Raw genomic sequence first — 57,671 nt, 5'->3', positions numbered from 1 at the left:
CGAGCTGAAGTTCGACGACGCCCAGCAGAAGCAGGAGAACCAGATCAAGGCGATCCGCAACTTCATCCAGCAGAAGGTCGACGTGATCGCCTTCTCGCCGGTGGTGGAGTCCGGCTGGGACACCGTGCTCAAGGAGGCCAAGGACGCCAAGATCCCGGTGATCCTGACCGACCGCGCGGTCGACTCGGCCGACAAGTCGCTCTACAAGACGTTCCTCGGCTCGGACTTCGTCAAGGAGGGCCGCCTCGCCGGCGAGTGGCTGGTGGAGCAGAAGAAGGCGGCGTCCGGCCCGGTCAACATCGTGGAGCTGCAGGGCACCACCGGCTCGGCGCCGGCCAACGACCGGAAGAAGGGCTTCGCCGAGGCCATCGCCGCCAACCCCAACCTCAAGATCGTCGCCTCGCAGTCGGGTGACTTCACCCGCGCCGGCGGCAAGCAGGTGATGGAGCAGTTCCTCAAGGCCAACCCGAAGATCGACGTGCTCTTCGCGCACAACGACGACATGGGCCTGGGCGCGCTCGAGGCGATCACCGCGGCGGGCAAGACGCCCGGCAAGGACATCACCATCATCACCGTCGACGCGGTGAAGGACGGCATGCAGGCCCTCGCGGACGGCAAGTTCAACTTCATCGCCGAGTGCAGCCCGCTGCTCGGCCCGCAGCTGATGGACCTGGCCAAGAAGGTCAAGGCCGGCGAGGAGGTCCCCGCCCGGATCGAGACCGAGGAGACCACCTTCACCCAGGAGCAGGCCAAGGAGGCACTGCCCAACCGCAAGTACTGACCCACCCCGGGGGTCGCCGTCGCGAGACGGCGGCCCCCGTGCCACCACGTCTAGAAGAGGTCCGATGGGATGACGGGTAACCGTCCGGTCCTGACCATGACCGGCATCAGCAAGACCTTCCCCGGGGTCCGCGCGCTGCACGACGTCGACTTCCGGCTGTTCCCGGGCGAGGTCCACGCCCTGATGGGTGAGAACGGCGCCGGCAAGTCCACCCTGATCAAGGTGCTGACAGGCGTCTACGGGACCGATGCGGGCGTCATCACCCTCGACGGCGAGCAGGTCTCGTTCAGCGGGCCGATGCAGGCCGCCGCGGCCGGCGTCAGCACCGTCTACCAGGAGGTCAACCTCTGCACCAACCTGTCGGTGGCGGAGAACGTCTTCATCGGCCGCGAGCCGCGCCGGCTCGGCGCGGTGCGCTGGGGCGAGATGCGCCGGCGGGCGCGCGACCTGCTGGTCCGGCTCGACCTCGACCTCGACGTCGCCGCGCCGCTCGGCACGTACTCGCTCGCGGTGCAGCAGATGGTGGCCATCGCCCGGGCGATCGACGTGCGGGCGCGGGTGCTGATCCTGGACGAGCCGACGTCCAGCCTGGACGCCGGCGAGGTCGCGCAGCTGTTCCGGATCATGCGCCAACTGCGCGACGAGGGGATCGCGATCCTGTTCGTCACCCACTTCCTCGACCAGGTCTACGGCATCGCCGACCGGATCACGGTGCTGCGCAACGGCCAGCTCGTGGGGGAGTACCGCACCGAGGAGCTGCCGCAGTTCAGCCTGGTCGAGAAGATGATCGGGCAGGAGCTGGACGTGCTGGAGCGGCTGGACGAGCAGCAGAAGCGCGCCACTGTCGTACCGGACGGCAAGGCGCCGCTGGTGGACGCCGCCGGCGTCGGCCGGCGCGGCGCGGTCGCCCCGTTCAGCCTGCGCATCCACGCCGGTGAGGTGGTCGGCCTGGCCGGCCTGCTCGGCTCCGGCCGGACCGAGGTGGCGCGGCTGATCTTCGGCGCGGACCGGGCCGACCACGGCCAGGTCCGGCTCGACCGCGGCCGGGCGCCGGTGCGCAACCCGATCCAGGCCATCGAGCACGGCGTCGGGTTCTGCTCCGAGAACCGCCGGGCCGAGGGCATCGTCCCGGAGCTGTCGGTCCGGGAGAACATGATCCTGGCGATGCAGGCCGCGCGCGGCTGGCTGCGCCCGATCCCGCGCCGCAGGCAGGACGAGCTGGTCCGCAGGTACATGGAAGCGCTCAGCATCCGTCCGGCCAACCCGGAACTGCCGGTGCGCAACCTCTCCGGTGGCAACCAGCAGAAGGTGTTGCTGGCCCGCTGGCTGATCACCGAACCGCGCCTGCTCATCCTGGACGAACCGACCCGCGGTATCGACGTCGGCGCCAAGGCCGAGATCCAGAAGCTGGTCGTGCAGCTCTCCGACGGCGGCATGGCGGTGCTGTTCATCTCCGCCGAGCTGGAGGAGGTGCTGCGCCTGAGCCACCGGGTCGCGGTCATGCGCGACCGCGAGATGGTCGCCCAGCTCGACAACGACGACACGCTCGACGCCGACCGCGTCATGCGCACCATCGCCAGTGGAACGCCCCGGGAGGAGGTGACCCGATGACCGCCGTCGCCGACCGCCTCCGCCCGCTGACCGGCCACCGCCTGTTCTGGCCGGCGCTCGTGCTCGTGGTCATGATCGCCGCGAACACCGTCTACCGTCCCGGCTTCCTCGCCGTCGAGGTCAAGAACGGCCACCTGTACGGCACACCGATCGACATCCTCCGGCTGAGCGCGCCGCTGATCCTGGTCGCGCTCGGGATGACGCTGGTCATCGCCACCGGTGGCATCGACCTGTCGGTCGGCTCGCTCTGCGCGATCAGCGGCGCCATCGCCTGCCTGCACATCAGCGGGGCGGCCGACCAGAGCAGCCCGGCCACGGTGGCCACCGCGCTGGCGCTGGCCTTCGGCGCCGCGCTCGTGCTCGGCGCGTGGAACGGCGTGCTGGTCGCGGTCATCGGCATCCAGCCGATCATCGCCACGCTGATCCTCATGGTGGCCGGGCGGGGCATCGCCCAGCTCGTCACCGAGGGGCAGATCATCACGATCAACTCCGGTCCGTACCGGGCGATCGGGCTCGGGCACTTCCTGACGCTGCCGCTGGCCATCCTGATCGCGCTCGCCGCCGCGCTGCTCGTGGCCGCGTTCACCCGCCGTACCGCGCTCGGGCTGATCGTCGAGTCGGTCGGCGGCAACGCCGAGGCCAGCCGGCTCGCCGGCATCCGGTCGCGCCGCATCATCTTCCTCGTCTACGTGATCAGCGCCGCCTGTGCCGCGCTCGCCGGTTTCATGGTCACCGCCAACGTCTCCAGCGCCGACGGCAACGCCGCCGGCCTGTGGATCGAACTCGACGCGATCCTGGCCGTCGTCATCGGCGGCACATCGCTGGCCGGCGGCCGGTTCTCCCTCGGCGGCACCGTCCTCGGCGCGCTGATCATCCAGACCCTCACCACCACCGTGTACGCGATGAACATCTCGCCGCAGACGTCACTGCTGTTCAAGGCGGTCGTCGTGATCGCCGTCTGCCTCGTGCAGGCCCCGGCGTTCCGCGCCCGGTTCCGCCGTCGCAGGCGCGGCACCGAACCCGGCCCGGCGGCGCCGCAGCGGGAGAAGGAGCAGGTGCCGGCATGAGCAGCACGTCGTTGACCTCCGGCCGCTCCTGGCGGCCCAGCCTGCCCCGGCGGCACGTCCCGGTGCTGGCCACGCTCGCGCTGCTGCTGGTCATGTACGGCGTCGGGGTGTCCCAGTACCGCGCCTTCTCCAACGTCCAGGTCGTCTTCAACGTCTTCATCGACAACGGCTTCCTGCTCGTCGTCGCGGTCGGCATGACGTTCGTGATCCTCACCGGCGGCATCGACCTGTCCGTCGGCTCGGTGGTCGCGATGACCGCGATGGTGTCGGCCGCGCTGCTGCGCGACGGCCTGCCCGCCGTCCTGGTGCTGGTGATCGCGCTGCTGATCGGCCCGACGCTCGGTTTCCTGATGGGCTGCGCGATCCATTTCTTCGAGATCCAGCCGTTCATCGTGACACTCGCCGGGATGTTCTTCGCCCGGGGCATGTGCACGTTCATCAGTGACGCCTCCATCTCCATCACCGACGGCTTCTGGACGTCGATGTCGCAGCAGCGCATCGGTGATCCGGCCGGCAACTTCGTGTCGATAAGCGTGCTGATCGCGTTCGCGGTGGTGCTGATCGCGGCGTACGTGCTGGCGTACACCCGGTTCGGCCGCAACGTGTACGCGGTCGGCGGCAACGCGCAGTCGGCGCTGCTGATGGGCCTGCCGGTGGCGCGGACCAGGATCGCCGTCTACACGATCAGCGGGCTCTGCTCGGCCATCGGCGGCATCCTGCTGTCGTTCTACACGCTCTCCGGCGCGCCGCTGATCGCGGTCGGGATGGAGCTGGACGTGATCGCCGCGGTCGTGATCGGCGGCACCGTGCTCACCGGCGGTTCCGGGTACGTCTTCGGCACCGTGCTCGGTGTGCTGGTGCTCGGCGTGATCCAGACCCTGATCACGTTCGACGGCAGCCTCAACTCCTGGTGGACCAAGATCGTGATCGGCGGCCTGCTCTTCGCGTTCATCCTCCTCCAGCGCCTCATCGGCATCCGGTTCAAGTGACGGTTCCTAGCGCGGAAGGCAACAACATGGCAACTCACCCCCAGCCCGAGGTCTGGTTCCTCACCGGCAGCCAGGGCCTCTACGGCGAGGACACCCTGCGGCAGGTCGCCGAGCAGTCCCGGCAGATCGCCGCGCGCCTGGACGAGTCGCCGGACATTCCCGTACGCGTGGTCTGGAAGCCGGTCCTCACCTCCAGCGCGGACATCCTGGCGGTGTGCCGGGACGCCGCCGTGCAGGGCGCGGTCGGGGTGATCGCCTGGATGCACACGTTCTCCCCGGCCAAGATGTGGATCTCCGGGCTGGACGCGCTGCGGACGCCGCTGCTGCACCTGCACACGCAGGCGAACGTGGCGCTGCCGTGGGACGAGATCGACATGGACTTCATGAACCTCAACCAGGCCGCGCACGGCGACCGGGAGTTCGGGTTCGTCCAGACCCGGCTCGGGGTGGCCCGCAAGACCGTCGCCGGCCACGTCACCGACCCCCGGGTCGTCGGCCGGGTCGCGGCCTGGGCCCGGGCCGCCGTCGGCTGGTCGGCGGTGCGGACGCTGCGGCTGGCGCGCTTCGGCGACAACATGCGCGACGTCGCGGTCACCGAGGGGGACAAGGTCGAGGCGGAGCTGCGCTTCGGCGTCTCGGTGAACACCTACGGCGTGAACGACCTCGTCGCGGCCGTCGACCAGGTGGCGGACGCGCAGGTGGACGACCTGGTCAAGGAGTACGACGACACCTTCCGGGTCGCCGCCGAGCTGCGGCCCGGCGGGGACCGGCACGACTCGCTGCGGTACGCGGCGCGGCAGGAGCTGGGCCTGCGCGCGTTCCTGGAGGCCGGCGGGTTCCGGGCGTTCACCACGAACTTCGAGGACCTCGGCGGGCTGCGCCAGCTCCCCGGGATCGCGGTGCAGCGCCTGATGGCCGACGGCTACGGCTTCGGCGGTGAGGGGGACTGGAAGACCTCCGTGCTCGTGCACACGCTCAAGGCGATGGCCGTCGGCGTGCCCGGCGGCACGTCGTTCATGGAGGACTACACCTACGATCTGACGTTCGGCCAGGAGCTGATCCTCGGCGCGCACATGCTGGAGGTGTGCCCGAGCATCGCCGCCGACGTGCCGAGCGCGGAGGTGCACCCGCTGAGCATCGGCGGGCGGGAGGACCCGGTACGCCTGGTCTTCGACGCGGCGTCCGGCCCGGCCGTCGTGCTGGGCATGGCGGACATGGGGGAGCGGTTCCGGCTGATCGCCAACGCGGTGGACGTGGTGCCGCCGCCGCAGCCGCTGCGCCGGCTGCCGGTGGCGCGCGCGGTCTGGCGCCCGCAGCCCGACCTGGCCGGCTCGGCGGAGGCGTGGATCACCGCCGGCGCCCCGCACCACACGGTGCTGTCCCAGGCCGTCGGCATGGAGGAACTGCGCGACCTGGCCAACATGGCCCGGACCGAGCTGGTGGTCATCGACGCCGAGACGCGCCCGCACCGCTTCGCCGACGAGCTGCGCTGGAATCAGGCGTACTACCGCCTCGCCCGGGGCTTCTGAGCCCTCGCCGGCCGGCCGTGCCGGCCCGCGGCGGTGCCCCGTGTTACGGCTTGACGAACGACATGTTATCGCTCACAGTCGATGGATAGGGTCACCGGCACCGCTCGCGGGCCGTTCCGGGCGCGATCTGCGCCGCAGTTGCCAGGGATCCGACTCCGCCTGGGTGGGCTTCGCTGTTAGCGATAACGCTGCCGTGGTCGGCGCGTGCCGCCGTGCCCGGGCTCCGGTCGACGAAGGAGGATCGTGGTGACGGCTCGACTGTCCCGTGGACGTGGACGCCTGTCCCGGCTGCTGGCCGGGGTGGTGGCGCTGCTGGTGGGGGGTGTGGTGGTGGGCGCCGTGCCCGCGCCGGTATCGGCGGCCACAGTGGACACCAGCGCGTACTACGTGCTGGTGAACCGCAACAGCGGCAAGGCGCTGGACCTGTACAACCAGGCGACGAACGACGGGGCGCGGATCACCCAGTGGACGCGCAACGACGGCGCCTGGCAGCAGTGGCAGTTCGTGGACTCCGGCGGTGGCTACTACCGGCTGCGCTCCCGGCACTCCGGCAAGGTGCTGGACGTGAGCGGCGCGTCCACCGCCAACGGCGCCGCGGTGGTCCAGTGGACCGACCACGGCGGCAACAACCAGCAGTTCCGGCTGGCCGACTCCGACAGCGGGTACGTCCGGCTGATCAACCGGAACTCGAACAAGGTGATGGAGGTGCAGAACGCCTCCACCGCCGACGGCGGCAACATCGTGCAGTACGACGACTGGAACGGCGCGAACCAGCAGTGGCAGCTCGTCCGCGTCGGCGACAGCCCCGGCAACCCGGGCAACCCGGGCGGCAACTTCACCAACCCGGCCGTCTGGCAGGACTTCGCCGACGTCGACATCATCCGGGTCGGCGACGTCTACTACATGTCCGCCTCGACCATGCACTACTCGCCGGGCGCGCCGGTGCTGCGCTCCTGGGACCTCGTGAACTGGGAGTTCGCCGGGCACTCGGTGCCGCGGCTGGAGTTCGGCACCAAGTACGACCTGAGCGGCAGCGAGCAGGCGTACGTGGACGGCATCTGGGCGTCGACGCTCAACTACCGGCCGAGCAACCGCACGTTCTACTGGGCCGGGTGCATCGACTTCGCGCAGACCCACATCTACACCGCCACCGCCGTGGACGGCGCGTGGAACCGGCTGACCACCATTCCCAACTGCTACTACGACGCCGGCATGCTGATCGACGACAACGACACCATGTACGTCGCGTACGGCAACGGCACGATCAGCGTGGCCCAGCTCTCCGCCGACGGACGCAGCCAGGTCCGGGCCCAGCAGGTCTACCAGACGCCGTCGAGCATCGGCACGCTGGAGGGCGCGCGCTTCTACAAGCGCAACGGCGCGTACTACATCTGGCTGACCCGGCCGGCCAACGGCCAGTACGTGCTGAAGTCCACGAACGGCCCGTTCGGCCCGTACGAGCAGCGGCAGGTGCTGCTGAACCTGCCCGGCCCGATCTCCGGCGGTGGCGTGCCGCACCAGGGCGGCCTGGTGCAGACGCAGACCGGCGCCTGGTACTACATGGCGTTCACCGACGCGTACCCCGGTGGCCGGATGCCGACGCTGGCGCCGATCACCTGGACCGCCGACGGCTGGCCGCAGGTGCAGACCGTCAACGGGGCCTGGGGCGCGAGCTACCCCAACCCGCTGCCGACCCGTCCGGTCAAGCCGCTCACCGGCACCGACACGTTCTCCGGCACCACGCTCGGCCCGCAGTACGAGTGGAACCACAACCCGGACAACAGCAGGTGGTCGGTGAACAACGGCCTGCGGCTGCAGACCGCCACCGTCACGAACGACCTGTACCGGGCCCGCAACACGCTCACCCACCGCATCCAGGGTCCGACCTCGACCGGCACGATCGAGCTGGACTACTCGACCATGCGCGACGGTGACCGGGCCGGCCTGGCGATGCTGCGGGACAGCTCGGCCTGGATCGGCGTACGGCGGGACAACGGCGCGACCCGGGTGGTGATGACGAACGGCCTGACCATGGGCTCGAACTGGAACACCACGAGCACCGGTACGGAGATCGCCAGTGCGGCGGTGTCCGGGGGGCGGATCTGGTTGCGGGCGAACGCCGACATCCGGCCGGGTTCGGGCCGGCAGGCGCGGTTCTCCTACAGCACCGACGGGGTGAACTTCGTACCGCTCGGCAACGCGCTGACGCTCAACAACGCGTGGCAGTTCTTCATGGGCTACCGGTTCGGCTTCTTCAACTACGCCACCCAATCGCTGGGCGGCGCGGTGACGGTGCGGCAGTTCTCGCTGACAACACCGTGACAACGGTCACCATTCACGAGCGTTGACACAACTGCAAGGCCCGGGGTGCGGCTGCGGCAATCGCCGGAAAAGCCGCACCCCGGGCCCAATTGCACCGCCTCCGAGCTGCCCGTTCGTGCCGCTGCGCAGCGGAAGGGAATGAGCCGTCGATCGATTCCGCGATAGCACCGCGCCACGCTGGGAACGGTCGATCGACGGTGCCGATACCGATGGGACCGCTGGCGTAGACTGTCGCCACCCGGGCCGGTCCGGTCGAGATCGACCGGGTGTGGCCGCGGGCAGTGGCGAAAGTGAGGTGGCCGTGCGCGGTCCTGCGATGACGGACGTGGCCCGCCTCGCCGGGGTTTCGCACCAGACGGTCTCCCGGGTTCTCAACGGGCATCCCAACGTGCGTGAGCAGACCCGGCTCCGGGTGCAGGCCGCCATCACCGAACTCGGCTACCGGCCCAACCGCGCGGCCCGCGCGCTGGTGACCGGCCGGTCCCAGGTGATCGGTGTGGTCGCGCAGAACACCACGCTCTACGGTCCGGCGTCGCTGCTCGCCGCGTTGGAGCAAACCGCCGCCGAGGCCGGTTTCGCGGTGAGCATCGGCAGCGTCCGCGACCTCGACCACCGCTCCATCTCGGCGGCAGTGGAACGGCACCTGGCGCATAGGGTCGCCGGCATCGTGGTGATCGCGCCGGTCGAGTCCGCCGGTGAGGCGCTGGAACGGTTGCCCCAGGACGTGCCGCTGGTGACAGTCGACGGCGACCCGCGACGGCCGATCCCACTGGTGACTGTCGACCAGGTCGCCGGTGCCCGGGCCGCCACCGAGCACCTGCTGGCCGCCGGGCACCGCACGGTGTGGCACGTGTCCGGCCCGTCGGACTGGTTCGACAGCGCCGGCCGGATCGAGGGCTGGCGCGAGGCGTTGCGGCAGGCCGGCGCCGAGATCCCGCCGCTGGTCCATGCCGACTGGTCGGCGGCGGCTGGCTACCGGTGCGGGCAGATGCTGGCCCGGATGCCCGAGGTCACCGCCGTCTTCACCGCCAACGACCACCTGGCGCTCGGTGTGCTGCGGGCGCTGCACGAGCACGGCCGCCGCGTCCCCGACGACATCAGCGTGGTGGGGTTCGACGACGTGCCCGAGGCGGCGTACTTCATCCCGCCGCTGACCACGGTACGCCCGGACTTCGACGCGGTGGCAGCGGCGAGCCTGGACCTGCTCCTGGCCCAGATCGAGTCGCAGAGCGCCGGGCCGCTGCGGCAGACGATCGCCCCGACGCTGGTGCCGCGCCGCAGCGTCGGCCCGCCGCCCGCCCGCTGAGCCGCGGCTTGCCCCTCCGTGGCCGGCCCCCGACGGTCCGATCGTCAGTGGTCCGTGCGACGAGCGCGCGCCCGGCGCACGACCAGCAGCACGATCCCGGTGACCACGAGCAGACCGGCGACCGCCCCGCCGGCCAGCAGCGCGACCGGCGGGCCGTCGTCGCCGGACCGCGTACCGGAGGCGTCCGGCTCGCCCGCGCCGGCCGAGGTGTCCGCGCCGGTCGACGCGGAAGCCGCCGCTGACGCGGGAGCCGACGGCTCGGGCGCGGCCGGGTCGGCCACTGTGAAGCGGTACGAGCCCTGGACCGGGTGGCCGTCGCGGGAGACCACCCGGTAGGCGACGGTGTAGGTGCCGTTCACCAGCGGCTCGTCGATCGTCACCGTGCCGGTGACGCCGTCCACCGCCGGTGCGCCGGTGGGCACCGCGCGCCGGCCGGCGTCGCTGAGGGTGATGGTGGTGAAGGCCGGGTTCAGCCGCTGCATGAACCGCAGCGTGACCTGCGTCGGCGCGCTGGTGAGCCGGGCGTCGCGCGCCGGGGTGGCCTCCTGCAACGAGTTGTGCGCCGCCGCGGGCGTGGCCGGGACCAGCAGCAGCGCGGTGAGGGTCGCGGCGAGCAGCGCGGTGACGGATCGGGTACGCATGACGGGCCTTCCTGTGGTGGTCAGCCGAGCAGCTGCCGGCCGACCCAGCCGCCCTCGGGGCAGCCGGGCGGTACGGCGAACACGGCGGAGCCGATCGGGGTGGTCCACTCGTTGAGCAGGTCACGCTCGGCGAGGCGGCGCTGGATCGGCAGGAACTGCCGGGCGATGTCGGCCTGGTACGCGGCGAAGACGAGCCCACTGTCAGCGTTCCCCTCGGGGGTCGGCACGCCGTCGTAGTTGTAGGGCCGGCGCAGGATCTTCTGCCGGTCGTCGGTGACACGGGCCCGGGTCAGGTGCGAGAAGTCGGGGATCACGGTGAGCCCGTCCGGGCCGAGCGCGGCGAAGTCCGGCTCGTCGTGTTCGGCCCGCCCGGTCAGCGGCGCGCCGGTGTCGAGGCGCCGTCCGACGGCGAGTTCCCGGTCGGCGCGGCCCAGCAGGTCCCAGGTCTCCAGGTTCATGCTGATCCGCCGCACCACCAGCGTGGTCGAGTCCCGCAGCCAGTCCGGCCCGTCGGTCACCCACACCGCCGTGTCGGCGGGCGTGCCGGGCTTCGGGTTGGCGGTGCCGTCGAGCTGCCCGAACAGGTTGCGCTGGGTACGCCCCGGCTCGGCCCCGGCGGCCCGCCGGAAGCCCTGCTGCACCCAGCGGACGACGGCGAACGGCCGGCTGTCCTTGACCAGGACCCGCTGCGCGTGGGCGACGGTGAGCGGATCGTCGGCGCAGATCTGCAGCAGCAGGTCCCCGCCGGACCAGCGGGGTTGCAGCCGGTCGATGCCGAACGCGGGCAGCTCGGCCACCGAGGCGGGCCGCCGGTCGTCGAGCCCGGCGGCGGCGTACAGCCCGGGGCCGAAGCCGAACGTGACGGTCAGCCGGGCCGGCAGCACGCTCAGCTCCGGCTCGGTGTCGGCCAGCGCGGGGCGGCCCTGGGTGAGCCGGGCGGCGTCGTCGGAGAGCAGCCGCAGCATCCGGCCGAGCGCCGCCCGGTCGGTGCCGGGCCGCAGCGTGAACGCGACGAACGCCGCGTGCGCCTGCGCGTCGGTGGTGACCCCGGACTGCCGGGCGCCGTGGAACGGCTCGACCGCGTCGCCCACCCGGGCCACCGGGACGGCGTCGTCGGGGCGTACCCCGGGAGCGCGGGCACGGACGGCGGCGAGGGCGCCGGCGCCGGCCAGCGCGCCCCCGGCGGCCGCCGCGCCGCCGGTGAGCAGGCCACGCCGGCTCACCCGGCGGGCGGGCGCGCCGGTGCCGGTCATGACGCCGGGCTCGCGCCGTGCCCGGGCGCGTAGCTCTCCTGGGCGCCGGTGAACGGCTTCGCCACGGCGGTGAACGTCTGGGTCCGGCCGTCGGCGAAGGTGAGCGTGACGTCGAGCTGGTCGCCGGCGCGCACCGGCCGGGTGAGGTCCATCAGCATGAGGTGGTCGCCGCCGGGTTCCAGGGCGACCTGGGAGCGGGCGGCGACCACGACGCCGCCCGGCTTCTGCCGCATCGCCATCTTCCCGTCGGTCATGGCCATCTCGTGGATCTCGGCCCGGGACACGTCGGTGCTCACCCCGGTGATCGTGACGTCGGTGTCGCCGTCGTTGACGATCGTGGCGAACGCGGCGGTCATGCCCTTGTCGGCGGCCTTCACCCACGGGTCGCGGACGGTGAGCACACCCGCCGCGGCGCTCGCCGACGCCGGGGCCGGCGCCGAGGTGGCCGGTGAGGCGGCGGACGTGGTGCCCGAGGAGCCGCAGGCGGTGATCGACGCGGCCAGCACGGCGGCGCCGATCAGGGCCGCCGGGCGCAGGAACCGGCGGCGGGTGGTGCTGGACATGACGTCGTCCCCTCGAAGATCCGGTGTTCGTACCGTTTGTCGGCGCGGTGCCACGGAAAGTTCCGGCCGGGGCCGTCGGGCACGTCACACCCGGCCGGTGGGCCGTCCGCCGAGCCGGGTTCGGCGGTGCGCCCGGAAGGCATAATGGTTCCGGGTGTCACGTGGCGCGCCGGGTGCGGCCGCGGCCGGCCGAGGGTGCCGGGCGGGCGCCCGGACGAGGGAGGCGACGGTGACCCAGGCGACGACCGGGGCGACCCGCAACACCCGTCAGCGTGCCGAGGTGCTGGCGCTGCTGCGGGAGTTGGACGGCTTCCACAGCGCGCAGCAACTGCACCAGATGCTCGTCCAGCGGCAGGCGAAGGTCGGCCTCACCACCGTCTACCGGACGCTGCAGATGCTCGTCGACAACGGCGAGATCGACTCGGCCCGGCTGCCCGGCGGCGAGCATCTCTACCGGCGGTGCAGCCAGAGCCGCCATCACCACCATCTGGTTTGCCGCCGCTGCGGCCGGGCCGTGGAGGTGGCCGGCCCGGCCGTGGAGCGGTGGGCCGACCAGGTCGCCGCGCGGCACGGGTTCACCGACGTCGGGCACACCCTGGAGATCTTCGGCACCTGCGACCGCTGCGCCGCCTGACCCGCGCGGCGAGCTGACGAACACGGTTCCCGTTACCGGATTGCCGGACCTGTCGCACATCGCCTCAAGCGGAACGGCGGGCGGCCCCATGGGTCCGCCCGCCGTCCCGCTGTGCGACGGGGTCAGCTCAGCCGTGCCTCGATCGCCTCGATGACGCGGGGACGCAGCTCGGCCGCGCGGACCACCGCGTCGACCGACCCGACCTCGACGGCCCGCTGGATGCTGTGCACCCGGTCGAACTCGGCGGCCACCTCGCCCAGCTTCTCCGCCCGCACCGATGCGCGCAGCTCGTCCAGCTCGGCCGTGAGCGTCGCCCTCTCGGTGCCGGCCGCGGCGGCGACCCGGGCCTCCAGGTCGCGTACCCGCGCGTCGGCAGCGGTGCGGGCGGCGACCTCGCCGGCGAACACCACGGCGGCGGCCGGCGCGCCGCCCAGCACGGAGGCGAACGACCCCTCGATCGCCAGCACCGTCATGTCCGGGTTGAGCGCCTTGGAGAAGACCACGAACGCGCCGCCGTGATAGCGCGAGATCACGCAGAACACGATCGGGCCGCGGAAGTTCACGATCGCCCGGCCGATCTCCGCGCCGTACTCCAGTTGCAGCTTGCGCATCGACTCGGGCGAGCCGTCGAAGCCGGACAGGTTGGCCAGCACGACCAGCGGCCGGTTGCCGCTGGCCGCGTTGATCGCCCGCGCGGCCTTCTTCGACGAGCGCGGGAACAGCGTGCCCGCGGTGTAGGTGTCCGGGCCGTCGGTGGGCGGGAAGCCGTGCCGGGGCACCGAGCGGGACTCGATGCCGAGCAGGCACACCGGGATGCCGCCGAGGTGCACGTCCTGCACCACAGCGGTCTCCGCGTCGGCCATCCCGGCCCACCGCTCCAGCACCGGGTGGTCCTGGTCGGCGAGGGCCCGCATCACGGTACGGATGTCGAACGGCTTCTTGCGGTCCGGGTTCGCCGTGGCGGAGAAGATCTCACCGACGGTGGCGAAGTCGCTGCCGGCCACCGCGTGCGGGTAGCCGCAGATGTCCCGGTCCACCGGGTCCATGGTGACGGCCCGGCGCGGTGCGGCCTCGCCCGGCGCGACGTACGTGTGGTCGTAGTGCGCCATCAGCACGTCCCGCGCGGCCGGCAGGTCCGGCGCCCAGTACTGCGCCTGCCCGTTCGGGCCCATCACCCGGTCGTAGCCGCCGATGCCGAAGTTGTCCTCGGCGGAGACACCGCCGGAGAAGTCGAGCGACTGCTTGCCGGTGAGCACCATCGCCGAGTCGGGCGTCATGACCAGCACGCCCTTGGTGTGCATGAGCATCGTCGCCTCGGCGTTCCAGTACGGCTGGGCGCCGACGTTGATGCCCGCCACCACGATGTTGATCTCACCGCCGTCCTGGGTGAACTCGACGATGCGCTTGAGCGCCGCGGCCACCCAGTCCATGTTCTCCGTGCCGGAGGACATCGAGATCCGGGCGCCGGCGGACAGCGCGTACCACTCCAGCGGCACGCCCATCCGCTGCGCCAGGTCCAGCGCGGCGATCACCCGCCGGCACTCCGGCTCGGAGAGCGCGCCGAGCGACTTGGTCGGGTCGCCGAGCAGCACCACCCGGGTCACCCCCTGCGGATGCCGCGGCGTGGGCGTGGTGACCACGCCGGCCACGATCGCCGCGGTGTTGCGGCCCTTCGGCCGGTCCACCGGCGCCAGTTCGTTCTCCGCGTCCAGGTCGTGCTCGACGAAGTCGCCCAGCAGGCCGGTCAGCTCGTACGGGTAGACGGTGTTGCGCCCGGCCGCGCGCAGCACCTTCAGCCGGTACTCGTCCAGCGGCTCGACCGGCTCGGCCGGCGGCTCGCCCACGGTCAGCCGCGCGTGCCCGGTCACGTCGAAGGTGATCCGCACGCCGACCTTGGTGAGCTCCCCGGTACGGCGGTCGCGCTGCCGGGCGATGAACAGGATCTCCTCCAGTTCGGCGCCCACAGTGGTCGGGCGTACCCGGCCGGCGATCAGTTCCATCTCCTCGCGGGTCAGCTCGCTGGGCGGCCACACGTAGATGACGATCCGGTTGGTCGGGAACCGCGACTTCGACGGCCGCCGCGACTGCGCCCGGCGGATCGAGTCGAGGCAGGCCGCCACCGCGTCCTCGGTGGTCGGCAGCGCCACCAGGCGGCCGTCCTGTTCCCGCAGCTCGGTCAGGTCACGCACCTGCGCGAACGCCACCAGCCGCTGGTCGGCCGGGTTCTGCCGGGCGACCGCCTGGAACAGGTAGACCTCCTCGTCCAGCGACGGCAGCCGGGTCAGGTCGAACTCGCGCAGCCGCTCCAGCTGCATCCGCTGCGCGATGTACGGGTGCAGGCCGCGGATCAGCCGTTCCTCGGCCATCCCGCCGCCCTCGGCCGGACGGAACGTGACGTGGTGGTGCATCACCGCGCCGGCCCGACCGGCCACAGTGGTGGTGAGCCGGCGCACCTGCTGCGGCAGCGGGTGCGCGTTCACCACCTCCAGCAGCGCGGCGGCGGTGGCGCCCAGGTCCTCGGGCTGGTTCTCCCAGGACAGGTAGACGTCCGCGTCGACCGCCTCGCACTCCCGGGCCACCTCGGCCAGGCCGCGCAGCGCGTCGCCGAGCGCGTCGAAGCGTACGGCGGCCGAGACCACGCTCGACCCGGTGCGCCCGGCCACCACGAACGTGCAGCCCTCGGCGGTGCGCGTAGTGACCTCGGTGAGCGCCTTGTTGCCGTAGTAACGGCGGGTCAGCACCTCCAGCATTGTCGCGTTGTCCGGGGCGTTGCGGACCAGACGCTGGCCGAGCAGCCGGACCAGCGGCTCGGTGCTGCGCACCATCTCGGCCATCCGCTCGGCGCGGTCCGGCGCGTCCGGCTGCGCGTCGAGGTGCCGCAGGTGGGAGCGGACCCGGGCGTAGACGCGGGCCCGGTTGCGACGCAGCAGCGGCTGGGCGAACCAGGCGAACACCACGCCCCGGGCCAGGTCGGCGACCACCGGGAAGCGGACCTGGGTGGCCGCGACGAGGCGTTCCAGCGTGAGGCCGGCCGGCTCGCGCAGCGCCTCGTCCGGCGGCGGCTCGCGCAGCCAGGAGCGCAGTAGCGCGGCGATCACCGTGGCGTCGGCGGCGGCCCGCTGCTGCGCCAGGAAGATCCGGAAGACCGCGGCCTCCAGCTCGGGGGAGCGGTCCAGCTCGGTGACGCCGTAGTGGGCGAGCGCCTTGGCCAGGCGGGCCCGGAACGGTTCCGGGCAACCGGCCCGCTCGACGTCGAGGCTCTGCAGGTAGGTGTGGAAGTACTCGCGGGCGCTGGGCGCGTGCCCGCCCGGCGCGTCGTCGCCGGGCCGGTTGCGGCTCAGCTCGGCCAGATCGGCGAAGACGTTGACCAGGTCCAGTTCCTCGGCCAGCGGCCGGTGCCCGGCCTCGGTGGCCGCGCGCCGCGCGTCCAGGTAGTCGTCGAGCACCCGGCGCTCGTCGTGCGGGTCCACGTCGTAGCCGAGCATCAGCGCGCACAGGTCCTCCCGGCCGCGTGCGGCCCGGGACCGCGCCGGCACGTCCGCGGGCGCGACCGGCAGGTCCAGCTCCACCGCCGGCCCGGCCGGGCCGGCGGCGGCCTCGGCGCCCTCCTCGGCGACCGGCTCCAGGCGCAGCAGTGGCGCACCGGCCTCCACCTGGGTGCCCACCGCCACCGAGGACTCCTTGAGGCGGGCCCGGAACGGCGCCCGCAGCACCGTCTCCATCTTCATCGCCTCCAGCACCAGCACCGGCGCCCCGGCCTCGACCTCCGCGCCGACCGCGAGCGGGGTGGCGACCACGAGCGCCGGCATGGGGGAGCGCAGCACGCCGCCCTCGTCGCGGCTGATCCGGTGCGTCACGCCGTCCACCTCGACCAGGTGGACCGGGCCGTGGGTGTCGGTGAGCAGGCGGAACCGGGCGCCGTTGACGGCGACCTGGCCGGTGTGCCGGTCGAAGCGGTCCAGCTCGACGTCGGCGGTGCGGACGTCGCCGCCGACCTCGACGCCGACCCGGAACCGGTGCGCGCCGACCCGGGCCACCCGCATCCGGTAGGTCACGCCGCGCAGCTTCAGGTCCAGCGGCCGGCCGCTGCGGTGCTGCACCTGGGGGCGTCCACCGGCCGCCGTGGACAGCAGCCGCTGCCGCTCGGCGGTCTCGTCCTCCTCGTACGCCTCGATCGCGGCGGCGGCCAGCGCGACGGCGGAGTGCCGGTGCGCGACCAGGCGGCCCTCGCCGCGTACCCGGTCGATCCAGCCGGTGTCCGCGCTGGCGTCGATCACCTCGGGCTGGTCGAGCAGGTCGAGCACGAAGCTCTTGTTCGTCGCGCCGCCGGCGATGACCACAGTGGTGTTCGCCATGGCCCGGCGCAGGCGGCCCAGCGCCTCGTCGCGGTCCCGGCCGTACGCGATGATCTTCGCGATCATCGAGTCGAAGTCGGCCGGGATGGTGTCGCCCTCGCTGACCCCGGTGTCGACCCGGATGCCCGGGCCGGCGGGCAGGTCCAGCCGGGTGATCCGGCCGGGGGAGGGCGCGAAGTCGCGGTCCGGGTCCTCGGCGTTGAGCCGCGCCTCGATCGCGTGCCCGCGCTCGGCCGGCGGCCCGCCGGTGAGCCGTCCGCCGCCGGCCACGTGCAACTGCGCCTTGACCAGGTCGAACCCGGTGGTCGACTCGGTGATCGGGTGCTCGACCTGAAGGCGCGTGTTCACCTCCAGGAACGCGAACAGCCGGTCGCCCGGGTGGTAGAGGAACTCCACAGTGGCCGCGCCGCGATACCCGACGGCGACCGCCAGCCGCTCCGCGGACGCCTTCAGCTCCGCGGTCTGCTCCGGGCTCAGCACCGGCGACGCCGACTCCTCGATCACCTTCTGGTTGCGCCGCTGCACCGAGCAGTCCCGTACGCCGAGCGCCCACGCGGTGCCCTGGCCGTCGGCGATCACCTGGACCTCGACGTGCCGGGCGCCGGTGACCAGGCGCTCCAGGAACACCACGCCGCTGCCGAACGCCCGCGCCGCCTCCTGGCTGGTGCGCTCGTAGGCGTCGGCCAGTTCGGCGTCGCTGCGGATCACCCGGATGCCGCGCCCGCCACCACCGGCCGTCGCCTTGAGCATCAGCGGGTAGCCGATCGAGGCCGCCGCGCGCAGCGCGTCCTCCAGGCTCTCCACCGCGCCGCGGCTCCACGGCGCGACCGGCACGCCCACCTCCTCGGCGATCAGCTTCGCGCCGATCTTGTCGCCGAGCTTGCGCATGGCGTCCGGGCTCGGCCCGACGAACGTCACGCCGACCTTCTGGCACAGCTCGGCGAACGCCGGGTCCTCGGCCACGAAACCCCAGCCCACCCACGCGGCGTCCGCGCCGGTGTCGACCAGCGCGCGCTCCAGGACCTTCAGATCGAGGTACGGGCGGGCCGACGCGGGGCCGAGGTCGTAGGCGATGTCCGCCTCGCGGACGAAGGTGGCGGTACGGTCGACGTCGGTGTACAACGCGACGGTCTCGATCCGGCTGCCGGTCTCCGCGGCCAGTTCCCGGACCGCGTGGATGAGCCGCATCGCGGCCTCACCACGGTTGACGATGGCGACACGGCTGAACACGTGACCGTCCCCTTCGGTAGACCCACGGTGGTGCGCCGGGCGGCGGCGGTGCCCCCGGCTTGCCTCACCCTTCCGCCTGTGCGCGGGCCGCGCCATGTCGTAACCGCCGAAGCCTGAGCGGGGGCCGTTGTGGGAACCCAACAAAAGTTTTTAGCCAGGCGCTCACTACCGGCGGGTATGCGACAACGGCGCCGGACCCGAGCGGGTCCGGCGCCGTCTTGCGACGTGCGGTGTTGGCGGCTCAGCCCGGGATGTTCCGGGGGTCGCGCTCGCGGGGGTACGTGTTCTTCTCGCCGATCGTGCCGTCCTGCTTCTTGATCACGTGCTCGGTGCCGCGTTCGACGGCCATCTCCCGGCCCGCCGCTTCGGCCTCCGCCTTGGTGTCGTGGCGGCTGGTCGCGCGCTCGTTGCCCTCCGGGCGGTTCTTCCACTGCCCGTCCTGCTGGTAGGTGTCGATGTCGCCCTTCGCCATGCCGTCAGCTCCCTCGTTCGTGTGCCTGATGACAAATGTCTGCCCATGCGCGGGGAGTGCTAATCCTGGTGGCACTATCCGGCGGGGGGGGGGGGGGGGGGGGGGGGGGGGGGGGGGCCCGCCCGGCCCGGCCGCGGCGGGGGGGGGGGGGGGGGTGGGGGGGGTGTGGGGGGGGGGGGGGGGCCGCCCCCGCGGGGGGGGGGGGGGGGGGGGGGGGGGGGGCCCCCCCCGGGGCGGGGGGGGGGGGGGGGGCCCCCCCCCCCCCCCCCCCCGCCCGGGTCAGGCGGCGGCGTGCAGTCCCTGCCAGGCGCCGTACCCGCCGAGCAGGTCGGACACGTCGGAGTGACCGGCGTCGCGCAGCAGGCTGGCGGCGACCGACGAGCGGTACCCGCCGGCGCAGTGCACCACGACGGGCCGGCCGGCCGGCACCTCGTCGAGGCGGCGGGTCAGCTCGGCCAGCGGGATGTGCAGCGAGCCGTCCACGGCACCCTGCTCCCGCTCACCCGCGTTGCGCACGTCCAGCACCACCGGGGCGTCCGGACGATCGAGGGCCGCGCGCAGTTCGGTGGCGGTGAGCCGGCTGGCCCGGGTCATCTCGGTGACCATCTCCAGGAACGCGCTCTCGGGCTCGCGCAGGTAGCCGATGACCCGGTCGAAGCCGATCCGGGCGAGGCGGACGACGATCTCCTCCTCCCGGTCCTGCGGGGCCACCACGAGCACCGGCCGGTCGGGTGCGACGACACTGCCGGCGGTCTCGGCGAACCGGCCGTCGGCCGGGACGTTGAGCGCGCCGCGCAGGTGCCCGGTCGCGTACTCCTGCGGGTCACGGGCGTCGACCACGACGGCGCCGTCGGCCCGGGCGGCCAGGAACTCGGCCGGGGTGAGCGGGCGGGCCGGCCGGGCGTGGTCGAACAGCTCACGCGCCTTGCGGTTGAGCACCGCGTCGAAGGCGAAGTAGCCGGGCGCGGCCGGCTGCCCGCCGGTGACCAGGGCGAGGAAGCGCTCCTCGCTCATCGGCGCGCAGGCGTAGTTGGTGCGGCGCTGCTCGCCGATGGTGGACTGCCGTTCGGTGGACAGGTTCTTGCCGCAGGCCGAGCCGGCGCCGTGGGCGGGGAAGACGCGCACCTCGTCGGGCAGGCCCATCAGCTTGCGCTGCACGCTGTCGTAGAGCATCCGGCCGAGTTCCTCGGCGGTCACGCCGAACGAGGCGAGCAGGTCCGGGCGGCCCACGTCGCCGATGAACAGCGCGTCGCCGGTCAGCACGCCGTACGGGGCCGGGTCGTCGGCGCGCTCGTAGACCAGGATGCTGATCGACTCCGGCGTGTGACCCGGGGTCTCCATGATCTCCAGGGTCACGTCGCCGAGGCTGATCCGTTCGCCGTCGGTGAGCTTGCGGCTCGGGTACTCGGTCTCGGCCCGGTGCCCGTAGCCGATCCACGCCCCGGTCGCGGCGGCCACCTCGAGGTGGCCGGCGAGGAAGTCGGCGTGGAAGTGGGTGTTGACGACGCCCTCGATCGTCAGGCCGTGCGCCCGGGCGTCGGTGAGGTACTCGTCGATGTCCCGGCGCGGGTCGACGAGCAGGGCCCGGCCGGTGCGCTCGTCGGCGATCAGGTACGAGGCCTGGGACAGGCAGTCGAGGTAGTACTGGGTGAACAACATCGGCGTGCTCCTTCTCCTGGTGATGAGGCGTCTGCTCAGGCCACGTGGCCCGGCCGGCCGCCCTTGGCTCGTACCGCCAGCCCGGCGCTCGCCCACGCCCGCATGCCGCCGGTCAGGTCGTGCACCTCGTGGCCCGCCGCGGCGAGCATCCTGGCCGCCCGCCGCGATCGCGCGCCGGACCGGCAGACGGTCACCACGGGCCGGTTCGCCGGCACCTCGGACAGCCGGTCCGCGAGCTGCCCGAGCGGGATGTGCCGGGCGCCCGGCGCGTGCCCGGCCCGCCACTCGGCGGGCTCGCGCACGTCGAGCAGCAGCGCGCCCGCGCCGGACAGCGCCGCGGCCTCGGCCGGGGAGACCCGGGCGACGCGGGGGCCGAACAGGCGGCGCAGGAAGCCGGTACGCGGACCGGCCGCCGTCTCCGGGCGGCTGGTCACGGCCGGCTGCCGGCTGTCACCGGGCGGCCCGAGCGCACCCAGGCCGAGGTGCCGCCGCTCACCGACAGGGCGGCGACGCCGGCGCGTTCGAGCAGCTCCGCGCCGACCCGGCTGCGCCCGCCGGCCTCGCAGATCACGTAGACGGTGCCGGTGCGGGGCACCTGCGACATCTGCGTGGCCAGGTGACCGAGCGGCACACAACGGGCGCCGGGGACGTGGCCGCCGAGGTATTCGGTGGTCTCCCGGACGTCGATGACAGTCGCCCCGTCCGCGTGGGCGGTGGCGAACGTGGTCAGGTCGACCTCGCGCATGGGTGTTCTCCTTCCGGACTCTTATACCCCCGGGGGTATCTGCTCCCGACGGTAGCGCGGCGTCCGACCGGCTGCCACCCCCCGGTCGTCCGGTGTCCGCGTTTGCCGGAACGGCAAGGTTGCTTGCTGTCCGGCCGGCGGCGGCGCACGATTCGCGGAGGCCGGCCGGGAGACGCCCGGCGGCGAGGAGGCGGACATGACGGGGCACCACCACCACGAGCACCCGGCGGACACCGACGCGGCCCGGTTCTGGGACGAGCGGTACGGCCAGCAGGACCGGATCTGGAGCGGCCGGGTGAACCCGGTCCTGGCCGAGGTGGCCGGCACGCTGCCCCCGGGCACCGTGCTCGACCTCGGCAGCGGTGAGGGCGGCGACGCGGTGTGGCTGGCGTCGCGGGGCTGGCGGGTCACCGCCGTGGACATCTCGTCGGTCGCGCTGGACCGCCTCGCCGTGGAGGCCGAGCGGGCCGGGGTGGCGGAGCGGATCACCACCGTGCGGCACGACCTCACCCAGGGCTTCCTGCCCGGCCGGTACGACCTGGTGTCCGCGCAGTTCTTCCAGTCGCCGCTGGTCCTGCCCCGGGAGAAGGTGCTGCCCCCGGCGGCCGAGGCGGTCGCGCCCGGCGGCCGGCTGCTCGTCGTCGAGCACGGCGCGCCGCCGCCGTGGGCCGGGCCCGACACCGGCCACCACCGGTTCGCCGACCCGGAGGAGATCCTGGCCGCCGTGGCCCTCGACCCGGACGGCTGGGACGTCGAGCGGCTGGGCGCGGCGCGCCGTACCGCCACCGGCCCGGACGGCCAGACCGGCGAGCTGATCGACCACGTGGTGCTGGTGCGCCGCCGCTGACCGCCCGGACGGCGACCTGGCCGCGGCGATCGACGAGCACTTCGGCTCGTTCGACGCGTTCGCCGGCCAGCTGTCGGCGGCCACGAAGAGCGTGCAGGGCTCCGGCTGGGGCGTGCTCGCCTGGGAGCCGCTGGGGCAGCGACTGATCGTCGAGCAGGTCTACGACCACCACGGCAATGTCGGCCAGGGCGCCACGCCGCTGCTGGTCTTCGACGCCTGGGAGCACGCCTACTACCTGCAGTACCGCAACGTGCGTCCGGACTACGTGGACCGGCTGTGGAACCTGGTGAACTGGTCGGACGTGATCGCACGCTTCGCCGCCGCCCGCGCCGCGACGCCGAAGATCTGATCCGGTGGGCGGGTTCACCCCCGAGGCGGCGGAACTGGTGCAGCGCGCCGCCGGGGTGATCGCGGCCAAGCACCGGGGTGACCTCGCCGGTGCCGAGGATCTGCTCGCCGCGTTCCCCGGCGAGCAGGCCCGGACCCTCGGGTTCTACCTGCTCGCCGACCTGGCTCTCGGCCTGGTGCGGGCGAGCAGCGGGCAGAGCATGGATGACCTCGTTCGGGAGCTGTCCCTGCTGATCGCGGCCACCGCCGGCCGGCCGCCCGCCCCGAGCTGATCCCGGTGCCCGTGGGTCACCCGCCCACGGGCACCGGTCCGGCTCGGGCCTGCGGCCGGGTCAGCAGCAGCACCAGCAGCCCGGCCGCGCACAGGGCGGTGGCGAGGGCGTACGCCCACCGGTAGCCGACCTGCGCGGAGAGCCCGAGCAGCGGCCCGGCGAGCATCGCGCCGATCGGGAACGTGTTTGTGAACAGCGTGGTGGCCCGGCCCGGCTCGCCCGGCAGCAGATCCTGCACGTAGGCGATGCCGACGCCGGACACCGCGGCGATGAACAGCGCGTTCACCGGTTGCGCGAACAACAGCACCGGCACGCCCGGTGCCAGCGCGGCGGTCGCGTAGTAGGCGACCCCGCAGCCGCCGCCGAGCAGGATCAGCGGCCGCAGCCGGACCCGCGCGGTCAGCGCGCCGAGCCCGAGCATCAGCGGGATCTCCAGCGCCGCGCACAGGCCCAGCACCAGCCCGGCGCGGGAGGGGTCGTCGTTCAGTTCGGTGTCGATGAACAGCGGCAGCGCCTGCACGCCGAGCGTCAGCGGGCACTGGAGCAGGACGAACGCGAGCGCCGTCAGCGCCAGCCGCAGGCGGGACGGGCCGGGCGGGCCGGGTGCCGCGCCGGCCGGATCGCCGGCGACCGGCCGCGCCGGCAGCGGCAGCTCCTCCAGCCGGAACGCGGCCACCAGCGCGGCCAGCGCGTACATGGCGGCGGCCATGCCGTAGACCAGGCGGAAGCCGCCGACGTCGAGCAGCACCGCGGCCAGCGCCGGCCCGGCCACCCAGGCCAGCGAGAACACGGTACGCATGAGGCTGACGCCGAACGCGGCCCGCGCGGGATCGTCCCTGTCGAACAGTGCCCGGGTGTACGCGAACGACTGCGGGAACAGCGAGTTCGCCAGCGCCGTGGCGGTGGCCGTGAGCCCCAGCAGGATCCAGTAGTCGCGGACGTACGCGGTCAGGCCCGCGCCCACCACACCGGCCAGCGCGGCGCCGACGAGCAGCGCACGCCGGATCGGCAGGCGGTCCGACAGCCGGCCGACCAGCGCGGAGGCCACCACCCCGGACAGCGGCGCGACGACCAGGAACACTGTCACCCGTACCGGACCGGCGTGGACCTCCCGGTCGAGGAACAGTGACAGGAACGGCAGCACCACCGCGGTGGAGAGGCCGACGGTCAGGAACACCACACCCAGCGGGAGCAGCCGGAAGGGCCCGGCGCGTACCGCCGGCCTCGTGTCCACAGCCATGCGGCGGACTGTACGCCGCGGCGGTGCGGCAGCCGACCGGGTTTCCGCGGCCGGCGTCAGCCGACGGCGGTGGGGGAGGGCGGCGCGCTGCCGCCCTGCGGCGCCTCGGCTGTCATCAGCCGGACGATCTCCGCCCGGTCGGCGGCCGACGGCATCCCCCACTCCGGCCGGTAGCCGAACGCCCGGTCCAGCGGGATCGACGAGGTCCGGCCGTCGAGGATCTCCACCGAGTCGGTACCGATCAGCCCGGGATGCTCGACGCCGCACGCCTCGGCCACCTTCACCAGGTCGCGGCGCAGCGTCCGAATGTAGTTCGCGGCCCGCACCGCCTTGCGGGCCGGGTCCAGACCCCGGGCCAGCCAGGCGTTCTGCGTGGCGACGCCGGTCGGGCAGGTGTCGGTGTGGCACTTCTGCGCCTGGATGCAGCCGATCGCCAGCATCGCCTCCCGCCCGACGTTGACCATGTCCGCGCCGAGCGCGAACGCCACCACCGCGTTGTCCGGCAGGCCGAGCTTGCCCGCGCCGACGAACACCACCCGCTCGTGCAGGTCGCGTTCGGCGAAGGTCCGGTAGACCCGGGAGAAGCCCTGCTGGAACGGCAGCGAGACCGAGTCGCTGAAGATCAGCGGCGCGGCGCCGGTGCCGCCCTCGCCGCCGTCGACGGTCACGAAGTCCACGCCGCGCCCGGTGTCGCGCATCAGCGTGGTCAGCTCCTCCCAGAACCCGAGGTCGCCGACGGCGGACTTGATGCCGACCGGCAGGCCGGTCTCGGCGGCGAGCAGCTCCACCCAGTCCAGCAGGCTGTCGCAGTCGGAGAACTCGGCGTGCCGGGACGGGCTGACGCAGTCCCGGCCGGCCGGGACGCCCCGGGTGGCGGCGATCTCGGCGGACACCTTCGCCGCCGGCAGCAGGCCGCCGAGGCTGGGCTTGGCACCCTGGCTGAGCTTGACCTCCAGCGCGCGTACCGGCGCCGACGCCACCAGGTCTTTGAGCCGTTCCAGGCTGAACCGGCCCCGCTCGTCGCGGCAGCCGAAGTACGCGGTGCCGAGCTGGAAGACCAGCTCGCCGCCGTTGCGGTGGTACGGCGACAGCCCGCCCTCGCCGGTGTTGTGCAGGCAGCCGGCCAGCGCGGCGCCCCGGTTCAGCGCCTCCACCGCGTTGCCGGACAGCGAACCGAAGCTCATCCCGGAGATGTTCACCACCGACTCCGGCCGGAACGCGCGCGCCCGGCCGCGTGCCGCGCCGAGCACCTTGGCGCAGGGCAGCGTCACGTCGTGCCCGGCGGTCGGCGTCGACGGCGGGACCGCCCGGCCGAACGTCCGGTGCTTGATGATCGGATAGCCGGAGGTGTGCTCGATGTCGTTGTCGGTGCCGAACCCGAAGTAGTTGTTCTCCTGCTTGGCCGAGGCGTACACCCAGCGGCGCTGGTCGCGGGTGAACGGCCGTTCCTCGTCGTTGCCGGCCACGATGTACTGCCGCAGCTCCGGGCCGATCGACTCGATCAGGTACCGGGCCCGGCCCAGCACGGGGAAGTTGCGGCGCAGCGCGTGGTCGCGTTGCAGCAGGTCCCGCGCCGCCAGCGCGGCGACGGCGGCGACGGCTGCGGGTACGGCTCTTCTCGCCCAGCTCATCCCGCCACTCTTTCCGGCCCGGCACCCGGTCAAACGCCTGATGGAACCCGGCCGCCCCGGGCGGTGTCATGGATACGGACCGACGGCGGAGGCTGCCCTGGACGACGACGAGCTCGTCACCCGCGTACGCGCCGGCGACCGGGAGGCGTACGACGCCCTGGTCGCCCGGCACACCGCGTCCGCGTACCGGACGGCGGTGCTGCTCGGCGCCGGGCCGGACGCCGAGGACGTGGTCCAGGAGGCGTTCGTGAAGGCGTACCGGAAACTGTCCCGCTACCGGGGCGAGGCGTCGTTCCGGTCCTGGCTGCTCGCGATCGTCGCCAACGAGAGCCGGAACCTGCACCGGACGCGTATCCGCCGCGACGGGCTGACGCTGCGCGCGACGGCGGATCCGGTCGCGGCCGGCGCCACCGTGCCCGACGGGCTCGACGCCGTGCTGGCAGCCGAGCGCCGGACGGCGCTGGTGGGGGCGCTGCGGCGGCTGCCCGTCCGGGACCGCGAGGTGATCGTCTGCCGATACCTGCTCGACCTCGGCGAGGAGGAGACAGCGACAGTGCTGGGGGTGCCCCGGGGCACCGCGAAGTCCCGGACCCACCGGGCGCTGGCGAAGCTGCGGGCCCTGCTGGACCGGGAGGTGGCGCACCGTGGATGACCTGGAACGGGAGCTGCGGGAGCTGACCGGATGGCTGGAGCCGGCCCGGACGCCGGATCTCACCGCCCGGGTCCGCGCCCGGCTCGACGCGCCCGCGCCCCGCCGCCGGTGGCGGTACGCGCTGGCCGCCGCGCTCGCCGTGCTGCTCGTGGCGGCGCTGCCGCCGGGGCGGGCCGCGCTCGCCGACGCGGTGACCGGGCTGCTGCGGTTCTCCGGGGTCGTCATCGACACCGCCCCCGCGCCGCCGCCGACGGGCACGCCCTCGCCGCTGCCCGCGCAGCACCAGGTCGCCCTCGCCGAGGCACAACGGCAGGTCCGGTTCCCGATCCTGGTTCCGGCCCGCCTCGGCGCACCGGAACGCGTGCTGGTGGCCGATCCGGACGGCGCCGGCGCCCACCGGGTCGTCAGCCTGCTCTACCGGGGCGGCACGGTACGCCTGGACGCGTTCGACGGTTCGCTCGACATCGTGTTCCACAAACGTTCCCTCGGGTCGGACGTGACGCTCACCCAGGTCGGCGGCGAGTTCGCGATCTGGGTCGGTGGCCCGCACGCGCTGGCGTACGTGGACCGGTCGGGGACGGAACGGGTGGCCACCGCGCGGTCGGCCGCCGCCACGCTGATCTGGGAGCGGGCCGGGGTGAGCTACCGGCTGGAGGGGGACCTGACCCGCGAGCAGGCGCTGGACGTCGCGTCCTCCCTGGAGTGAGCGCGGCGGGAACCTCGGGGCGCCCGGCGGTGTCGTGAGGACGAGAGTCGTCGACGGGGGAGGCCCGGATGTCCGTTCCGAGAAGAGTCCTGCTGGTGCCGGTCCTGCTGTTGGCCGGTTGCGCCGGCCCGGCACCGGTCCCGGCCACCGAGTCAGCCGCCGCCACCGAGCCAGCCGAGCCGGCGGCCTGCGCCGAGCGGCTGGAGACCGGCCGGCTGCCGGACTGGGCGGACGCCGGGTTCACCGGCGACACCCGGGTGCGGCACGTCTTCGGCGCCCGGGGCGGCATCGTGGCGATCCTGTTCGCGTACCCGCTGGTGCACGCGCGCGGCGACGGCGCCAACAACAAGATCCTCTGGGTGGCCCGCCCGGAGCCCGGCCGGTCCGAACCGGCGCCGCGCACCCCCCTGGTGATCACCGCGACGCGGGACAGCACCGGCACCCCTGTCGTCCGGGAGGTGGAGGGCGGGCCCGGCCCGTCCATCGTCGACCTGCCGGCCGCCGGATGCTGGCGGCTGCGGCTGGACTGGTCCGGCCGCACCGACACGATGGACCTGGTCTACCGGCCGGCGTCCGGCTGACCGGCATGGCCGCTGCCGGTCCGGGTAACGCTGCGTCATGGCGAAGTACACCGAGCCGGAACTGCGCGAACGCCTCAAGGCCGAGATCCGCGCCTCCGACAAGGGCGGCCGGCCGGGGCAGTGGTCGGCCCGCAAGTCGCAGCTGCTGACGAACGAGTACAAGAAGGCGGGCGGGGGATTCGAGGGCCCGAAGGACGCACGGCAGCGCTCGCTGCGACGCTGGGGCGGCGAGCAGTGGCAGACCCGCAGCGGTGACACGCGTGCCCGCAACGGTGGCGAGACCCGCCGTTACCTGCCCAAACAGGCGTGGGAGGAGCTGTCGGAGGCGGACCGGCGGGCCACCGACACCCGCAAGCGCCGCGCGTCGCGCTCGGGCCGGCAGTACGTGCCGAACACCGCCCCGGCGAAGCGGGCCCGCCGGGACGCCACCGCCGCCGAGCGGATCACCGAGTTGCCGGTGACCGAGGCGGTCAAGCTCATGGGCGACCTCGACACCCGGCAGCTCGGTGCGGCGCTGCGCCGCGAACGCGGCGGCAAGGCCCGCAAGACGCTCATCGGGCGGCTGGAGTCGGAACTGGGCCGCCGCCGGGCGGCGTGAGCGGGCACCGGGCCGGACACCGGCGGCGGGACCGGTCACCGGACCGGCCCCGCCGTGGTGCGCCGGTCGCCTAGCGGCGCGGGTGCTGCGGGATGCGCGGCAGCACGTAGGGCGGACCCGAGAAGATCAGGTCGGCCTTCAGTTCGTGGTACGCGCGCTTCGGCTGGTAGTTCTCGTCGTACACGGTGGCCAGGCCCTCCGGCGGGTCGGAGAACGCGCCGGGCACCCAGGAGTGCTTGTCGGTGAATCCCCAGAGGGTGAACGACAGGCAGTGCCGCTCGGCCAGGCATGCCTGCATCAGCACGCTGAAGTTCGCCGCCGACGCCTGCAACCTCGGATTGATCTCGGCGGAGTCGCCCGCCTCCACCCCCTCGGTGATCTGGCTGCGCACGTCCACCTCGGTGAGGGCCGTGGCCAGCCCGAGCCCGGCGAACTTGCGCAGGGCCGCGGCCACCTGGAGCGTGCTGAAGTTGCCGTACTGGGTGCCCAGGTGGCCCTGTGCGCCCACGCCGTCGATCGGCACGCCCTTGGCCCGCAGGTCACGGGCCATGTCGTAGACGAACTGCGTCTTGTCGTCGGCCGGGTTCCCGGAGCCGAACGCCTCGATGTTGTAGTCGTTGTAGAACAGCAGCGCCTTCGGGTCGGCGGCGCGGGCCCAGCGGAACGCGTCGGCGATGTAGCCGGGGCCGAGGTTCTGCGCCCAGAACCCCTTGTAGTGCAGGGTGGACGGGGTGTCCCAGGGGTCGCTGACCGCCTCGTTCACCACGTCCCACTGCCAGATCTTGCCCTTGAAGTGGGTGACCACGGCGGTGATGTGGTCGCGCAGGATCTGGCGCAGCTCGGCCTTGCTGATCGAACCGTCCGCGACGCCGCTGGTCAGCCACGCGGGCAACTGGTTGTGCCAGACCAGCACGTGGCCCCGGACCCGCTGGTTGTTCTTGCGGGCGAACTCGACCAGTTCGTCGGCCGGACCCCAGTTGTAGGTGCCCCGGGTGGGTTCGAGGCTCTCCCACTTCATCACGTTCTCGGCGGTGACTGTGGAGAACTCGGACGCGGCCAGCTCGCGGTAGCGCGGCTCGGCGGCGTTGTTGAGGGTGTCCATGTCCACTGCGGTGCCCACGTACAGGCCGTGGCGCTTGGCCAGGTCACGCAGGCTCTGCGCGGTCGGATCGTACGGTCGTCCGGCTGTCGCGGGTACGACGTTGAGGGCGGTGGCGGTCGCGACGGCGACGGTGCCGGCGGCGAGCCAGCGTCTCAGCTTCATGTCGTTCCTCTCGGGAGGGTGCGCGCGGCCGGGGCCGGCGGTGACGGTGCCGGGGACGCCGCGCCGTGGAACGGATCGGCGGGCGCCCGGGTGGACGAAGCGGCTTCCGAAACTTCCGGTCTTCCTTCCGGAAGTAGCCCGAAACATTACGGACGCCGATAGCCGTCCGTCAATCACCTGGGCCCTGCGGGTGAGGCGGAGGGTGCGGTGGCGGGTCAGCGCAGCGGGCGGCAGGAGGCCCGGATGACCAGCTCGGTCGGGAGCTGGATGTGGGTGTCCCGCTCGACGCCGGCGATGAGGTCGATCAGCAGGCGCAGCGACTCGGCGCCCATGCGTTGCAGCGGCTGCCGGATCGTGGTGAGGGGCGGGTCGACAAGTGCCGACTCCGGGATGTTGTCGAAGCCGATGACCGACAGGTCGTCCGGCACGCGCAGGCCGAGGCCGCCGGCGACGTCCAGTGTGGAGATGGCCGAGAGGTCGTTGCCGGCGAAGATCGCGGTCGGCCGGTCGGGGAGGGCGAGCAGCTCGGCGGCGGTGCTGGCGGCGGTCTCGGTGCGGAACCCGCCCACTCGCACGAGCCGCTCGTCGACCGGCACGCCCGCGTCGGTCATCGCCTTGCGGAACCCGGCCTCCCGCAGCCGGGCCGACTCCAGGTCGGGCCGGCCGCTGATGTGCGCGATCCGCCGGTGCCCCAGAGACAGCAGGTAGTCGGTGGCCAGCATCGCGCCGGCGAAGTTGTCGGAGTCGACGGTGGGCAGGCCGGACGGGCCGGTGTGCGGGTCGACTGCCACCACGTGGAAGCCGTGCTTGGTCTCGACCACCGTCGGCGTCACGATCACCGCGCCGTCGATCAGCGTGCCGGAGAGCCGGGCCAGCGAGCGCCGCTCCCATCCGATCGCCGCGCCCTCGCCGTCCCCGCTGGAGTAGGCGAGCAGTTGGTACCCGCTGCCGGCGACCTCCCGGGACGCGCCCTTGAGCAGCTCGGTGGAGAACGGCTCGAACTCGGCGACCAGGATGCCCAGCACGTTCGTGCGGTGGCTGCGCAGGCTCTGCGCGCCCAGGCTGGCCTCGTACCCCAGCTCGTGGATGACCTGCTGGACGCGTTCGACGGTGGCCTGCGCGACGCCGTACCGCCCATTGACAACCTTGGATACGGTTGCCACCGAGACACCGGCCGTACGTGCCACGTCCGACATCTTGACGCGCTCCTGGAACACCACGCCGACGATGATAGAGGGCCCTTCCCGGTCTATCGAAGACGATGTCGAAAACGTTATCGATACCGATTGACTTCACGTTACGGCCCTGTAAAACTCCCCGGCAGGTAACCCGACTGAGTGGTCGAGGAGACATCTATGGCGATGAAGCGCCGTGCTGGTGCCGTCCTGGCACTGTTTGTGACAAGCGCTCTGCTGGCCTCCGCGTGCAGTGGTGGTGGCGAGGACGAGAAGGCCGCCGAGAGCGAGCTGTACAAGAACCCGGTGACACTGACCTGGTGGCACAACGCCTCGCAGGACGGCCCCGGCAAGACCTACTGGGAGAAGGTCGCCAAGGACTTCTCCGCGGCCCACCCGACCGTCAAGATCGAGATCGAGGCGATCGAGACGAACCAGCTCCAGCGCACCCGGCTCCCCGCCGCGCTGCTGAGCAACGACCCGCCGGACATCTTCCAGGCCTGGGGCGGCGGCGAGATGCGCGAGCAGGTCGAGGCCGACTACCTCAAGGACATCACCGACCAGGTGAAGAGCGAGGTCGCCGAGATCGGCAACGCCGCGCAGATCTGGCAGGTGGACGGCAAGCAGTACGGCCTGCCGTACCGGATGGGCGTCGAGGGCATCTGGTACAACAAGGACATGTTCGCGAGGGCGGGCATCACGGCGCCGCCGACCAGCATGGACGAGCTGAACACCGCGGTCACCAAGCTCAAGGCCATCAACGTCATCCCGATCGCGCTCGGCGCGGGCGACAAGTGGCCGGCCGCGCACTGGTGGTACAACTTCGCGCTGCGGGCCTGCTCGGTCGACACGCTGAAGAAGGCCACCAAGGACCGCGTCTTCGACGACCAGTGCTTCGTCAAGGCCGGCCAGGACCTCAAGGCCTTCATCGACACCAAGCCGTTCCAGAACAACTTCATCGCCACGCCGGGTCAGAACGACCCGACCAGCGCCAACGGCCTGCTCGCCAACGGCAAGGCGGCGATGGAGCTGATGGGTGACTGGAACCGCGGCACGCTGGACACCGTGGCCACCGACAAGGAGGCCCTGGGCAAGTTCCTCGGCTGGTTCCCGATGCCGGCGATCGCCGGTTCCGCCGGTGACCCGAAGGCGGCACTCGGCGGCGGTGACGGGTTCGCCTGCTCCAAGAACGCCCCGGCCGAGTGCGTCGAGTTCCTCAAGTACATCCTCAGCCCCGAGGTGCAGAAGGGCTACGCCGCCACCGGCACCTCCCTGCCCGTGGTCAAGGGCGCCGCCGACAGCGTGACCGATCCGGCGCTGAAGTCGATCCTCCAGGCCACCGCCGACGCCACCTACGTCCAGCTCTGGCTGGACACGGCGTTCGGCAGCACCGTCGGCACCGCGATGAACGACGCGGTCGTCGCGATCTTCGCCGGCAACGGGACACCTGAGAAGGTGGTCTCGGCCATGAAGGCGGCCGCAAGCAAGTGACGTCCGCATCGCAGACCCGTACGCCCGCCGTCGGCGCGCAAGCGCCGCCGGCGGGCCTCCGGCCCGGCGCACGGGCCGCCTCCCGCCGCGCCGAGACCCGTCGCAAGTGGTACGAGATCATCGGGCTGACCACACCCGCGATCGTCATCTACGTGATGTTCGTGCTGGTGCCGATGGGCTTCGCGTTCTACTACAGCCTGTTCCGCTGGCGGGGGGTCGGCCCGCCGACCGAGTACGTCGGCTTCCGCAACTACACGCTCGCCTTCCAGGATCCGATCTTCCTCGACGCGCTGCGCAACAACGCGATCATCGTGTTCGGGTCGCTGCTCATCCAGGGGCCCGTGGCGCTGGGCATCGCCCTGCTGCTCAACCGCCGCTTCCGCGGGCGCTCGGTCTTCCGCCTGCTGGTGTTCGTGCCGTACGTGCTGGCCGAGGTCACCGTCGGCATCATGTGGAAGCTGATCCTGACCGAGAACGGCACGCTCGACGCGCTGCTGCAGTCGATCGGGATGGGCGGCCTGGTGCAGGCGTGGCTGGCCGACCTGGACGTGGTGATCTGGACCCTGCTGTTCGTCCTCACCTGGAAGTACGTCGGCTTCGCCATCATCCTGCTGCTCGCCGGCCTGTCGAACGTGCCGCAGGAACTCAACGAGGCGGCGGAGATCGACGGCGCGAGCTGGTGGCAGATCCAGCGGCACGTCACGCTGCCGCTGCTCGGCCCCACCATCCGGATCTGGATGTTCCTGTCGATGATCGGCTCGTTGCAGGTCTTCGACATGATCTGGGTGACCTCGGTGCCCGCGGTGCGCTCCCTCGGCGCCTCGGCCACCATGGCCACGTACATGGTGGACAACGGCTTCTTCGCCCGGCTCTGGGGCTACGGCAACGCGGTCGCCGTGATCCTGTTCGTCATCTCGTTCGTCGCGGCGCTGCTGTTCCAGCGTTTCCTGCTCCGCCGGGACATCGAGGGCGCCATCACCCGGAAGGGGAAGTGACAGTGGCCGTGAACTCCGTACCCGCCCCCTCGGCCGGGCGCCGGCCGGTGCAGTGGAGCACGCCGCTGACGTACGCGCTGGCGCTCGCGGTCGCGGCCGTGTCGATCGCACCCGTCGTGTACGTCATCGTCGGCGGCTTCCGGACCACGCCGCAGATCGTGAACGACCCGGCCGGCCTGCCGGACCCGTGGGTCTTCGACAACTACTACCGGGTGCTGACGCAGAGCGGCTTCTGGAAGCAGGCGTTCAACAGCGCTGTGGTGGCGCTGGGCACCACGCTCGGTGTGGTGGTGCTCGGCATGGCCGCCGCGTTCGTACTCGCCCGGTACACGTTCCGGGGCCGCGAAGGGCTCTACACCTTCTTCACCCTCGGCCTGCTGTTCCCGGCCGGCGCGGCGATCCTGCCGCTGTACCTCATGCTGCGCGACCTCAACCTGATCAACTCCTACTACGCGGTGATCCTTCCGCAGGTGGCCTTCTCGTTGCCGCTGACGATCGTCATCCTGCGGCCGTTCCTGTCGGCCATCCCGCGGGAGCTGGAGGACGCGGCCGCCATCGACGGCGCCGGCCGGCTCGGCTTCCTCTGGCGGATCGTGCTGCCGCTGTCGCGGCCCGCGGTCGTCACCGTCGGCATCCTCGCGTTCGTGGCGAGCTGGAACGCGTTCCTGCTGCCGCTGCTCGTCCTCGGGGACGTCAACCTGCACACCCTGCCGCTGGGGGTGCAGAACTTCTCCAGCCAGTACACCACCGACACCGCGGGCGTCCTCGCCTTCACCTCGCTGGCGATGTTGCCGGCGCTGCTGTTCTTCACCCTCGCGGAGAAGCAGATCGTGGGCGGCCTCCAGGGCGCGGTCAAGGGCTGAGCGGCAGCGGTACCAGCACAACCAGTGGAAAGGCACACCATGACAGAGGTCCATGCGGTGGTGGACGGGCCGGCGCCGGCTCAGGCGGTTCCGGACCACGACCGGCCGGACGGGCACGACGCCGAGACGCGCGTACGGGAACTGCTCGCTCGCATGACGATCGAGGAGAAGATCGCGCAGCTCGTCGGGTTCTGGGAGAAGGAGGACGGCGAGGCGGTCGCGCCCCTGCAGGGCGAGTTCGCCGACACCGGCCGGCTCGACGACTTCTCCCGGCACGGGCTGGGTCACCTCACCCGCCCCTACGGCACCCGCCCGGTCGACGCCGCGGCCCGCGCGGCCTGGCTGTGGAAGTTCCAGCGGGACCTGGTGACCGGCACCCGGCTGGGCATCCCGGCGATCGTGCACGAGGAGTGCCTGACCGGCCTGTCGGCGTGGAAGGCGGCCACCTTCCCGACGCCGCTGGCCTGGGGTGCCGCGTTCGACCCGGACCTGGTCGCCGAGATGGCGTCGGCGATCGGGGCCTCGATGCGCGCGCTCGGCATCCACCAGGGCCTGTCCCCGGTGCTGGACGTGATCCGGGATCCGCGGTGGGGCCGGGTCGACGAGTGCATCGCCGAGGACCCCTACCTCGTCGGCACCATCGGCACCTCGTACGTGCGGGGACTCCAGTCGCAGGGCGTGCTCGCCACGCTGAAGCACTTCGCCGGCTACTCCGCCTCACGGGCCGGGCGCAACTTCGGCCCGGTGCACGCCGGCCCCCGGGAACTCGCCGACGTGCTGCTGCCGCCGTTCGAGATGGCGATCCGGGACGGCGACGCGCGCAGCGTCATGCACTCGTACGCGGAGGTCGACGGCGTGCCGGTCGCCGCCGATCCGACGATGCTCACCGACCTGCTGCGGGACCGGTGGGGCTTCGACGGGACGGTGGTGGCCGACTACTACGGCGTCGCGTTCCTCAACCTGCTGCACCACGTCGCGGCCGACAACGCCGAGGCCGCGGTGCAGGCGCTGAGCGCGGGCGTCGACATCGAGCTGCCCACCGGCGACGCCTACCTGACCCTGACCGAGACGGTGCGGGCCGGCAAGCTGGACGAGGCGCTGGTCGACCGGGCGGTGCTGCGCGTGCTGCGGCAGAAGCAGGAACTCGGGCTGCTCGACGCGACGTTCGACGACGAGCCGCCGGGCGCGATCGACCTCGACTCGCCGGAGCACCGGGCGATCGCGCGTCGGCTCGCCGAGGAGTCCGTCGTCCTGGTCGCCAACGAGGGGGTGCTCCCGCTGCCGGCGGGCCGCCGGGTGGCGGTCGTCGGCCCGAACGCCGACCGGCAGGGCGCGTTGTTCGGCTGCTACTCGTTCCTCAACCACGTGCTGGCCCACCACCCGGGCGTGGAGACCGGCTTCGAGGTGCCGACCGTGCTGGAGGCGGTCCGCGCCGAGCTGGGCGCCGACCGGGTCACCTTCGCGGCCGGCTGCGAGGTGGACTCGGCGGACCGGTCCGGGTTCGACGAGGCGGTCGCCGCCGCGTCCGCCGCCGACGTGGCGGTCCTCGTGGTCGGCGACCACGCCAGCCTCTTCGGCCGGGGCACCGTGGGCGAGGGGTGCGACCGGGACGACCTGGAGCTGCCCGGTGTGCAGCGCCAGCTGGTCGAGGCGGTGCTGGACACCGGAACGCCCGTCGTGCTGGTGCTGCTCACCGGCCGCCCGTACGCGCTGGGCTGGGCGCTGACCCGGTGCGCGGCGGTGGTGCAGACGTTCTTCCCCGGCGAGGAGGGCGCCGGCGCGATCGCGGGCGTGCTCTCCGGGCGGGTCAACCCGTCCGGCCGGCTGCCGGTCAGCCTGCCCGGCCCGGCCGGCGCGCAGCCGTACTCGTACCTGCACCCCGAGCTGGGGGAGGGCATGAACGGCACCAACCTGCCGGCGACGCCGGTGGCGCCGTTCGGCCACGGGCTGTCCTACACCACGTTCGCGTACGCCGACCTGACCGTGCCGGCCGAGGTGCCGACCGACGGGGAACTGCGGGTGTCGGTGCGCGTGACGAACACCGGCCCGGTCGCCGGTGACGACGTGGTGCAGCTCTACGGCCGCGACCTGGTCGCCTCGGTGACCCGGCCGGTGGCGCAGCTGCTCGGCTACCGGCGGGTGCGCCTGGAGCCGGGCGCCTCGGTCACCGTCGAGCTGACCGTGCCCACCACGCGGCTGGCGCTCACCGACCGCGCGCTCAGCCGCGTGGTCGAGCCCGGGGAGGTGGACGTCTGGGTCGGCACGAGCGCCAGGCGCGACGCTCAGGCGCGGACGACGCTGACCGGCGAGACCGCCGCGATCACCGCCGACTCGCCCCGCTGGACGACCACCGCTCTCCGCTGAGCCGGGCCCGCCGGTCGTCCACGGGGCGGCCGGTGGGCTCTTTCAGCTCATATTGGCGTTATGTCGTTTTCGACTCAGTAGGCTCCAGGATGTCACCCAGCCCGTGAGCCGGGACGTCCGGCGCCGCCCGCCATCCGCGGGCCGCGTCCGCCGTCCGGCCGGCTGGGCCCCGGTCGCCGGCACCCACAGGGATGCGTGAGTCACGATGATGGACGCGGACACCATGGTCCTGCCCCGGCTCGGGGACGCCCCGGTCGAGGACCCGTGGGGCGAGGACCGGCCGCGCCGGGCCACCCCCCGGTCCGCCACCGCCGCGCAGGCGTGGTGGCGCATCGCGGCGTGGCTGGTGCCGGCGGCGCTGATGGGCGCGCTCGGCGCCGTCCGGATCACCGCGTCGGGACCGAGCGCCGGAGAACTGGTCACCCGGAGCGCGGTCACGTCGCCCCGGCCGGGCGTCGGCGCCGCGCTGACCGGTGACGATGTCGCACTCGCGCCGTACCACCTGCTCATGCGCGGCTGGGCGGAGCTGGCCGGAGTGGCGGACCTCGCGCTGCGCGTACCGTCGCTGCTGGCCATGGCCGGCGCCGCGGCGCTCGTCGGCGCGCTCGCCGCCCGGATCGCCACCCCCGCCGCCGGCCTGCCGGCCGGGGTGTTCTTCGCGGTGCTGCCGACCTCGATCCGGTACGCGCGGGAGGCGCAGCCGTACGCTCTGGCGGTCCTCGCCGCCGTGCTCGCCACCTGGCTGCTGCTGCCCGCGCTCGACCGGCCGCGCCCGCGGCGGCTGGTGCCCTACGCGGGCGCGGTGCTGCTGCTGGGCCTGTGCCAGCCGGTGGCGCTGCTGCTGCTCGCCGGGCACGGCTGGGTGGTGCTGGCGTTCCGCCGTCGTGCCGCCGTCCGCTGGCTGGCCGCCGTGGCCGCCGGACTGCTCCCGGTCGCCGCGCTGCTCGCCGTCGGCCTGCGCGCCGGCGGGCACCTGGCGTCCGGCGTGCGACCCGGTGCCGCCGTGCTGGCGGCCACGCCCGGGGATCTGTTCGGCGTCGCCGCGCTCGGTGGCGTGCTGGCCGGGCTGGCCCTGTTCAGTCTGCCGTTGCGGTACGCGGCGGCGGCCTGCACCGCCTGGGCGCTGGTGCCGGCGCTCGGCCTGCTGGCGCTGGCGCAGGTCGTGCCGGTCTGGTCGGCGGTGAACCTGCTGTTCACGGTGCCGGCCTGGGCGGTGCTCGCCGGTGTCGCCCTGTCCCGGGCGCGGGCCGCCGGCACCCTCGCCGTGCCGGCGCTCGTCGCGCTGCTCGCGGTGGCGGCGCAGCTCCCGTCGTGACTGTCGACGAACGGGCGATGTCTGCCTGATTCGCCTCTTTTGCGGTTGATTGTCGGGTTAGCGTTCGGTCGGCTCCTGAGCCGGATGCAGACCATGGGGGAAACGTGGCCGTCGCCGCCGATACACGCCCGTCCCGCGCCACGACGGCCGGGACGCCGGGCGCCCGCCCGACCGCGCCCGCCCCGCCCGGGGCGCCCGCCGACCCGGACCGCCGGCAGCGCAACGTCGACGCTCGCGTGGCGTACGCGCGCTGCGGCGCCACCGCCGGGCCGCTGCGCCCGCCCCGCCGCCCCGACGCGGCGGTCGAGTTCCGCCCCACCGCCTCGGTAGCCGCGCGGCTGGTGCTGACCGTGCTGGTGCTTGTCAACAGCGCCGCCGGCCTGATCTTCGTCGGTTGGCTGCTGCTGCCCCGGCACGTGCCCGGCCCGGGCGTCGTCGGGCTCGGCGGCTGGCAGACGGCCGCCGCCCGGCTCGCGTTCTGCGTCGTCGTCGGCATCGAGCTGATCCGCCTCGCGCAGAACGTGGTGGTCTGGGTGTTCGCCTTCCACGCCCGGGACCCGGTGCCGGTCGACCCGCCGGTCGGCCTGCGGGTCGCCCTGCTCACCACGATCGTGCCGAGCAAGGAGCCGATCGAGGTCGCCGAGCGGACGCTGCGCCGGCTCCGGGAGATCGTCTACTGCGGGCACGTCGACGTGTGGATCCTCGACGAGGGCGACGACCCGGCGGTCCGGGCGATGGCCGCGCGGCTGGGCGTACGCCACTTCACCCGCAAGGGCCGGCCCGAGTACAACCGGCCCGGCGGCGAGTTCCGGGCCCGGACCAAGTCCGGCAACCACAACGCCTGGCGGGCCGAGCACGAGCACCGCTACGACGTCGTCGCGAACGTCGACCCCGACCACGTGCCACTGCCGAACTTCCTGGAACGCACGCTCGGCTACTTCCGCGACCCGGACGTCGCGTTCGTGGTGACCCCCCAGGTGTACGGCAACATGCACCAGAACTTCGTCGCCCACGGCGCCTCCGTGCAGCAGTACCTCTACAACGGGCTGATCGCCCGGGGCGGCAACGGCCTGGACGCGCCGCTGCTGACCGGCACCGGGCACCTCTACCGCCCGGCGGCCTGGCGGACCGTCGGCGGCTACCAGGACTCGATCATCGAGGACCACCTCACCAGCATCCGCGTGCACGCCGCCGTCAACCCGGCCACCGGCAACCGGTGGAAGGGCGTCTACACCCCGGACGTGGTGGCGCTCGGCGAGGGACCGACCTCCTGGGCGGACTACTTCAACCAGCAGAAGCGCTGGGCGGCCGGGATCTGCGAGATCCTGCTCCGGCGCGAGATGCGCACGCCGCGCGACCTGCCGTCGCGCCGCCGCTGGCAGTACCGGCTGCTCCAGTTCTACTACCCGAGCGTGGCGGTGAGCCTGCTGCTCGGCAACGCCGCCACCGCGCTCTACCTGCTCACCGGCGTCGACGCGGGCCGGCTCGACCCGCAGGTCTGGGCGACGCTGTGGGGTTCCACCATCGGCACCTGGTTCCTGCTCTGGCTGTGGCTGCGCCGCTTCAACATCGCCCCGCACGAGCGGGAGGAGGTGGGCATGGCCGGCATGGCGCTCGCACTGTTCGCCGGACCGGTCTACGTGGCCGCCGCGGTGGGCGCCCTGCTGCGCCGCAAGCTCGGCTTCGTGGTCACCGCCAAGGGCGCGCTGCGCACAGTGGAGTCGGCGCGCACGTTCCGGCTGCACCTGTGCTGGGCGCTCGCCGCCGCCGGACTGCTCGCGGCGAGCTTCGCGCTGGGTCACGACTACCCGCTGCTGCGGGTCTGGCCGGCGCTGACGCTGCTGACCGGGCTCGCCCCACCCCTGATCTCCTGGGCGGAGAGTATGCGGGCCCGCCGGGTCCGGGCCGCCGACATGGCCCGGGAACCCCAGGTGGTGCCCCGGACCGTGGCCGAGGGTGGTGTGCCGTGCTGAGGCCGACGCTGCCCCGGGTGGGCCTGGCGCTGGGCGGGTTGCTGCTGCTCGCGTACGCCTTCGTGGTGGCGCCCGGCGCCTGGCGCGACCCGGGCACGGACGTCGCGGCGCGACGGCCCGCCCCGGCGACGCCGCAGGCCAGCACCGACGCGCCGGCGGCGATCGTGCCGAGCCCGCGCGGCGGCCCGTTCCCCCCGGCCGGGCAGGCGTTCTTCGGGGTGATGACCGACAAGGGACCGTACGACTTCGCGCCGGTGGACCGGTTCGCCGAGGCGGCCGGGCGGTCGCCGCAGGTGATGCTCTTCGGCGCGGACTGGGCGTCGGCCGCGTTCGACCGCAGCCTGTTCGACCGGATCGCCGAGCGGGGCATGATGCCGATGCTCGGCTGGGAACCGTGGGACCACACGGTCGACCGGGCGGCCCGTCGTACCGCCCTGACCGACAGGCAGATCGACCGGCTCCGCGCCACCCAGCCGGACTACCGGCTGGCCCGCGTCGCGCGCGGCGACTTCGACGCGTACCTGCGCTCCTGGGCCGACGGCGTCCGGTCGCTGGGCTATCCGGTGGCGATCCGCTTCGCGCACGAGATGAACGGTGACTGGTACCCCTGGTGCGAGCGGGCCAACGGCAACCGCCCCGGCGACTACGTCCGGGCCTGGCGGCACGTGCACGACGTCTTCGCCGAGGCCGGCGCCACGAACGTCACCTGGGTGTGGAGCCCGAACGCCCGCTGGGACAAGACCACAGCGGGGCTCACCGGCCTCTACCCGGGCGACGGGTACGTCGACTGGGTCGGTGTCACCGGCTACTACGGCAGCGGCGCGTTCACCAAGACGTACTGGTCGTTCGACCAGATCTTCGGCCCGACGATCGCCGAGATCCGCAAGGTCACCGGCAAGCCGCTCGTGGTCACCGAGACCGGCGCCGCCGACGCGGCCGGGCACAAGGCCCGGTGGATCCGGGACACGTTCCGCGCCCTGCCCCGCTATCCGAACCTGATCGGGCTGATCTGGTTCGAGGTGGACAAGGAGAAGGACTGGCGCATCGCCGGCTCGCCGGCGGCGGCGACCGCGTTCGCCGAGGCGGTGGCCGGCCGGCGCTACGACGTGACCTGGTCACCTGCGGCGCGGCCGCGCGCCGGGCCCTGATTCCGCCCGCGCCGGGCACACTCCATGTCGGACGGTGCGGCTACTCTCCTCGATCATGAACGAGAGAGATCAATTCCGGCGGGCGGCGATCGAGCGGGGTGTGCCCGAGGACGAGGTGGCCCGCTTCGCGGAGCTGATCCGGTTCCAGATCCACGCCTGCCAGCGCGAGGAGGGTGTGCACGTCGGGCGGCGGGGCGGGCGGCCGCGGCTGCCGGTGGGCATGCCGTGGCCCACGTGCTCGGAGGGTTTCCCGTTGCCGTTCCTGCTCCGGCTCGACTGCGCGGCGCTGCCCCGGGTTCCCGACCTCGCCCTGCCGGCCGACGGCACGCTGCTGTTCTTCCTCGACCAGGAGAGCGCACTGGACGCCTGCGGCACCGAGCCCGAGCAGGAGTTCGCGCGGGTCGTGTACGTTCCGGCCGGCGCCGAGACGGTGGACGGTGAGTACGTCGTGCCCGCCGACACCGAGATGGAACCGTTCCTCGCCCCCGAGCACGAGATGTACGCGGGGCTCCAGGCGGAGCTGCCGGACTGGCTCGACCGTTCGGAGGAGTGGCTGTGTGACACCCAGATCCAGCTCCTGCGCGACATGCCGCACCGCAAGGAGATGAAAGCGCTGGTCGAGCAGCTCTGGCCCGAGCGGAACTGGTGGCTGGCGGAGGACGTCTTCGTCGGCGGCTACACCATCTCGGCGCAGGACCCGCCCGAGTCGATCATGATGGACCCGGAGCGGGTTCAGCAGGCGAGGTCTCTGCCCCGCGCGGAGCGGATGGTGGCCCGGTACGAGGAACAGCAGCGGGTGATGCGCGAATGGGTGCCGCTGGCCCAGTTCGGCGTGCCGGACGAGGAGTACGTCAACGCGCGGTTCCTGATCCGCCACGAGGACCTCGCCGCCCGGCGGTTCGACAGGGTGCTGTCCTTCTGCGAGTTCACCGAGTGACAGCCGGAGCGGGCAGTCGTCCGCCGTGCGTGTCACGGCCGGGTCACCGTCCGGTGCCGGGGGACCGGTGATTTCGCCGATGCGCGCGGGTCGACAGGGCGCGGATGCTGACGCATGTCGATGTAATTCCGGCGCAAGGAGTGACCGACGTGCCCACCACCATCCGTTCCCGTACCCCCGTCCGTGCCCTCGCCCGTCTCGCCGTGGCGGCACTGCTCGCCACCGGCGGCGCCCTCGCCGTGCCGGCCGCGGCGAGCGCCGCCAGCCCCTACGAGCGCGGCCCGGCGCCCACTAACGCCATCCTGGAGGCCAGCCGCGGCCCGTTCGCCACCTCGTCGACAAACGTCTCCTCGCTGAGCGTGACCGGCTTCGGCGGCGGCGTCATCTACTACCCGACCAGCACCGCCGAGGGCACCTTCGGCGCGGTCGCCATCTCGCCCGGCTACACCGCCTCCTGGTCGAGCCTGAGCTGGCTCGGGCCACGGATCGCCTCGCACGGCTTCGTGGTGATCGGCATCGAGACCATCACCCGGCTGGACCAGCCGGACAGCCGGGGACGCCAGCTCCTGGCCGCGCTGGACTACCTGACCCAGCGCAGCTCGGTGCGCGGCCGGATCGACACCTCCCGGCTCGCCGTGGCCGGGCACTCGATGGGTGGCGGCGGCAGCCTGGAGGCCGCGGCGGCCCGGCCGTCGTTGCAGGCCGCCGTCCCGCTCGCACCGTGGAACCTGGACAAGACCTGGTCCGACGTACGGGTGCCGACGCTCATCATCGGCGGCGAGACCGACAGTGTGGCGCCGGTGGCGACCCACTCGATCCCGTTCTACAACAGCATCCCGTCCTCCTCCGAGAAGGCGTACCTGGAGCTGGACGGCGCGAGCCACTTCTTCCCGCAGACGGTGAACACGCCGACGGCGAAGCAGATGGTGGCCTGGCTGAAGCGGTTCGTCGACGACGACACCCGCTACGAGCAGTTCCTCTGCCCCGGCCCGAGCGGGTCGGCGATCGAGGAGTACCGCAACACCTGCCCCAGCGCCTGAGCCCGTCCGCTCCGGGGTGGTCGCCACGGCGACCACCCCGGGAGCGTGTCCGCCTCTTTTCCGGCGGGTTGCCCATCTGTGACACTGCATGAATGGTTTCTGCATCGACAGTGCATATAGCCTTGTGGGGACGGGACGACGAGTGCGACGCGATCCGCCGGCTCCTCGACCGCGACGACGGCGGCGCGCTGCTGTTCCACGGGCCGCCCGGCTCCGGGCGCAGCTCCCTGCTGGCGTACGCCCGCAGGTCGGCGGGGGAGCGCGCCGTGCTCACCGGCACCGGCCTGGCCGACGAGGCGACACTGCCCTACGCCGGGCTGCACCGCCTGCTCGACCCGGTGCTGGACGCGGACGCGGCCCTACCGGCGCGGCAGCGCCGGCTGCTGCGCCGCGCGCTCGGCGGCGACGGGTGCCCGGCCGAGCAGCGACTGGCCCTTGCCGCGGCGGTGCGTTCCCTGCTCGCCGCGGTGGCAGCGGACCGGCCGCTGCTGTGCACTGTGGACGACCTCGACACCGGGGATCCGCAGAGCGCCTGGACGCTCGCCGTGGTGGCTCGCCGGCTGCGCCGGCTGCCGGTGGCGCTGCTGCTGACCGCGACCGCCCCGGCCACCGTCGACGGCGTACCGGCCCACCGGCTGCGTCCGCTGGACGCCGGCGAGTGCCGGGCGATGCTCGCCGGGCTCCGGGACCGCCCGCCCGCGCCGGTGGCCGCCGCGCTGGCCGCGCTCAGCCGGGGCAGCCCGGCCGCGCTCGCCGACCTGGCCGGCGCGCTCACCCCGGCCCAGTGGCGGGGCGAGGCGCCGCTGCCCGGCACCCCGCCGGTGGACGGCGCGCTCGCCGCCTCGTACCGGGCCCGTCTGGACCGGCTGCCGGTCCCGACCCGGCGGATGGTGTTGCTGGCCGCGCTCGACCCCGGCGACGACCCGGGCACGCTGGTCCGGGCCGCGTGGGCGGCCGGCCTGACTGTCGAGGCGCTCGCCCCCGCCGAAGCCGCCGGCCTGCTGCGGACCGGGCCCGGCGGGGCCACGTTCCCGCACCCGCTCGCCCGCACGATGATCACCGCCGTGGCGCCGCTCGCCGACCTGCGCGCGGCCCAGCTGCTGCTGGCCGGCACGCTCGCCGAGGGCCCGCTGGGCCGGGCGCTGCGCCACGCCACCGCCGCCGACTGCCCGTCCGACGTGCTCGCCGCCGAGCTGGCCTCGGCTGTCGACGAGGTACCGGACCGGGCCGCCGCCGCGATCGTGCTGCGCCGCGCCGCCGAGCTGAACCCCGACCCCGGGCGCGCCGCCGAGCTGACGATCGCGGCGGCGCGCTGCGCCTGGACCGCGGGCGACCCGGACCACGCCCGGGGACTGCTGCGGGGCCTGACCGCCGGGCCGGGGGCCGGCGGCCGGGCCGACCTGGTGCGCGGCGACATGCAACTGCGCTGCGACGCGCCCGCCGCCGCGGTCGCCACGCTGCTGGCCGCCGCCGACGCGGTCGCGCCGGCCGACCGGCGGGCAGCGCTGCTGGCGCTGGTCCGGGCCGGCGAGGCCATCTGCGTCACCGGCGACCAGTACCGGTATGCCGAGGTGGCCCGCCGGGCCGAGGCCCTGCGGCGGCCCGGCGACCCGCCCGGCCTCGACCTGCTGGCCACGTTCGCCTCAGGCGTCGGGGCGACGCTGCGCGGCGACCACGCGCGCGGCGGCCCGGCGCTGCGCCGCGTGGTCGTCCTCGGCGGCCGGCTGACCGGGCCCGCGCTCACCCCCGGCGCGCTGGTCTGCGCCGCCGCGGCGGCCCTGCTGGTAGCGGTGGACGCGCCCGCGCACCGGCTCGCCGGCCGCGCGGTGGAGCTGGCCCGCTCGCGCGGCGAGCTGTCCCTGCTGCCCCGGGCGCTGGAGCTGCGGGCGGTCGCGGAGTACTGGCTGGGCCGGCACGAGGCCGCGGCGCAGACCGCCCGCGAGGGCGTGCGCGCGGCCCGCGCCACCGGTCAGCACGTGTGTGCCCAGGTGCACCTCGGCATCCTCGCCGTGCTGGCGGCGGTACGCGCCGACCGGGACGCCGCGCTGGCCCGGATCGCCGAGATCGGGGACGGGGCCGCCCCGGGGAGCCGGCCGGACGCGTACGCCAGGTGGGCCCTCGGCGTGCTGGACCTGATCGACGGCCGGTACGCCGACGCGGCGGCCCGGCTGTCCGCGCTGGCCCGCACCGGCACCGGCCGGGGTCAGGTGCTGGTCCAGGTGATGGCCACGCCGTACCTGGTGGAGGCCGCCGCGCACGACGGCGGGCGACCGGCCGCCGCGCTGGCGGTGTTCGACCACTGGGCCAGCAGTACGGCGAGCCCGTCGCGGCGGGCGCTGGCCGCGCGCTGCCGGGCGCTGCTCGCACCGCGCGGCGGCCCGGAGGCCGAGCGGGAGTTCCACGCGGCGTTGCGGCTGCACCCGGCCGACACCGACCCGTTCGAGCGCGCCCGCACCGAGCTGCTGTTCGGCCGCGAGCTGCGCCGGCGGCGCCGCCCCCGGGACGCCCGGGCGCACCTGCACCGGGCCCGGGAGGCGTTCACCCTGCTCGGTGCCACCGTCTGGGCCGACCGGGCGGGCGAGGAACTGCGCGCGGCGGGGGAGTCGGTCGGGCCGGTCCGGCGCGGCCCGGAGCAGTTGCTGACCGGGCAGCAGCTGCACATCGCCCGGCTGGTCGCGGAAGGAGCGACCAACCGGGAGATCGCCACCCGGATGTGCCTGTCCACCCGGACCGTCGACCACCACCTGCGCAACGTCTTCCACCGGCTGGGCGTGCGCTCCCGTACCGAGCTGGCCCGCCTGCTGGCCTGACCGCACGCCGCCGTCGGGCACCCGCGTGGCGCCGGGCCGGGCCCCGCGACCCGCCGGGCTCAGCGCAGCGCGGCCACCGCCGCGTCCGCGCCGCCGCGCCAGAGCACGCCGGCCTCGGCGAACCCGGCCGCGCGCAACGCGTCCAGGTGCCACGCCGCCGGCGGGCTCCACTCCGGGCTGTGCCCGGTCGGGTAGATCTGCCGCCGCTTCTCCACCAGCGGCCCGAGCAGCGGGTCGCCGGCCGCCTGCGCCCACCAGTCCGGCCAGGACAGCGCAGCGCCGGCCCGGTGCCGGGCGTCTCGTCGTGCCTTCGCGCGAGCGCCGATAAGGGCGGTGAGCGCCGGCATCGTGTCGTCGGGCATGTGGTCGGCGTTGACGAACACGCCGCCGGGCCGCAGCACGTCGCGGATCTCGCGGTACAGCTCCGCCAGGCGCGGACCGTCGAGCCAGTGCAGGGCGGTGGCGGTGAGCACGGCGTCGTAGTCCCGGTGCGGCAGCGCGGCGGCCCAGTCGGACCGGTTGAGGTCGGCGGTCACCACGGTGGCCCGGCCGGCCAGCGCCGCTTCGGCGAGGGTGAGCAGCACCGGGTCGAGGTCGAGCACCGTCACCTCGGCGTCGGGCCGGCGGGCCAGCGTCCGCAGGCTGATCGACCCGGTGCCGCCGGCCAGGTCGAGCACCCGGGGCGGCCGGTCACCGGCGACCGCCTCGACGGCGTCGAGCATCGCGTCGAAGCGGTGCTCCCGGTCCGGTATGAACGTCTCCTGCTGCCGGTCCCAGCTCTCCTGCCAGGCGCGTACGTCCAGATCGTAAGGAGTCATGCCGCTGACGATAGTTACCGCAGGGGATCCCTGTCGAGGCTTGTTGCCAAACTTTTGCAATAAGCCGTGACCGTCCCGGCGGCGTCACCGGGACCGGACCCGGGGCGGGGCGACGGTGACGAGCGGGTGACGCGCGCTGCGGCAGGGTCGCGGCACGACGACGGCACCGTCCGAGGGGGCTGCATGATCAGAACGATGCTCCGGCTGCGCGCGCGCCCCGGCTGCGAGCCCGCGGTCGGACCGGCGTTCGAGACGGTCGCCGGGCAGCTCGGCGCGCTGGCCGGCAACCTGCGGCACGAGCTGCTGCGCGACGCCCTCGACCCGCGCGGCTTCGTCGTCGTCACCGAGTGGACCGACGAGGTGGCGCTGCGCGCGTACCGGCGGGGGCCGGTGGCCGCCCGCCTGGCCGGCCTGCTCCGGCCGTTGACCGAGCCGGACGGCGACCCCGGGTATCCGCTGATGCGGGAGACCGGGGACGGCGACGGCCCGGTCTACGTGGACGTCGAACTGACCGTGCCGCTCGGCCGGCTCGCCGAGTTCCACAAGGGCTACCCCGAGGTGGTCCGGCGGATGGCCGCGATACCCGGCTACCGCCGTGAGCAGTTGCTGCGCGAGCCCGGCTCCGACATCCACCACATCTTCGCCGAGTGGGACGGCGCCGCGCCGTTCCTCGCCTGGATCGGTGACCCGGCCCACGCCTCCGCGCAGGCCGGGCCGATCGCACCGTTCCTTCTCGACATCCGGCGCCGGCTGTTCCACGTCGTGCCTGACGCGGACGGCCGCCGACACCCCACCACGGGCTGGGAGGCCGACGTGCACAGGACAACACACGTACTCGTCGTCGGGGCGGGACCCACCGGGCTGACCGCCGCCGTCGAACTGGCCCGGCGGGGCATCGACTGCCTGGTGATCGACAAACAGCTCACCCCGCCCGGCCACGCGGACAAGGCGATCGGCGTGCACTGCCGCACCATGGAGATCTGGGAGGAGCAGGGCGTCGTCCGGGAGGCGATGGACGCCGGCATCTGGCTCACCGGAAACATGGTCTTCGTCAACGGCACGCAGACCCACCGGATGAGCTGGGAGCTGCCCGGCCTGCCGTACGCCCACCTCGGCCTGCCGCAGTACGAGACCGAGCGGATCCTCACCGACCGGCTGGCCACGCTCGGCGTCCGTCCGCGGCGCGGCGCCGAACTGATCGACTTCACCCAGGACGCCGACGGCGTGACCGCCACCGTCCGCACCGCCGACGGCGCCACCGAGACGGTACGCGCGGCGTACCTGGTCGGTGCCGACGGCGCGCACAGCCGGGTACGGGAACGGCTCGGGCTCACCTTCACCGGCGGGCTGGGCCGGTTCCCGCAACTGTTCATGCTGGTGGACGTCGACGTGGACTGGGAGATGCCGGACGGGCACCTGCTGCGGTTCCTGCACATGACCGACGGGCAGATGGACGGGATGCTCGTCTGCGTGCCGCTGCGCGGCGAGCACCGCTACCGCATCGCCACCCTGGCCCCGCCCCGGTTCTTCGCCCAGACCGGCGGGCGCGACGCCCCGCCCGGCTTCAGCGAGGAACTCGACGAGCCGACCATCGCCGACGTGCAGGCCGCGCTGGACCGCCTCGCGCCGCCCGGCACCCGGGCGACCAACCTGCGCTGGTCGTCGGTGTTCCGGATCAGCCACGGCATCGTCGACCGCTACCGCGACGGCCGCGTGTTCGTCGCCGGGGACGCCGCCCACCTGCACCCGCCGGCCGGTGGCCAGGGCATGAACACCGGCATCCAGGACACCTGGAACCTGGCCTGGAAGCTGGCCCTCGCGGTACGCGGGCTCGCCGCGCCCGGCCTGCTGGACAGCTACGAGACCGAGCGCCGCCCCGAGGGCGAGGAGATCGTCGGCCGGGCGGTACGGATGGCCGGCACCGAGGAGGTGGACCGCGCCGACCTGGAACGGCAGTTCCTCCAGGAGATGTCCATGCTGCTCAGCTACACCGGCAGCCCACTGGTCGGGGAGACCGTCGCCGACCCGGCCGCGCTCGGCGACGCCCCCCGGCCCGGTGACATCGCGCCCGACGTGGACGGGCTGCGACGGCGCGGCGTGGGCCACCCGCTGCGGCTGCGCGACCTGACCCGGGGCACCGGCCACACACTGCTGCTCTACGCCGACCGCACGGCCGACGCGGGGGAGCTGGCCGCGTTCACCGGCCTGTGCGCCGACGCGCGCCGGCTCGCCGGCGGGCAACTCGACGCGTACCTGCTGCTCGACCCGGAGGCGGACGAGCCGCGACTACTCGACCCGCCCGTGGTGCGGGACGCCGAGCGCCGCTTCCGTGCCGCGTACGGGCTGGACGGCACCGGCCTGTACCTGATCCGCCCGGACGGGCACGTCGGGTTCCGGGGCGCCCCGGTCGACCCGGACGCGCTGCGCAAGCACCTGCACCTGGTGTTCGGGAGCGCGAGGTGAGCCGGGTCCGGACGGTGCTGTCGATGCGGACCCGGGAGGGCTGCGAGGAGCGCTTCGAGGCCGAGTGGCTCACCGCCGCCGAAGAGATCCGCACGCTCGACGGCTGCCTGCACCAGGACCTGGTCCGCGACGCCGACGACCCGCGCAGCTATCTGATCATCAGCGACTGGGCGGACCGGGATCGGCTCGACGCGTTCGGCCGCAGCGCGCACCGGGACCGGCTGCTCAGCATCATCCGCGAGTTGCGCGAGTCCGCCGACCGGCACACCTACCAGGTGCTGCACAGCGTGGCCGGCGAGATGGGGGAGAGGCGATGACCGACGACGTGGTGCCGGCGGGCGAGCTGTACACCGACGCGTTCGCGGCCGACCCGTACCCCGCGCTGGCCCGGCTGCGCGCGGACCGGCCGGTCTGCCCGGTCGGCTCGCCGCGCTTCGACTCCTGGCTGATCACCCGCTTCGACGACGCCCGCACCGCGCTGACCGACCCGCGCCTGTCCAAGGACCTGTACGGCCCGGGGCAGCACTACCTGAAGATCTTCGGCCCGAACTCCGAGGGCCTGAACCGCAACATGCTCAACTCCGACCCGCCCGAGCACACCCGGCTGCGCCGGGTGGTGTCGCAGGCGTTCGCGCCCCGGCGGATCGAGGCGCTGCGCCCCCGGGTGGCGTCGATCGTCGAGCAGCTCATCGACAAGATGGCGCCGCACGGCGAGGCGGACCTGATGCACGAGTTCGCCATCCCGCTGCCGATGACTGTCATCTGCGAACTGCTCGGGGTGCCGCCGGCCGACCACGACCGGGTGCTCGACTGGACCCAGGTCATCCGCACCTCCGGCTCCAGCAGCCGGCCGCCGGCCCAGGAGCGCGCGGCGGTGCAGGAGGCCCAGCTACGGCTGCACCACTACCTGGCCGGGCTGGTCCGGGCCAAGTGCGACGACCCGGCCGACGACATCATCGCCGCGCTCATCAAGGCGGTCGACCAGGACGGGACGCTGTCCGAGGCGGAACTGGTCACCACCACGTTCCTGCTGCTGTTCGCCGGGCACCAGACCACCGCCGACTTCCTGGGCAACGCCGTGCTGGCGCTGCTCACCCACCCCGAGCAGATGGAACTGCTGCGCGACTCGCCGCGCCTGCTGCCCGCGGCGATCGAGGAGCTGCTGCGCTTCGACGGGCCGCTGCCGGTGGCCAGCCCGCGCATCGCCACCGAGGACGTCGACTACCAGGGCGTACGCATCCCGCGCGGCGCGATCGTCGGGGTGGCGATAAACGCGGCCAACCACGACCCGGCCCACTTCGCCGACCCGGACCGGCTGGACGTGCGCCGGGTCCGGGGCCCGCACCTCGGGTTCGGGCACGGCGTCCACTACTGCCTGGGCGTCTCGCTGGCCCGGATGGAGGCCGAAATCGCGCTCGGCGCGCTGCTGCGCCGGCTGCCCGGCCTGCGCCTGGGCGTACCGCTCGCCGAGGTGCGCCGGCTTCCCGCCGCCTCACCGTTCCGCGGCCTGCTGGAACTGCCTGTCACCTTCACCGCCTGACGGCGCCGCCGTCGCGGCTCATCACCAAGGAGCAGTCATGGTCTTCCGCAACGTGATCGTCTGTCACATGGTCCCCGGCAGCGAGCAGATCGTCGGCGGCGTGTTCGGTCACTACGACCAGGCCACCCGCCCGCAGGACCTCGGCGTCATCGGCCGGTACCTGCTGTCCCACCACGACCTCTACCTCCACGTGATCGAGCGGGAGCAGGACCCGCGCATCTCCGGGCAGACCCGGGGGCTGCCCGCCTTCCAGAAAATCGCCGAGGAGATCGGCCCATACGTGACCCCGTACCCGCGCTACTGGAAGAACCCGTCGGACTCGGTCGCGAAGGAGTTCTACCACTGGGCGCCCGAGGGCGAGCCGCCCGCCGACACCACGCTCACCGTGATCGTCGGGCGGATCAAGCCCGGCGCCGAGCCGGACGTGGCCCGGGTCTTCGCCGAGTCCGACGCCGGGTCGCTCCCGGCCGACCTCGGCGTCACCGGCCGCTGGCTCTACTCGATCGACGACGTCTACGTGCACCTGCTCGAACAGGAGACGTCGGCGGCCGAGGCCACCCGGGACCAGCACGGCGACAAGCCCGCCTTCGGCAAGGTGATGCGGGACCTCGGTCCGTACATCGAGCCGTACCGGCCGGAGAAGTGGCAGGGCCCGCAGGACTCCGTGGCCACCGTCTTCTACCGCTGGCAGGCCCAGGACTGAGTGCTCCCGTCGCCCGGGAGCGCGGAAACGCCGCCCCCGCGACCGGCCGTACGCCAGGCTGGTGCGGGGGTGCCGGGTGCCGACGAAGGAGATCGTCCAGCACGTCGGGGCGCTGCTGGACCTGGCCGGGGTGCTCGTCATCGCGGTCGGCGTCGCGGTCGCCACGGCGGTGTTCGCGGCGCGCTGCGCCCGGACCCGGGCGGTGGTGGCGCACTACCGGGCGTACCGGCAGGGGGTCGGCCGGGCCATCCTGCTCGGCCTGGAGTTCCTGGTCGGCGGCGACATCATCCGTACGGTCGCGGTGTCGCCCACGTTCACCAGCGTCGGCGTGCTGGCGCTGATCGTGCTGGTCCGCACGTTCCTCAGCTTCTCGCTGGAGGTGGAGCTGGACGGCCGCTGGCCCTGGCAGGGCCGGACGCCCACCGACCGGCCGAGCGTCGGCGCCCACCCGCAGCGCTGACCGGGCGCCGCCACTTACCCCCAGGGGGTATGGTGGTCGGCGGAGGTGACGCCCGATGGAGCACGGACCCGGTCACGACACCGGCCACCACGGCGACCACGCCGGCGGTCACGGCGCGCACGCCGGGCACGACCCGGAGCAGTTCCGCCGCCGGTTCTGGCTGAGCCTGGCGCTGACCGTGCCGATCGTCGCCACGAGCCACATGGTGATGGACTGGTTCGGCTACTCGCTGGACTTCCCCGGCGTGCGCTGGGTCGGCCCGGTGCTCGGCACCGTGGTGTTCGCCTACGGCGGCTGGCCGTTCCTGACCGGCGGGCTGCGTGAGCTGCGCGAGCGTGCCCCCGGCATGATGCTGCTGATCTCGATGGCGATCGTCGTCGCGTACCTCGCCTCGGCCGCCACCAGCCTCGGCCTGTTCGACCTGGACTTCTGGTGGGAGCTGGCCGCGCTGGTCACCATCATGCTGCTCGGCCACTGGCAGGAGATGCGGGCGGTCGGGCAGGCGCGTGGCGCTCTCGGTGCCCTCGCCGCGCTACTGCCCGACGACGCCGAGCGCCTGGACGACGCCGGGCGGCCGCATCCGGTGCCGGTCGGCGAGCTGCGGGTGGGCGACCTGGTGCTGGTGCGCCCCGGCGGGCGGGTGCCGGCCGACGGGCGGATCGTCGAGGGCGCCGCCGAACTGGACGAGTCGATGATCACCGGGGAGTCGCGGCCGGTCGCCCGCGCCGCCGGGGACCGGGTGGTCGCCGGCACCGTCGCCACCGACTCCACCCTCCGGGTACGCGTCGAGGCAGTAGGCGCGGACACCGCGCTGGCCGGCATCGGGCGGCTCGTCGCCGAGGCGCAGGCCTCCGGCGGGCGCGCGCAGGTGCTCGCCGACCGGTTCGCCGCGCTGCTGTTCTACCTGGCGGCGTTCGCCGGCCTGGCCACGTTCGCGGTCTGGGCGCTGCTCGGCGACCCCGACCAGGCGGTGGTACGCACCGTGACGGTGCTGGTGATCGCCTGCCCGCACGCGCTCGGCCTGGCGATCCCGCTGGTGGTGGCGCTGTCCACAGCGTTGTCGGCCCGCGCCGGCATCCTGGTCAAGGACCGGCTCGCGCTGGAGCGGATGCGCACCGTCGACACGGTCCTGTTCGACAAGACCGGCACGCTCACCACCGGCCGGCACACGGTGACCGGGGTGGCCACCACCGGCGGGCTGGACGAGAACGTCGCCCTGGGCCTGGCCGGCGCGGTGGAGGCCGACAGCGAGCACCCGCTGGCCCGGGCGCTGGTCGCCGCCGCCGACGCCCGAGGCGCCCGTCCCGCCGCGCGCGGCTTCCGGGCGCTGACCGGCCGGGGCGTGCGCGCCACGGTGGACGGCGTGGACTGGGCGGTCGGCGGGCCGGCGCTGCTGCGCGAGCTCGACGCCCCGGTGCCGGACGACCTGGCCCGGGCCGCGCGGGAGTGGTCGGGCCGGGGCGCCGCGGTGCTGCACCTGATCCGGCTGCCCGAGGGCGGCCCGCCCGAGGTGACCGCCGCGTTCGGGCTGGAGGACCAGGTGCGCCCGGAGGCGCGGGCCGCCGTGGCCGAGCTGCGCGACCTCGGCGTGCGCAAGATCGTGATGATCACCGGCGACGCGCGCCCGGTCGCCGAGGCGGTCGCCGCCGACCTCGGGTTCCGGCCCGGTGTCGACGAGGTCTTCGCCGAGGTGCTTCCCGCCGACAAGGACAAGGCGGTGGCCGAACTGCGCGAGCGCGGGCTGACGGTGGCGATGGTCGGCGACGGCGTGAACGACGCGCCGGCGCTCGCTCGCGCCGACGTCGGGCTGGCCATCGGCGCGGGCACCGACGTGGCGATCGAGTCCGCCGGGGTGGTGCTGGCCGGCTCCGACCCGCGCGGCGTGGGCGGCGTGATCCGGCTGTCCCGCGCCTCGTACCGGAAGATGCGGCAGAACCTGGCCTGGGCGGCCGGCTACAACGTGGTGGCGATCCCGCTCGCCGCCGGGGTCCTCGCGTGGGCGGGGATCGCGCTCAGCCCGGCGCTGGGCGCGGTGCTGATGTCCGCCTCCACCATCGTGGTCGCGCTCAACGCCCAACTGCTGCGCCGGGTCCGGATCACGCCGTCCGACTGAGCCGCAGTTCCGGTCCCCGAGCCGCTCCGCAGCTCGCGGATGCGAGCCACCACGCCTCTTCCGGCTCGCACCTGCGGGCCGCTAGGGTGGGGCGCGTGACGGTGTTCCGCATCGGCGAGGCGGCCGAACTGCTCGGGGTCAGCGCGGACACGGTCCGCCGCTGGATCGACGCCGGCAAGCTGCCGGCCACCCGCGACGAGCACGGCCACCGGGTGCTCGACGGCGCGGACGTCGCGGCGTTCGTCCGCGCCCCCGGCCATCCCGAGCTCTCCTCGGCCCGCAACCGGCTGCGCGGCATCGTCACCGCCGTCGTCAAGGACACCGTGATGGCCCAGGTGGACATCCAGGCCGGCCCGTTCCGGGTGGTGTCGCTGATGAGCCGCGAGGCCGTCGACGACCTCGACCTCCAGGTCGGCTCCGTCGCCGTCGCGGTCATCAAGTCGACCACCGTCGTGGTCGAACGCGCCGTCACCCCCAGGGGAAGGACAAGCCCATGACCGTACGGCGGATCCGCGTCGCACTCGCCGCCGCGCTGGTGGCGGCGCTCGGCCTGACCGCCTGCGGCGGCGTCGACGAACCGGCCGGGCCCGACGGCGCCGGACCGCTGACAGTGTTCGCCGCCGCCTCGCTCACCGAGTCGTTCACCACGCTCGGCAAGGAGTACGAGGCAGCGCACCCGGGCCGCACCGTCAGGTTCAACTTCGGCGGCAGCTCCGGGCTGGCCACCCAGATCACCCAGGGCGCACCCGCCGACGTGTTCGCCGCCGCGTCCCCGGCCACCATGAAGACGGTCACCGACGCCGGTGACGCGGCCGGCGAACCGGCGGTGCTGGTCCGCAACCAGCTCGTCGTCGCCGTACCCCCTGGCAACCCGGCCCGGGTCGGCGGCCTGGCCGACCTGGCCCGCCCCGGCGTCAAGGTGGCGCTCTGCGCCGAGCAGGTGCCCTGCGGCGCCGCCGCCCGCACCGCGCTCGGCGCCGCCGGCGTCCGGCTCACCCCCGCCACGCTCGAACAGGACGTCAAGGGCGCGCTGGCCAAGCTGCGCCTCGGCGAGGTCGACGCGGCACTGGTCTACCGCACCGACGTCCGCTCCGCCCCCGGACTCGACGCCGTCGAGTTCCCCGAGTCGGCGCGCGCGGTGAACGACTACCCGATCGTGGTGCTGCGCGCCGCCGGCAACCCGGCCGGCGCCCGCGCCTTCGTCGACTTCGTCCGCTCCGACGCCGGGCTCGCCGTGCTCACCGCCGCCGGGTTCCAGGCGCCGCCCGGCGCATGAGCCGCACCGTACGCCGGCAGCGGGTGCCGGTGGCCCTGCTCGTGCCCGCCGGGCTCGGACTGGCCTTCCTCGTCCTGCCGCTCGCCGGCCTGCTGCTCCGCGCACCCTGGACCACGCTGCCCGAGCGGCTGACCGAACCGGGTGTGCTCACCGCGCTGCGGCTGTCGCTGGAGACCGCAACCGTCGCCACGCTGCTCTGCGTGGCGCTCGGCGTACCCCTGGCCTGGCTCCTGGCGCGGGTGGAGTTCCCCGGCCGGCGGCTGGTCCGGGCGCTGGTCACCGTGCCGCTGGTGCTGCCGCCGGTGGTCGGCGGCGTGGCGCTGCTGCTGGTTTTCGGCCGGCGCGGGCTGATCGGGTCGTGGCTGGACGAGACGTTCGGGGTGACGTTGCCGTTCACCACCGCCGGGGTGGTGCTGGCCGAGGCGTTCGTGGCCATGCCGTTCCTGGTCATCGCCGTCGAGGGGGCGCTGCGCGGCGCCGACCCCCGGTACGAGGAGGCCGCCGCCACGCTCGGCGCCGGGCGGTTCACCACCTTCACCCGGGTCACGCTGCCGCTCGTCGCCCCGGGCGTGGTGGCCGGGGCGGTGCTCTGCTGGGCGCGCGCGCTCGGTGAGTTCGGCGCCACCATCACGTTCGCCGGCAACTACCCCGGCCGCACCCAGACCATGCCGCTGGCGGTCTACCTGGCGCTGGAGACCGACCTGCAGGCCGCGATCGTGCTGAGCCTGATCCTGCTCACCGTCTCCGTGGTCATCCTCGCCGCGCTGCGCGACAAATGGGTCGGCACGACATGAGTGTGCTGGACGCGCGTCTGGTCGCCGAGCGGGACGGCTTCACCCTCGACGTGCCGCTGCGCATCGCCGCCGGTGAGGTGGTGGCGCTGCTCGGCCCCAACGGCGCCGGCAAGACCACCGCGCTGCGGGTGCTCGCCGGGCTGCACCCGCTCAGCGCCGGGCACCTCACGCTCGACGGCGCCGACCTGGACCGGCCCGGGCGCCGGGTGTGGACGCCGCCGGAGCGGCGGCCGGTCGGCGTGGTGTTCCAGGACTACCTGCTGTTCCCGCACCTGAGCGCGCTGGACAACGTGGCGTTCGGGCCGCGCCGCCGGGGCGCCGACAAGCGCGCCGCCCGCGCCCTGGCCCAGCGGTGGCTGGACCGGGTCGGCCTCGGCGACCAGGCCCGCCGCCGGCCCCGGCAGCTCTCCGGCGGGCAGGCCCAGCGGGTCGCGCTGGCCCGCGCGCTCGCCGTCGACCCGGCCCTGCTGCTGCTCGACGAGCCCCTGGCCGCGCTCGACGCGCGGACCCGGCTGGACACCCGCGCCGAACTCCAGCGCCACCTCGGCGCGCACCCCGGCGCGACGCTCCTGGTCACCCACGACCCCCTCGACGCCCTGGTGCTCGCCGACCGACTGGTCATCGTGGAGGACGGGCGGGTCGTGCAGGAGGGCGACGCCCCCACCGTGACGGCCCGGCCACGCACCGACTACGTGGCCCGGCTCGTCGGTCTCAACCTGCACCGCGGCCACGCCCACGGGCGCACCGTCACGGTCGGTGAACTGACGCTCACCACCGCCGACACCGTCCACGGTGACGCGTTCGTGGCGTACCCGCCGTCGGCGGTGGCGCTGCACCCCGCCAAGCCCGAGGGGAGCCCGCGCAACGTCTGGGCGGCCACCGTCAACGGCGTGCAACGACACGGTGACAACCTGCGCGTGCAGCTCGCCGGGCCGGTCGAGGCGGCCGCCGACGTCACGCCCGCCGCCGCGGCCCATCTCGGACTGATCCCCGGCCAGCCGGTCTGGGCGGCGGTGAAGGCAGCCGAGACGCGCGCCTATCCGGCGTGACAAACACCGCTGGTCAGGACGTGTGCCCAGGTGAGAGGTTTGATCTGCGCTCAACCGGTCACTGGGACGGTAGCGACGACGCAAAGGGGGACACGGTGCCCGACACGATCCGCAACAGGTCCAGTCAGGACGCCGCTCTGCCACGGGGCGTGACCGATCCGTTGCTGTGGCGTGCCGCGTACGACGTTGCCGCCGCCCACCGGCCCGACGAGTCCGGCCGGTGCGAGAGCCTGCTGTGTGACGGCCAGGCCGCGCCGTGTGACGCGCTGACCGCGGCCCACCGGGCCATGGAGCTGGCCGGGGACCGGCACGACGACCGGGCCGAGCCCGAGACCTGGCGTCCGGAGCAGCGCCGGCGCGCGGCCTGAGCATCGGGTGGCGGGCGGTTCGAACCGCTGACGCCCCGCTTTCGTGTTTATGATCGACAACTCGGTCGGAATGCGGGGAAGAGGAGAGTTCGTGACTGTCGACGCCCACGCGTTCTGGCTCCGCGCACCCGGTGCGGGCGAGATCCGGCCGGTCCGGCTCGCCCCGCCCGGCCCGGGCGAGGTGCTGGTCCGTACCCGCTTCTCCGGGGTCAGCCGCGGCACCGAGACGCTTGTCTTCACCGGCCGCGTCCCGGCCGACCAGCACGCCGCCATGCGCGCGCCGTTCCAGGAGGGCGACTTCCCCGCGCCGGTCAAGTACGGCTACCTCAGCGTCGGCACCGTCGAGGCAGGCGACGAGCGGCTGCTCGGCCGTACCGTCTTCTGCCTCTACCCGCACCAGAGCGCGTACGTGGTCCCGGCCGACGCGGTCACAGTCGTGCCGGACGGCGTGCCGGCCGGGCGCGCGGTGCTGGCCGGCACCGTGGAGACGGCTGTCAACGCGCTCTGGGACGCCGCGCCGCTGGTCGGCGACCGGGTCACGGTGATCGGCGGCGGCATGGTCGGCTGCGCGGTGACCGCGCTGCTGGCCCGCTTCCCCGGCGTACGCGTGGAACTGGTCGACGCCGACCCGGCCCGGGCCGGGGTGGCCGCCGCGCTCGGCGCCGGCTTCGCCACCCCCG

General features: G+C 73.6%; 50 protein-coding genes (2 of these 50 only partly in view). 37 read left to right on the top strand and 13 right to left on the bottom strand.

The features are described from left to right. The 7 genes from ACGFIA_RS05880 to ACGFIA_RS05850 form a co-directional block, all read left to right on the top strand. Nucleotides 1–781: the 3' portion of an ABC transporter substrate-binding protein gene (locus ACGFIA_RS05880; protein WP_357382982.1), read on the top strand. 221 nt of this gene lie to the left of the window's left edge; only the last 781 of its 1,002 coding nucleotides appear in the window; its start codon lies off the left edge, out of view; the stop codon is at nt 779–781. 69 nt (nt 782–850) lie between these two features. Beyond that, nucleotides 851–2,392, top strand: coding sequence for a sugar ABC transporter ATP-binding protein (locus ACGFIA_RS05875; RefSeq protein ID WP_357467783.1), 1,542 nt, complete (start codon nt 851–853; stop codon nt 2,390–2,392). Further along, complete coding sequence (locus tag ACGFIA_RS05870) at nt 2,389–3,459, top strand: ABC transporter permease (RefSeq protein ID WP_357382986.1); 1,071 nt, start codon at nt 2,389–2,391, stop codon at nt 3,457–3,459. Before ACGFIA_RS05875 ends, ACGFIA_RS05870 begins: the two co-directional genes overlap by 4 nt. Further along, nucleotides 3,456–4,448: a galactofuranose ABC transporter, permease protein YjfF gene (gene yjfF / locus ACGFIA_RS05865; RefSeq protein WP_357382988.1), complete on the top strand. Its 993-nt coding sequence runs from the start codon at nt 3,456–3,458 to the stop codon at nt 4,446–4,448. Before ACGFIA_RS05870 ends, yjfF begins: the two co-directional genes overlap by 4 nt. Before the next feature lie 26 nt (nt 4,449–4,474). Beyond that, complete coding sequence (gene araA / locus ACGFIA_RS05860; RefSeq protein ID WP_393258877.1) at nt 4,475–5,977, top strand: L-arabinose isomerase; 1,503 nt, start codon at nt 4,475–4,477, stop codon at nt 5,975–5,977. A gap of 246 nt (nt 5,978–6,223) precedes the next feature. After that, nucleotides 6,224–8,299 carry an RICIN domain-containing protein gene (locus ACGFIA_RS05855; protein WP_357382992.1) on the top strand — a complete coding sequence of 692 codons (2,076 nt, stop codon included), beginning with the start codon at nt 6,224–6,226 and terminating at the stop codon, nt 8,297–8,299. Nucleotides 8,300–8,615: 316 nt separating this feature from the next. After that, a complete protein-coding gene (locus ACGFIA_RS05850; protein ID WP_357382994.1) occupies nt 8,616–9,605 on the top strand; it encodes a LacI family DNA-binding transcriptional regulator in 990 nt (329 codons plus the stop codon). A 44-nt stretch (nt 9,606–9,649) separates the two neighbouring features. Here the strand turns inward: ACGFIA_RS05850 and ACGFIA_RS05845 are convergent, their stop codons facing one another. From ACGFIA_RS05845 to ACGFIA_RS05835, 3 genes are read right to left on the bottom strand one after another with little or no spacing between them, the layout of a single operon-like run. Beyond that, the gene (locus tag ACGFIA_RS05845; RefSeq protein WP_357382996.1) at nt 9,650–10,246 is read right to left on the bottom strand and encodes a copper resistance protein CopC; all 597 of its coding nucleotides are present in this window, start codon (nt 10,244–10,246) and stop codon (nt 9,650–9,652) included. Nucleotides 10,247–10,266: 20 nt separating this feature from the next. Further along, nucleotides 10,267–11,499, bottom strand: coding sequence for a Dyp-type peroxidase (locus ACGFIA_RS05840; RefSeq protein WP_393258874.1), 1,233 nt, complete (start codon nt 11,497–11,499; stop codon nt 10,267–10,269). Continuing rightward, nucleotides 11,496–12,062 carry a copper chaperone PCu(A)C gene (locus ACGFIA_RS05835; RefSeq protein ID WP_357383000.1) on the bottom strand — a complete coding sequence of 189 codons (567 nt, stop codon included), beginning with the start codon at nt 12,060–12,062 and terminating at the stop codon, nt 11,496–11,498. Before ACGFIA_RS05835 ends, ACGFIA_RS05840 begins: the two co-directional genes overlap by 4 nt. A 229-nt stretch (nt 12,063–12,291) precedes the next feature. On the opposite strand from ACGFIA_RS05835, the gene ACGFIA_RS05830 reads away from it, so the two are divergent. Next, entirely contained in the window at nt 12,292–12,696 is a 405-nt protein-coding gene (locus ACGFIA_RS05830; RefSeq protein WP_354864003.1) for a transcriptional repressor, read from the top strand. 122 nt (nt 12,697–12,818) lie between these two features. On the opposite strand, the gene ACGFIA_RS05825 is transcribed toward ACGFIA_RS05830, so the two are convergent. The 5 genes from ACGFIA_RS05825 to ACGFIA_RS05805 form a co-directional block, all read right to left on the bottom strand. Further along, nucleotides 12,819–18,281, bottom strand: coding sequence for a carboxyl transferase domain-containing protein (locus ACGFIA_RS05825; protein WP_393258871.1), 5,463 nt, complete (start codon nt 18,279–18,281; stop codon nt 12,819–12,821). Nucleotides 18,282–18,522: 241 nt separating this feature from the next. Beyond that, nucleotides 18,523–18,753 (bottom strand): DUF2188 domain-containing protein, encoded by a 231-nt coding sequence (locus ACGFIA_RS05820; protein ID WP_393258869.1) that lies wholly within the window; start codon nt 18,751–18,753, stop codon nt 18,523–18,525. 279 nt (nt 18,754–19,032) lie between these two features. Further along, nucleotides 19,033–20,412 carry a rhodanese-like domain-containing protein gene (locus tag ACGFIA_RS05815; protein ID WP_357383006.1) on the bottom strand — a complete coding sequence of 460 codons (1,380 nt, stop codon included), beginning with the start codon at nt 20,410–20,412 and terminating at the stop codon, nt 19,033–19,035. A 35-nt stretch (nt 20,413–20,447) separates the two neighbouring features. After that, entirely contained in the window at nt 20,448–20,792 is a 345-nt protein-coding gene (locus ACGFIA_RS05810) for a rhodanese-like domain-containing protein (protein WP_393259312.1), read from the bottom strand. 50 nt (nt 20,793–20,842) lie between these two features. Continuing rightward, nucleotides 20,843–21,157, bottom strand: a complete 315-nt coding sequence (locus ACGFIA_RS05805) for a rhodanese-like domain-containing protein (protein ID WP_393258866.1) — start codon at nt 21,155–21,157, stop codon at nt 20,843–20,845. A 196-nt stretch (nt 21,158–21,353) separates the two neighbouring features. On the opposite strand from ACGFIA_RS05805, the gene ACGFIA_RS05800 reads away from it, so the two are divergent. Genes ACGFIA_RS05800 through ACGFIA_RS05790 form a run of 3 tightly spaced genes read left to right on the top strand, consistent with a single transcriptional unit; the run spans nt 21,354 to nt 22,624 of the window. Next, on the top strand, nt 21,354–22,004 hold the full coding sequence (locus ACGFIA_RS05800) for a class I SAM-dependent methyltransferase (protein ID WP_393258864.1): 651 nt from the start codon (nt 21,354–21,356) through the stop codon (nt 22,002–22,004). Between the two features lie 16 nt (nt 22,005–22,020). Beyond that, entirely contained in the window at nt 22,021–22,353 is a 333-nt protein-coding gene (locus tag ACGFIA_RS05795; protein ID WP_393259310.1) for a superoxide dismutase, read from the top strand. A gap of 4 nt (nt 22,354–22,357) precedes the next feature. Then, the gene (locus ACGFIA_RS05790; protein WP_393258862.1) at nt 22,358–22,624 is read left to right on the top strand and encodes a superoxide dismutase; all 267 of its coding nucleotides are present in this window, start codon (nt 22,358–22,360) and stop codon (nt 22,622–22,624) included. A 16-nt stretch (nt 22,625–22,640) separates the two neighbouring features. Here ACGFIA_RS05790 and ACGFIA_RS05785 read toward each other — a convergent pair whose 3' ends face one another. Together ACGFIA_RS05785 and ACGFIA_RS05780 are read right to left on the bottom strand one after the other, a co-directional pair. Then, the gene (locus ACGFIA_RS05785) at nt 22,641–23,864 is read right to left on the bottom strand and encodes a sugar efflux transporter (protein ID WP_393258860.1); all 1,224 of its coding nucleotides are present in this window, start codon (nt 23,862–23,864) and stop codon (nt 22,641–22,643) included. Between the two features lie 56 nt (nt 23,865–23,920). Continuing rightward, nucleotides 23,921–25,495 carry an FMN-binding glutamate synthase family protein gene (locus ACGFIA_RS05780; protein ID WP_393258858.1) on the bottom strand — a complete coding sequence of 525 codons (1,575 nt, stop codon included), beginning with the start codon at nt 25,493–25,495 and terminating at the stop codon, nt 23,921–23,923. Between the two features lie 40 nt (nt 25,496–25,535). Between ACGFIA_RS05780 and ACGFIA_RS05775 the strand changes: the two genes are divergently transcribed. The 4 genes from ACGFIA_RS05775 (at nt 25,536) to ACGFIA_RS05760 (ending at nt 28,032) form a co-directional block, all read left to right on the top strand. Beyond that, nucleotides 25,536–26,147 (top strand): RNA polymerase sigma factor, encoded by a 612-nt coding sequence (locus ACGFIA_RS05775; RefSeq protein ID WP_357383018.1) that lies wholly within the window; start codon nt 25,536–25,538, stop codon nt 26,145–26,147. Continuing rightward, on the top strand, nt 26,140–26,853 hold the full coding sequence (locus ACGFIA_RS05770) for a hypothetical protein (RefSeq protein WP_393258856.1): 714 nt from the start codon (nt 26,140–26,142) through the stop codon (nt 26,851–26,853). The genes ACGFIA_RS05775 and ACGFIA_RS05770 overlap by 8 nt, the downstream gene beginning before the upstream one ends. A gap of 68 nt (nt 26,854–26,921) precedes the next feature. After that, the gene (locus ACGFIA_RS05765; RefSeq protein ID WP_393258854.1) at nt 26,922–27,434 is read left to right on the top strand and encodes a hypothetical protein; all 513 of its coding nucleotides are present in this window, start codon (nt 26,922–26,924) and stop codon (nt 27,432–27,434) included. 37 nt (nt 27,435–27,471) lie between these two features. Continuing rightward, nucleotides 27,472–28,032 (top strand): hypothetical protein, encoded by a 561-nt coding sequence (locus ACGFIA_RS05760; protein WP_357383024.1) that lies wholly within the window; start codon nt 27,472–27,474, stop codon nt 28,030–28,032. Between the two features lie 70 nt (nt 28,033–28,102). Here the strand turns inward: ACGFIA_RS05760 and ACGFIA_RS05755 are convergent, their stop codons facing one another. After that, entirely contained in the window at nt 28,103–29,296 is a 1,194-nt protein-coding gene (locus ACGFIA_RS05755; RefSeq protein ID WP_357383026.1) for an endo-1,4-beta-xylanase, read from the bottom strand. Between the two features lie 215 nt (nt 29,297–29,511). Beyond that, nucleotides 29,512–30,516, bottom strand: a complete 1,005-nt coding sequence (locus ACGFIA_RS05750) for a LacI family DNA-binding transcriptional regulator (protein ID WP_357383028.1) — start codon at nt 30,514–30,516, stop codon at nt 29,512–29,514. A gap of 135 nt (nt 30,517–30,651) precedes the next feature. Here ACGFIA_RS05750 and ACGFIA_RS05745 point away from each other — a divergent pair, with 135 nt between their 5' ends. The 10 genes from ACGFIA_RS05745 to ACGFIA_RS05700 all read left to right on the top strand — a co-directional run bounded on the left by ACGFIA_RS05745 (nt 30,652) and on the right by ACGFIA_RS05700 (nt 45,407). Continuing rightward, nucleotides 30,652–31,962, top strand: coding sequence for an extracellular solute-binding protein (locus ACGFIA_RS05745; protein WP_357383030.1), 1,311 nt, complete (start codon nt 30,652–30,654; stop codon nt 31,960–31,962). Beyond that, nucleotides 31,959–32,957 (top strand): sugar ABC transporter permease, encoded by a 999-nt coding sequence (locus tag ACGFIA_RS05740; RefSeq protein ID WP_357383032.1) that lies wholly within the window; start codon nt 31,959–31,961, stop codon nt 32,955–32,957. The genes ACGFIA_RS05745 and ACGFIA_RS05740 overlap by 4 nt, the downstream gene beginning before the upstream one ends. Then, the gene (locus tag ACGFIA_RS05735) at nt 32,954–33,820 is read left to right on the top strand and encodes a carbohydrate ABC transporter permease (protein ID WP_357383034.1); all 867 of its coding nucleotides are present in this window, start codon (nt 32,954–32,956) and stop codon (nt 33,818–33,820) included. Before ACGFIA_RS05740 ends, ACGFIA_RS05735 begins: the two co-directional genes overlap by 4 nt. 39 nt (nt 33,821–33,859) lie before the next feature. Then, nucleotides 33,860–36,184 (top strand): glycoside hydrolase family 3 N-terminal domain-containing protein, encoded by a 2,325-nt coding sequence (locus ACGFIA_RS05730; protein ID WP_357467721.1) that lies wholly within the window; start codon nt 33,860–33,862, stop codon nt 36,182–36,184. Nucleotides 36,185–36,389: 205 nt separating this feature from the next. Further along, a complete protein-coding gene (locus ACGFIA_RS05725; RefSeq protein ID WP_357467718.1) occupies nt 36,390–37,499 on the top strand; it encodes a glycosyltransferase family 39 protein in 1,110 nt (369 codons plus the stop codon). Between the two features lie 104 nt (nt 37,500–37,603). Beyond that, entirely contained in the window at nt 37,604–39,472 is a 1,869-nt protein-coding gene (locus ACGFIA_RS05720; RefSeq protein WP_393258849.1) for a glycosyltransferase family 2 protein, read from the top strand. Further along, nucleotides 39,466–40,620 carry a glycosyl hydrolase gene (locus tag ACGFIA_RS05715; RefSeq protein WP_357467710.1) on the top strand — a complete coding sequence of 385 codons (1,155 nt, stop codon included), beginning with the start codon at nt 39,466–39,468 and terminating at the stop codon, nt 40,618–40,620. Before ACGFIA_RS05720 ends, ACGFIA_RS05715 begins: the two co-directional genes overlap by 7 nt. A gap of 55 nt (nt 40,621–40,675) precedes the next feature. Then, on the top strand, nt 40,676–41,557 hold the full coding sequence (locus ACGFIA_RS05710) for a YwqG family protein (RefSeq protein WP_357383044.1): 882 nt from the start codon (nt 40,676–40,678) through the stop codon (nt 41,555–41,557). A 149-nt stretch (nt 41,558–41,706) separates the two neighbouring features. Next, nucleotides 41,707–42,597 carry an alpha/beta hydrolase gene (locus tag ACGFIA_RS05705; protein ID WP_357383046.1) on the top strand — a complete coding sequence of 297 codons (891 nt, stop codon included), beginning with the start codon at nt 41,707–41,709 and terminating at the stop codon, nt 42,595–42,597. 122 nt (nt 42,598–42,719) lie between these two features. Beyond that, complete coding sequence (locus tag ACGFIA_RS05700; protein WP_357478617.1) at nt 42,720–45,407, top strand: LuxR family transcriptional regulator; 2,688 nt, start codon at nt 42,720–42,722, stop codon at nt 45,405–45,407. A gap of 59 nt (nt 45,408–45,466) precedes the next feature. Here the strand turns inward: ACGFIA_RS05700 and ACGFIA_RS05695 are convergent, their stop codons facing one another. Further along, nucleotides 45,467–46,225: a class I SAM-dependent methyltransferase gene (locus tag ACGFIA_RS05695; protein WP_357478614.1), complete on the bottom strand. Its 759-nt coding sequence runs from the start codon at nt 46,223–46,225 to the stop codon at nt 45,467–45,469. 183 nt (nt 46,226–46,408) lie between these two features. Here ACGFIA_RS05695 and ACGFIA_RS05690 point away from each other — a divergent pair, with 183 nt between their 5' ends. The 12 genes from ACGFIA_RS05690 to ACGFIA_RS05635 all read left to right on the top strand — a co-directional run. After that, nucleotides 46,409–48,688: an FAD-dependent oxidoreductase gene (locus tag ACGFIA_RS05690; protein ID WP_393258845.1), complete on the top strand. Its 2,280-nt coding sequence runs from the start codon at nt 46,409–46,411 to the stop codon at nt 48,686–48,688. Further along, entirely contained in the window at nt 48,685–49,005 is a 321-nt protein-coding gene (locus ACGFIA_RS05685; RefSeq protein WP_357383054.1) for an antibiotic biosynthesis monooxygenase family protein, read from the top strand. The genes ACGFIA_RS05690 and ACGFIA_RS05685 overlap by 4 nt, the downstream gene beginning before the upstream one ends. Continuing rightward, a complete protein-coding gene (locus ACGFIA_RS05680; protein ID WP_393258842.1) occupies nt 49,002–50,228 on the top strand; it encodes a cytochrome P450 in 1,227 nt (408 codons plus the stop codon). The genes ACGFIA_RS05685 and ACGFIA_RS05680 overlap by 4 nt, the downstream gene beginning before the upstream one ends. A 37-nt stretch (nt 50,229–50,265) precedes the next feature. Further along, nucleotides 50,266–50,931, top strand: coding sequence for a TcmI family type II polyketide cyclase (locus ACGFIA_RS05675; protein ID WP_357478605.1), 666 nt, complete (start codon nt 50,266–50,268; stop codon nt 50,929–50,931). 76 nt (nt 50,932–51,007) lie between these two features. Further along, on the top strand, nt 51,008–51,391 hold the full coding sequence (locus ACGFIA_RS05670; protein ID WP_357383058.1) for a DUF1622 domain-containing protein: 384 nt from the start codon (nt 51,008–51,010) through the stop codon (nt 51,389–51,391). A 55-nt stretch (nt 51,392–51,446) separates the two neighbouring features. Beyond that, on the top strand, nt 51,447–53,504 hold the full coding sequence (locus ACGFIA_RS05665) for a heavy metal translocating P-type ATPase (protein WP_393258840.1): 2,058 nt from the start codon (nt 51,447–51,449) through the stop codon (nt 53,502–53,504). 95 nt (nt 53,505–53,599) lie between these two features. Beyond that, on the top strand, nt 53,600–54,001 hold the full coding sequence (locus tag ACGFIA_RS05660; protein ID WP_357383062.1) for a MerR family DNA-binding transcriptional regulator: 402 nt from the start codon (nt 53,600–53,602) through the stop codon (nt 53,999–54,001). Then, nucleotides 53,998–54,780: a molybdate ABC transporter substrate-binding protein gene (modA, locus tag ACGFIA_RS05655; RefSeq protein WP_357383063.1), complete on the top strand. Its 783-nt coding sequence runs from the start codon at nt 53,998–54,000 to the stop codon at nt 54,778–54,780. The genes ACGFIA_RS05660 and modA overlap by 4 nt, the downstream gene beginning before the upstream one ends. After that, complete coding sequence (locus ACGFIA_RS05650) at nt 54,777–55,574, top strand: ABC transporter permease (protein ID WP_357383065.1); 798 nt, start codon at nt 54,777–54,779, stop codon at nt 55,572–55,574. The genes modA and ACGFIA_RS05650 overlap by 4 nt, the downstream gene beginning before the upstream one ends. Beyond that, complete coding sequence (locus ACGFIA_RS05645) at nt 55,556–56,623, top strand: ABC transporter ATP-binding protein (protein WP_357383067.1); 1,068 nt, start codon at nt 55,556–55,558, stop codon at nt 56,621–56,623. Before ACGFIA_RS05650 ends, ACGFIA_RS05645 begins: the two co-directional genes overlap by 19 nt. Nucleotides 56,624–56,718: 95 nt before the next feature. Next, nucleotides 56,719–56,991, top strand: a complete 273-nt coding sequence (locus ACGFIA_RS05640; RefSeq protein WP_357383069.1) for a hypothetical protein — start codon at nt 56,719–56,721, stop codon at nt 56,989–56,991. A 49-nt stretch (nt 56,992–57,040) separates the two neighbouring features. After that, nucleotides 57,041–57,671, top strand: the 5' portion of a protein-coding gene (locus tag ACGFIA_RS05635; protein WP_393258836.1) for a zinc-binding alcohol dehydrogenase. The gene runs 389 nt beyond the window's last position; 631 of the gene's 1,020 nt are visible here — the first part of the coding sequence; its start codon is at nt 57,041–57,043; the stop codon falls past the right edge of the window.

The organism is Micromonospora sp. NPDC049203 (assembly GCF_043197215.1).
GTDB lineage: Bacteria > Actinomycetota > Actinomycetes > Mycobacteriales > Micromonosporaceae > Micromonospora.
The sequence above is the reverse complement of the archived record's forward strand: the minus strand, read 5'-3'. Positions and strand labels throughout refer to the sequence as shown.

Bases quoted from the DNA above. Each gene is read 5' to 3' on its own strand.
- ACGFIA_RS05820 (WP_393258869.1), bottom strand. From the start codon at position 18,753: ATGGCGAAGGGCGACATCGACACCTACCAGCAGGACGGGCAGTGGAAG.
- ACGFIA_RS05725 (WP_357467718.1), top strand. From the start codon at position 36,390: ATGATGGACGCGGACACCATGGTCCTGCCCCGGCTCGGGGACGCCCCG.
- ACGFIA_RS05800 (WP_393258864.1), top strand. From the start codon at position 21,354: ATGACGGGGCACCACCACCACGAGCACCCGGCGGACACCGACGCGGCC.
- ACGFIA_RS05675 (WP_357478605.1), top strand. From the start codon at position 50,266: ATGGTCTTCCGCAACGTGATCGTCTGTCACATGGTCCCCGGCAGCGAG.
- ACGFIA_RS05680 (WP_393258842.1), top strand. From the start codon at position 49,002: ATGACCGACGACGTGGTGCCGGCGGGCGAGCTGTACACCGACGCGTTC.
- ACGFIA_RS05645 (WP_357383067.1), top strand. From the start codon at position 55,556: ATGGGTCGGCACGACATGAGTGTGCTGGACGCGCGTCTGGTCGCCGAG.
- ACGFIA_RS05710 (WP_357383044.1), top strand. From the start codon at position 40,676: ATGAACGAGAGAGATCAATTCCGGCGGGCGGCGATCGAGCGGGGTGTG.
- modA (WP_357383063.1), top strand. From the start codon at position 53,998: ATGACCGTACGGCGGATCCGCGTCGCACTCGCCGCCGCGCTGGTGGCG.
- ACGFIA_RS05785 (WP_393258860.1), bottom strand. From the start codon at position 23,864: ATGGCTGTGGACACGAGGCCGGCGGTACGCGCCGGGCCCTTCCGGCTG.
- araA (WP_393258877.1), top strand. From the start codon at position 4,475: ATGGCAACTCACCCCCAGCCCGAGGTCTGGTTCCTCACCGGCAGCCAG.
- ACGFIA_RS05760 (WP_357383024.1), top strand. From the start codon at position 27,472: ATGGCGAAGTACACCGAGCCGGAACTGCGCGAACGCCTCAAGGCCGAG.
- ACGFIA_RS05650 (WP_357383065.1), top strand. From the start codon at position 54,777: ATGAGCCGCACCGTACGCCGGCAGCGGGTGCCGGTGGCCCTGCTCGTG.
- ACGFIA_RS05805 (WP_393258866.1), bottom strand. From the start codon at position 21,157: ATGCGCGAGGTCGACCTGACCACGTTCGCCACCGCCCACGCGGACGGG.
- ACGFIA_RS05835 (WP_357383000.1), bottom strand. From the start codon at position 12,062: ATGTCCAGCACCACCCGCCGCCGGTTCCTGCGCCCGGCGGCCCTGATC.
- ACGFIA_RS05730 (WP_357467721.1), top strand. From the start codon at position 33,860: ATGACAGAGGTCCATGCGGTGGTGGACGGGCCGGCGCCGGCTCAGGCG.
- ACGFIA_RS05840 (WP_393258874.1), bottom strand. From the start codon at position 11,499: ATGACCGGCACCGGCGCGCCCGCCCGCCGGGTGAGCCGGCGTGGCCTG.
- yjfF (WP_357382988.1), top strand. From the start codon at position 3,456: ATGAGCAGCACGTCGTTGACCTCCGGCCGCTCCTGGCGGCCCAGCCTG.
- ACGFIA_RS05665 (WP_393258840.1), top strand. From the start codon at position 51,447: ATGGAGCACGGACCCGGTCACGACACCGGCCACCACGGCGACCACGCC.
- ACGFIA_RS05755 (WP_357383026.1), bottom strand. From the start codon at position 29,296: ATGAAGCTGAGACGCTGGCTCGCCGCCGGCACCGTCGCCGTCGCGACC.
- ACGFIA_RS05850 (WP_357382994.1), top strand. From the start codon at position 8,616: ATGACGGACGTGGCCCGCCTCGCCGGGGTTTCGCACCAGACGGTCTCC.
- ACGFIA_RS05775 (WP_357383018.1), top strand. From the start codon at position 25,536: ATGGAACCCGGCCGCCCCGGGCGGTGTCATGGATACGGACCGACGGCG.
- ACGFIA_RS05875 (WP_357467783.1), top strand. From the start codon at position 851: ATGACGGGTAACCGTCCGGTCCTGACCATGACCGGCATCAGCAAGACC.
- ACGFIA_RS05765 (WP_393258854.1), top strand. From the start codon at position 26,922: ATGTCCGTTCCGAGAAGAGTCCTGCTGGTGCCGGTCCTGCTGTTGGCC.
- ACGFIA_RS05870 (WP_357382986.1), top strand. From the start codon at position 2,389: ATGACCGCCGTCGCCGACCGCCTCCGCCCGCTGACCGGCCACCGCCTG.
- ACGFIA_RS05690 (WP_393258845.1), top strand. From the start codon at position 46,409: ATGATCAGAACGATGCTCCGGCTGCGCGCGCGCCCCGGCTGCGAGCCC.
- ACGFIA_RS05695 (WP_357478614.1), bottom strand. From the start codon at position 46,225: ATGACTCCTTACGATCTGGACGTACGCGCCTGGCAGGAGAGCTGGGAC.
- ACGFIA_RS05845 (WP_357382996.1), bottom strand. From the start codon at position 10,246: ATGCGTACCCGATCCGTCACCGCGCTGCTCGCCGCGACCCTCACCGCG.
- ACGFIA_RS05815 (WP_357383006.1), bottom strand. From the start codon at position 20,412: ATGTTGTTCACCCAGTACTACCTCGACTGCCTGTCCCAGGCCTCGTAC.
- ACGFIA_RS05745 (WP_357383030.1), top strand. From the start codon at position 30,652: ATGGCGATGAAGCGCCGTGCTGGTGCCGTCCTGGCACTGTTTGTGACA.
- ACGFIA_RS05780 (WP_393258858.1), bottom strand. From the start codon at position 25,495: ATGAGCTGGGCGAGAAGAGCCGTACCCGCAGCCGTCGCCGCCGTCGCC.